This is a genomic window from Paraburkholderia dioscoreae (assembly GCF_902459535.1).
GTDB lineage: Bacteria > Pseudomonadota > Gammaproteobacteria > Burkholderiales > Burkholderiaceae > Paraburkholderia > Paraburkholderia dioscoreae.
On record NZ_LR699555.1, the window covers coordinates 54673 to 111203 of the forward strand.

Here is a 56531-nt window from a genome sequence, read left to right on the forward strand (position 1 = left end):
GGTTGGACTTCGAGGTGATCAAGCGCAAGTACGCGAACATGCTGGATATCATCACATACGACGACCTGTTGCGACGGCTCGACAACACCATTGTTGCCCTTGGTGGTTGAGGAATCTGGGTTGACCGGAACCGCCTTCCTCTCGCAGCGCCCGACCCCAGCCTGTGTGAAGGCATCGGCCCTAGGCAGCAATTGGCAAGATGCGGCAACGGGAAATGTCCGCAATGGCTCGACTTCGCCCGTCTGACTTTCGACCACTGCTAGATTTTTCACTATCTCCACCGGCACTTTTTCACTTGTGTGGCACAGTTTTCACTTTCTGTGTCACCCTACAGAACGCTTGAATTGGAGCCTAAACTTCACTTTTTCAAAACATCAATATTGATGTGTTGATGATTCACTGTGATACAATGGGAACCATGATGCAGCGGGGAATAAGTAACGAGTAGCACTTCTCCGATGTGTCGGTGTTAGGAACCGTCCCCTGGTGGGGACCGGCTTCCTGCGAAGAGATTCAAATCAATAGAACTAGACAGCGTGACCGTCGCCAGATAAAAACGAGGACATAGCCCGATGAAGTCGACCAATCAAATCAATACGAAAGCCGGTTCGGACCGCAGCCCACTCACCCGCTTTGCTCAACTCGCGATAGCAAGTGCTGCATTTGCGATGCTGGCTGCATGTGGCGGCGGTGGCGGTGGTGGGGGAAGCAGCAGCACCGGTTCAAACAACGCCGCGACGTCACCGGGCGGTATCAACCTGCAAGTCGTTTCGTTCGGTGACAGTCTGTCCGACGTCGGCACCTACGCACCAGTGATTACTGCGAGCTTCGGCGGCGGCCGCTTCACGACGAATCCGGGCGAGGTCTGGACACAAAAGGTGGCGGAATACTATGGCGGCTCGCTGACCGCTGCTTACCTCGGCGGTTTTGGCCAACCGCTTGCTCCGTCGACAGGATTCGGCTACGCGCAAGGCGGTTCCCGTGTCCAGGATCCGGACGGCGAAGGCCATGCTCCTGCCGGCGTCGCCAACGCCGCCTACGCACAGGCTACGACCGTACCGGTCACACAGCAGGTCCAGAATTACCTGTCGGCTCATGGCAGCTTCAACTCGAATCAGCTGGTGTTGATCAACGGCGGCGCCAACGACATCTTCGAACTGGAGCCGAGCATTCAGGCAGCGATCGCCGCCGACGTGGCGGGCGGGATGGACCCGGCCGTCGCGCTGCAGAAGGAGGCAACAGCTTCGCTCGGCCCGGTTGCACAGACCTTCGCTGGTGTTGTCAAACAGATCGTCGCTTCCGGCGCAACGCATGTTGTCGTCTCGAACGTGCCGGATATCGGACAGACCCCGCTTGGCGTCACCAGCGGTGCGGCGGCCCAGCAGCTGCTCACAGGCCTGGCTACCGTGTACAACGCAGCACTTGCGCAATCGCTTCAGGCGCTCGGACTGTCAGGCAGCCAGGTCATCCAGATCGATGCTTTCGGCTGGCAGGATGGGATTACGACGGACTATCAGACCAACGGCTTCACTGTGTCGAATACGGGCACGGCATGTAACCTCCAGTCGATGGCCGCCAACGCAACCGCTTACGGCACGCAGCATCCGGAAGTGCTCAACGGCCTGACCGCGGCGCAGTATGGCGCGTCGTTGGCCTCGTCGCTGTTCTGCTCGCCCCAAACCTACACGGTGGCCGGCGCGGACCAGACCTACATGTTTGCCGACAATGTCCACCCATCGACGCACCTGCACGCGCTGTTCGCGCAGTACGTCCAGCAACAGATCGCAAAAACAGGCCTTGGCAAGTAATAGCTGGCTCTGCAATGCGGTACGCTGCTTGAGATAGCCGCGAACGAAAAGGGGCGCCAAAGTGCGCCCCTTTTTCTATTCCACCAGCGACTCAAATGGCCGCGAGCGCGCCGCTCCAGTGCAACCAGACCGCCACAGCGGCCGCGCCAAACAAAGGCCACGATCTCAGCGAAAGACGCCAGTCCACCGTTGACGGCCATGCCCCGAACAGCAGCTGCGCGAGGCCCGCCCATAGGACCACATCCCATGGCGAGAACGCAAACCCGTTGCGCAACCGCAGCAGTGCTGTGCCAGCGGCGATACCGTACCCCAGCAAAGGGGCGAGACTAGCCGGGGCCGCGTTCCACCACCGTATGTTCTCGAACACCACCTCGCCAAACATGTAGGACCCGTCGGGTGCACGCCGCGGCCACACCGATAGGCTGACCGGTCGCGCTCCAACGAGGTGACCGCATACGAAATGCGAAAACTCGTGCGTCAGGGTTGCTGGGAGCGACAGAAGGGCAAATATCGCGTTACCGCGGGCGATGCGCCAGAGTACGATCGCCCCGAGAGCTGGAGGCGCGAGGTAGGCACCAATCGCGCGGATTGGCACCTGAAAGACAGTCGAGGGAAGATTCACGGATACAGGTTCTGACGGATCTAACTAGATGCAGGAGAGGCGCCAATTTCGCATGCGAAACAGCACTCTTCTGCAGGGTCACGCTGCGCGCGAAGGTACTACAGCTGGCGGAATTTCGGGCATCACGTCACCAGAGATCCACCGCAAGTGCTTGAGCGGGCTGCTTTCTGTCAGGTCGTTGAGTGCTGCCATGTAGTCCTCCGAGGCGTTGGACGGCACAAGGTACATGGCCGTGTGCTTCGGCTGCGTATCGCTCAGGATGACGCTCGCCAGAGGGCGCGAGGCAGGCAGGTTGTAGCGCTGGCCTTTTACAAAGCGGCGGCCTGAAGCAATCAGCGTCTCTATCAGATTCTTCTCGTCGACATTCGTGAACGGGACCCAGTGCTCGGTCGTGACCATGAACGCCATTTCCTCGATCTGTGCGACGCCGGCCGGGTCAATGCTGAAAGTCGCAATCGTGACCAGGTGGATTTCAGGAAAAGCATTCCACAGGCTGACTTCGTCTGTGAATACCTTCTTCAGCTTCTTGTTCAGATCCTCGCTGATCATGAAGAAGAAATCCGGAACCTGCTTCAGGATCATTTTGCGGCCGTAGCGTGCGGCGGTGACTTCCTTCACTTCGCCAATAACGATGAACAGTTTCTGCCCCGGACGATCCGATTTTTCGGCCCCGGCAATGAACGCCTTACGCCGCTGTGTGATCTCGTCCTTGCGGTCGACGTAGAAGGGTTCGGGAACGTAGAGGGTAGTGGGCAGATGCAGCCCCTTCGTGATCTTCCCATGTGCCGCGCGACTCAGGTACTTGTGCACCGTCGCCCAGCTCCGCTTTCCCTGCATGCCGGGGTTCCAGTGGGTGAGGTGGGATTCATCCCACAGGAAGTGCAGCAGCGAACGTATCGTCAACTTCGAGCTGTCCGCCTTTATGCTTCCTTGCTCTGACTCGGACGGCGCCGGCGGCGCACGGCCTGCAATCTTGTTCAGCGCAAAGTCGAGTTTAAGCATCGTCATGCCTTCCTCGACGTCTTCCTTGATCGCGTGACCCATCACCTCGCCAAGACCACTTAGCTCCGCAGGCGGCTCGTACGAGTCGCAGTCTGCTGAGTGGTCTGCGCCGGACTCCGGCATACGTTTGATCTGGAAATGTCCGGATACCTTGGAGACGTACATAGGCGCTCCAGGTCGAACACACAGGCAGAGCGGCCGAATTTTTGTATGGTGGACCCGCCCAAGCGCCGCCTGCAGGCCCGGGTCATCCTCGTTGTAAACCCTTCCGTCGATCGAATACTGGTGCATCTGCAGCTCCCCGTAGAGTTACGTGTTATCGCGGCCTTCCGTTGATGCCAGCGGGCCCGCATCGCTGGTTTCAAAGACCGTCTAGCCCACGCTTCCGGGTGTTTTGCTGCGAAACTTCGCGCTGCCGAGTCTGTTCGGTCGTCTGCTTCGTCTGCTCGTTCACCTGCTTACGCTCGTTCGCCTTGAATTCCAGCTCGATGCGCTGTCCCTTGCTTACGTCGCGGCTCAGATCCGCCTTGGCAAACCGCACGGCGTCGGTTCTCCCCGTCTGAACAAGCACATGCGTGTCGGTTACTTCGACGACCTTGCCGGTCACATTCGAGCTGACCTTACTCGAATCGGTAATACGCAAGCCGCTCTGCGTCTGCCGGCCCGCATCACCCTCTTTTGCGTGATCGTGCCCTAGAACAGGCGCTTGGCCACTTCCTGACGGGATTCCTCGTTCTCGTGCATCTCCTTGATCCCTTCCATGGCGCTGTTGATCCACTGCGAGGCGATCTCGCGGTGGGAGTCCGGCTGCTTGTCGGTAGGCGTCGTCGTTGATTCGCCCGCTTTCCCGGAGTTGTTCGATTCTGGCGTGGAGCCGTTGTTCGATGTGTTCATAAGTACCTTCCGATTTAAGAACATTGATATTTTCGAAGCCCTGCAGGTTGACTGGCTTCGAGCGATCGCGGACGTCGACTATGTCCAGCAGGACGTTATCGCCAAAGTATGCGCCAAGTTGTTCCAGCGATTGCGGCAGACCGCCCTGAATCTTTGCGATTGTCGCGATGCTGGATCCGCGTCCTTCCTCGTAGAACCGCCGTAGCGTATTGTCGAGGGCGTTTTCTGAACGCGCATGTACAACGATGATATGCGCCCGGAACCCGGCGTCGATCGCCTGCTGGATCTTGTCGACGCTCGTTGCGAAGGTCGACATCTGTCCCTCGAAGACCATGTGCGCGTCGCGTGGCAACGAATTTTCCTTCAGCACCATGGACGTCTTGCCGGCGCCAGGCGATCCTGTCAGAAAATACACCGTATCCCGACCTGACTCCCGCTTGCCCTGGAGATTCTGCGCAAACAGGGCTGACGAAAGCACCGCCGCAGAATTGTGCACCGGGTTGTTGTACCTGTTGCGCGATTCGCGAGACGCACTGAACTCCGCAAACGTTTCCTTGAACAGATCCGCAGCGACGTAACGTCCATCAAATGAACGCGCGTCGTCGCGATACGCCAGGAGAAACTTCTCCGGGTCGGCCGTCGCCGCCTCGATTGCTCGTTCCTGCACGAGCCGCCTATCAGGTTCATCGAAATTTACATACCGAATATTTTCAAGCTGCATAGGCACACTCCGGTCCTTTACGCCAATTTGGGCTGGACTTCTTGGATACCGCGGTTATGGGAAGAGCAGGGCAATGTGGTCCGACTTCTCCGACTCGCACGCGCCTCCTGACGCGCGACGCGCCGTACTTCCGTGTGTCGTTGCAATCAATGCCATATCTGCCGGAAGCTCATGCTCGTTCAACGGCGAAATTGTAGTCGAGGTGCTGAAAATAACCTTAAAACAATGCGTATTGAGTAGCCAAAAGTCCCTATTCATCGCAATACAGCCGTCGCACATTTCTCAACGATGCTTACCAATATTCCGGTTGCTGAAGTACAACGTTAGATAATGCAAGTCATTGAAAAATAAATTATACTCACTACCGCGCATGATACAAGTTAAGAACGTTAGCGCGGCCTATACGGGGGCACAATGACTAAAGACCAAAAGCTTCAAGCGATTTTCGGGAACCGCACGCCTATTCTTCTCATGGCTGTCGCGGTACTTCAGGTGCTCGACTGGCACAGCACACTCACAGCTCCTCGCGGGCGATTTGAGACCAACAAACTACTCAACTGGCTAGGCCAGTGGGCGAGCTTTGCTGTCGTCGTTTCGGCCATCAAGATCTGCTTCATCGTCGCGCTTCTAGTGGGTTTCATCTACTGGCGCAAGCACAAGGGCCTCTACGAGACCGAGTTCACCGCATGCCTGTGTGTGGCTGCGCTGGTCTATGGAGCGGTCGTGTTCAACAACTATTTTTCATAACATCAATATTGATGTTTTGATGCTGCCGTGTGTATCATCAAGCACGGCTGACTCGTTCGGCCCAACCCCTCTTGCCGCCGTGAAGGAGAAACGGCCGGCATGCTTGCCCGCTTCGGTATCATTTGGGGATTAATTGATCTGGAGCGAATAATGAACGATGTAATTGTTGAGTTGGACCTGAAGCAGGCCGCTGCAGCCGGGACGATCAAGGATTTTGTAATTCAGGAAGTCGAGAGCGGGTACGTCCTGCTCACGATTTTTGCCCGTTCGAAGACCGAACACATTCTGTACACCCAGCGCAAGATCGCACGCACATGGGCCAACGTGGGATCGGTCATCGAATTCATCTTGCAGTACAAACCCGAGCTACCTGAGGTGACCGTTCGCCTCATGAAGCGCTCTCATCGAAGATAGAGGTTTTATGCGTTTGTTTTGGAAAGTTTCCGCAGCGGTAATCTGCGCCGGTTATACGCTCATGGCCCACGCGGGCTTCTCGGAAGATCTGGTTAAGCGCTTCCCGGCTGCACAGGGGGCAAAGATCGAGAAGGCGTTTCCCGGCTTTTACTCGGTCGTCAAGGGCAACGAGATTTTCTTCGTCCGCGACGACCTGTCGATCCTGATTTCCGGCAACGTCATCGACCTCAAGAAGAATGTGTCGCTGACGTCCGCAATCGAGGAAGCGAACCGGCCGAAAATCGACGTATCCCAACTGGACCTGAAGGACGCGATCAAGTTCGGCAGTGGTTCACGTCGGCTGTATGTATTCTCAGATCCGGACTGCCCGTACTGCCGGTCCCTAGAAGGCAGCCTGACCAAGCTGACCGATGTAACCATCTACATTTTCCCGTTCCCGCTCGCGCAATTGCACCCGAACGCGCCGGGCGTGGCGGAAGCGATCTGGTGTCAGGCCGATCGCGTCCAGGCATGGCACGATTATCAGAACATCGCTCAAGTGGTCCCGGCAAACGCGCTAATGCCTGCTTGGCACAACTACCTCCATCAACACAAGCAGCCCGATCAGCCTCTATGCGATAACCCGATTGCGCGAAACCTTGCCGTTGGGGAAAAGTGGCAGATCGCCGGCACGCCAGCGCTGATCTTTGAAGACGGCACCCTGATCCCCGGCGCTGCTCCGGCCGAGCGGATTCAAGCCCAGCTCGCCAAGTCGCATGCGAACCTTTCGACGGCATCGAAATGAAAGCACTGACCAACCGACTCCTTTCGCGGCTGGCCGTGCGTGGCCAGCACACCGTTCTTCACGCGGGGGTAATCACGCTGGTCGCGACGGCGATCTTCATGATGTACACCGCGGGTGAAATGGGCCCAATGGGACCGCTGATCATTGCGCTGTCTTTCTACGTTGTCTTCGCCGCCGTCATGATCGAAGTGATCCTTGGCGCGTTCGCACTCTCAAGAAAGCTCGCGCAGGCTGGCCTGCGCCGGTTCTCCTGAAAAGACGTAGACGACGTGATGTTGCGCTTCCTTCTATATCCCTTAGTAGCACTAATCGCATGTAATGCGGCGCAGGCGGGTACGGATGAGTGCTTCGCCCATGCAGCGCAGCGCCGCAACATCAATGTGAATTTGCTGCGGGCGATCGGCAAGGTCGAGTCGAACTACAGACCGTATGTGACCAACGCCGACACCAACGCGATTGGGGTGATGCAGATCATGCCATTCCACCTGAACTGGTTAAAGAAGTACGGCATCTACGAACGCGATCTCTTTGACGCCTGTACCAATATCAACGTGGGCGCGTTCCTGCTGGCCGACTTCATCCGTATGTACGGCGATACCTGGCGTGCGGTCGGCGCATATGGCGCCGGTATCAAACCAGACAAGGAGCAGGCGCGGATCAAGTACGCCCGCCTGGTGCAGGCGACGTACGAGCGGATTACACAGAAGCCCTCGACCAGTCCGGTTCCGGCGCACTCGAGCCGCACGGCCGACCCCGTGCAACCCGAAAGACCAACTTTGGTGGTGCAGCAATGAAACAGATACTTCCGATAACACTGCTGCTCTTGACGGCGACTGCTGCGAATCTGTCTTGCGCGGAGGATCTTGGAGTCAAGGCTCAGACATACGCGCTGGATCGCGATGCAGGCGAGCAGATCAAGGATGTCATGCGCAAAAAGCAGGCGAGCGGGGAGCTTGACCAGTTCTGGAAGAACTACCGCGACCGCACGATCGCGTCGATCAAGAACCCGCCATCGCTTGGCATCCGAAGCGACTACACGGCGCGAACGGAGCTGCGCGAACTGCGGTTCGTCGTCCCGTCCGATTACAAAGACCAGGATGGACGGGTCATCGTGAAGCGGGGGACGGTGATCGAACCGCTCAAGATCATGCCGCTGACCAGCGGCCTTCTCTTCATTGACGGAAACGACCCGCAACAGGTTGCGTACGCCGTCAGGCGCAGCCAGAACGAACCGCTGAAGATCGTGCTCACAGCGGGGTCCCCGTACCTCATGCGGATCAAGTACCGCAATGTGCCGTGGCATGGCGGCATGGGCGTGCCGTTCTACTTTGACCAGCGAAAGATGATCATCAGCAGCCTTTCAAAGCTCTATGGCGTCGAGATCAACAGCGTGCCAGCCGCGCTCGTTCAGCAGGGCGACAAGCTCGCAATCCAGTTCGGTATGGGAGTCTCAAATTGAAATATCTTGTCCGTCTCTGGTTTGCCCTCGTTATTGGGTTTGGAATCTCTGGTGGCGCTCAGGCCCAGCAGATCTGCAACGGCAGCTTTCCGAATCTGATCAGCGATATCTGCTACGACTGCATTTTCCCAATCTCTATCGTGGGCGGCCTTCTGAACCTCGGTGTCTCCGGTGACGACTACGACACGGGGGTAAGCAGTTCGCCGGTCTGCATCTGCGCGAATAACCTCGCGATCGGAACGCCTGTGTCATTTTGGGAGCCGCGCTACATGGTCGACACAACCAACAAGCCCGGTTGCATGCCGCTGCTGGGGGGAATTGACATCAACACACCCTACAACGCCGCGGAATACGGGACCGAGAACACAACCACTGCGCCCATCGGCGGCAAGCGAAAGTCGGCCTTCATGCAGGTCAATGAGTACATCAATCCCGTCATGTCGGCTATCGGCGTGGTGGTCAACAATCCGTGCCTGGACAACCGGTCGTTTGATGTCCCCTTTCTTAGCTGGGCGGACCCGACCTGGAACGACGACTCGCTGTCGCTCATGCTCACACCCTACGCCTATCCATTCGCCGGCGTCCCCAGCATCGCAGCCGAATTGCCGGATGCGATCTCGGCGACCTTCGGCTTTCCGATGCAGATCCTCTTTTGGGTGGCGGGCGCATGGGGGCCCATGTACCCCCTGGACGGCAACGTTGCGGTGGCGAACACACCGGAACAGGTTTCTCACCTGATGATCGCGCGGATCTTCGCAAAGCTGCACGCCGCAGGCGCCCAGCAGAGTTCAGCGGGGCAGGATGCACTCGACTCGTGTGGCGCACTCGGCGTACCGCAGCTGGTGATGGATAAACGCCAGTACAAGACCAACCGCACGTTCCCGTTCCCGGACAACATGTGCACGCCGATCGGCCGACCGCTTGCATTTCAGGAAGTCGGCGCCACCCGTCCGCAGGACAAGGACTATGGCTATTTCGTGTTTCAGCGCAAGGATTGCTGCGCAACGATGTCGCTCGCCCAGTAAAGGACAGGCAATGAAAAAGATTCTCGCTTTGCTCACCCTTGCGGCCGCGTGCACCAGCGCGCGCGCCGACGGGACGCTGCTTCAGACAATGACGGCCAGGTGGAACACCTTCATCTTCGTGTCGACACAGATGCCCCGGCAGTCGCTGATCGAGCTTGCCCGGGAGGCAAGCATGGCGCACGCGGTGATTGTGTTGACAGGCTTTGGCGGCCCCGGTGAAACCTTGACCTCGACGCAGGCATTCGCAGCGGAAATCAACAACGTCTGCTGCCAGAAGCAGCCGGCGCGCTGGCTCATCGATCCCGTCCTGACCAAGCGCTACCACGTCACGGCGGCCCCCACTTTCGTGGTCGGCCATGGCAGCAGCGACAACCCGGGCGAATACTCGAAAGTGTCTGGCGATATGAGCCTTTCGCAAGCGCTGAAGTTCTTCGCGCAGGACTCGAAACTGGTCTCAGCAAGCGACTTCGCCAAGCGGGTCTACTACTCCGCTTACGGCGACAAATATTAATTGTGGTCAGTTCGTCTAGTGATTAAAATAAAGGTATGAACAAACGCCAATTACTCATCTGGATCTGTGCCGCGATGCCCGCAAGTGTTGCTGCGGCGCTGCCGAATGACGCGGTCACCTATATCGAACACGGCCCCTATGGTGCCGGTGCCGCAACGCTGCAACCCGCAAACGGCGGTTTATACGTCTACTCGACCAACCCCTCGGTCGACGGTCGCGGCAACGTGCGCTACATGATCGGCAAGCCGCCTCGTCAGAACTACGATCTCTTTAGCGCGAAGGAAGAGGAGGCCCTGTATCAGATGCGGGCCGATCAGATCTCGGCGATCGAGTCTGCACGTACCCGCGCACGGATGAAGCGCACGCGCTTTCATGCGCAGCCGAAATTGAACTGGCCGAAAGTCGTGGTGGTCGGTGACAGGACCTGCGTGCCCCAGCTCAAGTTTGCGGAGGCATCTGACTGGAAAGAACATCTCGTCTGCTGGAACGCGGGAGCCGCCCATGTCGAATAATTCATTCCGAATTCCGAAGCACGGCGGATCCGAAAGCGCTTTCCTCGGTGTCGAATTCAAGGATACGTACATCCTGATCGTCAGCGTCTTCGTCGCGCTGATCGCCGGAAAGGTGTGGGGCACTGGGGCATATCTAGGCATTCCTTTCGTCGGCTACCACGCGAACCGCAAATATCTCGAATGGCGCAGCACGCGGCTTCCCGGTTTCGTAACCGTGTGGCTGTTCAGGTTCGGACTGGCGAAGTACTCGAATGGCTTCCAGTCGCAGCGCACAGTGTTCGTTGGAGACGCGAAGGTCATCAACCCCGGCTCTAAACGGCTCCTCAATCGCATTCTCCCTGACGGGGAGTAACAGGAAAGCGCTATGGATCTTCCAAACCGCAACAAATCGGTTGCTGAATTAAATAAAAGAAACGGCCTGCTCAGCATTGGCGTCGCGTGCATCGGCGTCGCGATGTTGATCCTCGCGATCAAGGTCTTCTTTACCAACGTTGTTGTCGTAAATCGGGTTCCGGGCATGCCCGATGGCGCGAAGATTGAGAAGAACGGGATGGACACGGGCGCGAAGCGGGCTATCGCGTACGCAGTAACAAATGCCCTCGCGTCGGTCAATCCCAGCAACGGCGAAAGCACGAAGCAGTTCGTACAGCCCTTTCTGTCAGCCGCCGCATACACGAAGGTCAGCCAGGCAATTGATGCCAAGGTTGCAATGCTGAGCGCGCAGCACGAGCTAGGCAGCTACTACTTCGTGCTGCGTGGTTTCGACCAGGACGAAAAGCTTGGGCGGGTATTCGTTAGAGGCGACCTGCATACGGTGAACGCAGCGAAAGACACCGCCGAGCCGTATGTTTTCGACTTCCCGGTTCACTTCGAGAACTACCAGATGATTCTTGACGATGTCGCTTCGTACCCGGGTGACAAGGTCCATAACTCCCAGTGGATTCAGGCTCAAACGAAAAAATGATGCAACCAACGAACCGCTATCTGGCCGCGCTGCTCTTTGCGTCGATGGGCCTCTCTGTATCCGGACCCGCTCGCGCCGACGGTGCGCCCGCAGCTGTGGACTTTGCCCAGCCTGCTCCTGCCACGGCTGCGACGCAGCCGGCGGTCGGTAAGCGCAAGCCCACGCACACCGCGCAAAAGAAGGCGCGGGATCCGCTCGTCGTCGACCCGTCGATCGCTGTGAAGGCGACGGCCCCGAAAGAAATCAATCTCCCGGGCGTGCTGACGGTCCCGGGCGAAAGCCTTGACGTCATCGACCCGACCAAGGCGCAGAAGGTTAGCTGGACAAATGGTGGCTCCAAGACCGTGTACATGAGCGTCAACGAGCCGAATCGCATCCAGTTGCCCTTCAAGAACCCCTACATCGTGCAGACCAGCGACATCAAGGTAGAACGTCGCCCGGTCAGTAACAACATTTACGTCTACTGGCCCGCTTTGCCTGCTCAGCCGCGGCAGCTCTTTATCGAGCCGCCCGGTGGTGGTCCGGCGCTGGGGCTCGAACTTGTCCCGAAAGACATTCCGGCGCAAACGGTACTCGTCACGGACGATACGGGCATTGTGTCCGGTCGCCAGAAGCCGAAAGCCGATAGCAGCGACTACATCAGCCATGTGCAGGACGTCATGGAAACGGTCGCTCGCGGTCGCGCTCCCGACGGTTACTCGCAGGTCGACGTGGCGTTGCCGCCGATCGTCATGGATGGGCTGACCCTCACCGTCGACTCCCGTTACAGCGATCGGGACGGCGATATCTACGTCTACACGGTTCGCAATCCGGGACAACAACGCGCGCTGCTGCGCGAACAGGAGTTCGACGGCGCGAACGTACTTGCTGTTTCGATCTTCCCGAAGCCGCTCCTCCTGCCGGGTGAAAAAACGAAAGTCATTGTGCTTGCCCGCAAGCGTGAGGAACAGTAAGCATGGAAATGCCATCTTTCATTGAGCAGAAAAAGCAGGAATGGCTGGACATGGAGCCCAAGTTCCGCAATCTGATCATCGCAGTTGCAGGGCTCGGAACAGCGTTCATTGGCTATCAGCACTTCACACGCCAAGCTCCGGCGCCAAGCGCAACTGCAGCATTGCCCACGCAATCCATCCCCGCCGCTGCGCCTGGTGCTCCTGCGCCGCAGCAGCCGACGTTCGCGGGGCAGGTGAACGGCGTACTGCCGACGTCCCCGCGCAACCAGGGGCTCGAAGACTTGGCTGCCAAAATCGACACAATGCAGGGACAGCTCAATGCGTTGAAGAACGGCCAGCCCACGACGGGTGGAACTCAGATGGGCAATGTGCGCGTCGGCAACCTGCCCACGAGCCCGGCCGCACCTATGGCTGCAAGCGGTGCGCCGGACGCCACCAATGCGCTGGGCAAGGATCTCCCTGCGGCCGTCAGTTTCGATCAGCCCGGCTCACGCTCTGCGACGACTGCAGCTGCCGCGCCGGACGGGCAGACGCCGGCCGCAGCATCGCTCGACGAGCCCCCCCTGCCTGTTGCTCCTGCACGGCCCGTCATGGTTGCCGACCCGGTCGAAAAGGTTGCGGCCGACGACGCAAATAAAAAGCCAGATCTCGTTCTGCCGATGTACACGGGCATCGAGGCGGTGATGTTGTCTGGCATCAACGCGCGCCCGAGTGGATCAAGCGGGGGCGCAGCGGGTAGCGTCACTTCGGCGATCGACGTAGGCGCACCGTTCGTGTCCCGCGTGAAGGGTGTCGCGATCATGCCGAATTCCTGGAAAGCGTCCGATCTCGCGAACTGCTTTATCGGCGGCGCTGCCACGGCAGTGCTCAGTGCCGAACGCGCCTACGGCATTGCCGACCACATCAGCTGCATTTTCAAGAACGGCGACGTCTACGAAGCCCCGATGAAGGCCTATGCGCTAGACGTTGACGGCACGCTTGGGCTGGCAGGGAAGGTCGTGAACAAGCAGGGCGCAATGCTGATGCAGGCTGCGCTGACCGGCATGGCGGCAGGCCTCGGCTCCGCACTCGCTCCAACCGCGGTTCCTTCGTACAACACGAACGTTGGTAACGGCCAGCAGCAGAGTTTCACCATCCCCAACCCGGGGTATCTCGCTGGTACGGCTGTAGGCCAAGGTATCAACCACGCGGCCACGGAGCTTTCGCAGTTTTATCTGAACTTCGCCAAGGAGACGTTCCCCGTCGTCGAAGTCACTGCCGGTACCCGCGTGACTTGGATTCTCAAGGAAAGCCTCGTTTTGAAGAAGCGAACCGCCAAGAAGGATGTTGACCAATGAAGCAGACCCGTTTCCCCACTATCCTCGCGACCGGCGCGGCGGTCACCCTCGCAATTGCTCTCACGGGGTGTTCGAGTGCATTTAACCCGATCGGCTCGAACACCTATGACTGCAACCGGAAACAGGATCCGACCAGCATCTACTGCCACAGCTTCAAGGCGGTGGAAGCCTCGACTAACGGCGAGCTGCCGGATAGTCGCTTTGACCGCGAACTGAAGTTCAGCCAGTACGACAAGGCGACCGAAATCGCGCCTGTTGGCGATGGCTCGCAAGCGTCGCTCAAGTCTGGATCTGGCGAGGCGGTCGTGACCAGCGCTGGCGGCCTGCCTCATCTAGGCGGGCTCGCATCGCCTCCGCAGGATGGAATGCCGGTACGTGAGGGGCCGGTCGTCCAGCGTACATGGATCAAGCACTTCGTCGACGCCAACGACATGATGACCGGCGACACCACCGTATACAAGGAAATCGTCCCTACCCGCTGGGCCGGATTCGACGGCGGCGATCCCGCCGGCACCCAGCAGGGGGTGTATCCCCATAGATCTGTTGAGACGAAGGTTTCCGCTGCACCTAAGGCGGAAACCGACGTGTCGCAGCGCACAGATTTCATCCAGCCGGGCAGCATGACGTCCGCTAATGAAAGTAGCCCAGGCAGCTCAATGCCGAATTCAATGCCACAGTAAATGACGAGGAAACCAATGAAACAACAAGCCGCAGTAAGCCAGCTGAACACCCCCGCACGCTCTTTCCGTGCGGTCGCGGTCATGGTACTCACCATGGGCGCGATGCTCATTTCCGTCGGTGCGCTTAACGGCGGCACAGCACTCGCTGCGAGCGCCTGGGACACGTTCGTGTCGACGATCCAGACCATGCTGGGCAGCACTCTTGTGATGGGCCTGGTGCTGCTCTCGCTGATCGTCACGATCTGGCAACTCGCACATGGTCAGGGCTACCGAAACCTCACGGTCGTGCTCGGCATTCTGGCGACCGCGTTGATCGGCCCGTCGCTCGTGCAAACCGTGGCAACGGCAACGGGTGTTCAGGGCGCCGAAAGCTCCGTGCAAATGAGCGTCGACATCTCGAAGTAACCCCTCCACTTTCGCATGCGAAAGGTATAACGCGCGGCGTGCCCCGTTGGGGTACGCCGCGTTCCGCTGACGCCGAGAGAGATCCATCTTGACTGCTACAACCCAAAAGCTCAAAAGACGTCCGGCCAGTGACGTTATCAATCTGGAAACCTATACCTCCGATTCCAACCTTGTCATCAGCAAGGCCGACTCGGAGAAGCCATACGTCGGCGCGGTCTACCGGATGAGCCCTCTCGCCGGCGGTGGTGGAGAGTTCAGCACCGTTGTACAGAATGTTTTCAAGGCCGTACCGGACGACTCCGTAATTCAGGTCAGCCTGATCGTCCATCCTGACCATAAGGCACCCGAGACTTTCGCCAAGGGCAAGGTGCACGGCGGTCACGTTGTACAGGATCTGGTGAAGCGGCAGAAGAAATTGCTCGAGTCCGCACTGACGATCGGTGCGTTAAGCGACATGCCGATTCTCAACTCGCGCACGGTTGTGATCTCCCTCGCGGTCCCGAGCCGAAAGGTCGACGACAATGCGGTTGAGAACGGAGAGCACCTGCAGAATGAATTCCTCGCCAATCTGAAAGATTGCGGCTTTGACGACGTGCAGCGATTGAGCCCGAATCAGCTCGTCGGTGTCTACCGTCAGTTCGCGGGCATCTTCGAAGCCCACAACGACGTCGAGCTGGATCAGATGGTCGATCTCAAACATCAGATCTTCGGTCCCGACGAAGATTTCGACTTTCGCGATTCGCGCGTAGGCATCTTCAATGAGCGGACCTATTGCACCGTCGTCACCGCGAAGTCGTATCCGGAGAATCCCTTCCACGGGATCATGAACCTCGTCAGTGGCGCCCCTTTCAACAAGGGACCGACACGCGAAGGCGGCGGCCAACGGATCGATACGCCGTATATCCTGACGACCACCGTCCGAGTTGCGAACCAGCGTAGGGAATGGACCCGTATCGACAGCGCGATCAAGTCGCGCTCCGTCGCTCAGAATTTCCCGGTGAAACTGGGTGTCGAGGATCCCGCTGCAAAGCTCAAGGATCTTCTTGAACTGAAAAAGCAGGCGAATGAGGACGGCAACAAGTTCGTCTACGCGTCTACCAATGTCTTCCTGTTTGGCCGAAAGCGAGAGGAGGTGATCCGCGCGGCAGCGACCGTCAAAGGCACGCTCGATAAGCTCGGTTTCGACGCCCGCCAGGTTCTCGGAACCGGTCTTGTGCGTTGGGCGCAGGCGCTGCCGCTGAATTTCTCGTCAACGATAGCCAACAAGCTGGACGGCGAAGCCGTCATGGCGGCATCCGAGGTCGGGTGCCTCCTGCCTGTATATGGTGACTTCCTCGGCAACGTTAGCGGCCGCTTTGCGCTAACCGGCGCCGCTTACATCACGCGCCGAGGAAGCGCCCATTACTTTGACCCGTTCATCAGCAACTCCAATTACTGCGGCGTGCTCGTGGCGAAATCCGGTGCAGGCAAGTCGTTCAATCTGCAGTACATGATTGAGTGCGATCTTGCTGAGGGTACTAACGTTGTGCTGTTCGATAACGGCCGCAGCTCGAAGAAATTCTGTTACGCCGTGGGCGGCGAATTCAATGAGTTTGGCGGCAAGGCCGGGTTCCGCCCTTCGCTGAATCCGTTTACCGGCCTCTCCGACGACGAATTCGACGAACAGCAGGAAACGATCACAGCGTTGCTTGTCATGATGGCGTACGACAACGAGCCGCAGGATCCGGCCGCCCGGATCGCAGTGAACGAGGCGGTCAAGGCAGCATGGGGCAAAAAAGGCCATGAAGCGGAAATCTCGACGGTCATTGACTGTCTCGGGAATATCGTTGAGTCGGCCCTCGAGAACAAGATTCCGAATCAGGTCGTCACAGCTGCATCGAACCTCATCCCCCGACTCCGTGCCTTCGTCGAGTCGCCAACGCGCGGCGTGTATTTCCGCGGTCCGAGCACGCTTAACCCGACGAAGCAGCTCACCGTGTTCGAACTCGCGAGCCTCGGCGACGACGAGCATCTGAAGCGCTGTGTGCTGTTCTGCTGCCTGAACGTCCTGATGACCCGCATCAAGAACGTGCGCGGCCGCAAGCGCATTTATGTCGACGAGGCGCAAGACCTTATCAAGGTGCCGTCAGCCGCTGATGCCATGGAAGGTCTTTATCTCAAGGGACGTAAGGAGATGCTGGCCGTCTGGATCATCGTGCAGTCGCTGCTCAAGGTATCGAGCTTCCCGGCCGGCGCCGTGATTCTTCGACAGTCTGCCTGGAAGGTCATCATGGCTCAGGAAGCTGAAGAGATCGACGCAGTAATCGAGAAGAAGGTGATGACGGCGTTCGGCGACGATCCGTACTTTGATCGCCTGTTGCGAAGCGTCGAATCGAAAAAGGGTTTCTGGAGCGAAATGCTCATCATGGGCGAGAAGACCTACGAGGTAAGCCGCCTTTATGTGGACAAGTTCACCGGAACCCTGTTCAGCTCCGAGGGCGATGACAAGGATGTCGTCTTCAAGCTGATGGAAGACGGCATGGACGTTCTGGATGCGGTTGCCAGGGTGATGGGCGACACCAAAGCACGCCGAACCGAATGGATGAAGAAATTCCTGAAGGTGTGTACGGACCACGATGGTTTGACCCCCAAGGAAATCATCAATGAACTGAGGGAATTGATGTAATGAAAAAATTTGTTACGGCAGGCAGTCTTCCATACTCCGTCGCACTCATGCTCTGTCTGGCAGCGTATGTGATGGGCAATCAGACGGCGACCAAAAGCGTCGCCATCGTCGAAAAGGGCGCAGTCGTCCTTGAAGCAACGCTCGATCGTCCAGGCGCAACGCTGGAACAGATGAACGCACAGGTCAAAGAACCAATCCGCGCCGTGCTGCGTCGCTACGCACAACACGGTTATGTCGTTATCGATACGAGCCGCAACGACGAGGGCGACATGACAGTAACGGCGCTGCCCGCAGAGGCTATCGACATCACCAACGAGCTTCGCGCTGCCGTGCACCTCCCTATTCAGCAGCCGGCGCCGCGGACAGCGGCAGTTCCACCCGCCGCTGCATCGGCCACTCAGCCATGAGCAGCGATTCGACCATCCAGTCGATGCCCGCAAGAAAGAGCCCGAGCGAACGTGGGAAGTTCCTCACGTTCTTTCTCGCGGTCCTCCTGCTGGTTTTCTGTTTCTGGAGCAAGCCGATGTTTACTCTCGGCTTCGATCCGCAGAGCGAGCGCTGTCTGCCAGACCTTCACCTCGCGCTACTTGTTCACAAACCGCCGCGTTCGGTACACGACGGAGATCTGAGGTCGGCCGAAAAAAGTGGACGCCAACATTCCGTAGAATTGAGGAATGGAGGCACTGATGAAGCGAATCCCCAAGGCTGTGTACACGAAGGAATTTCGTGAAGAAGCAGTAAAGCTAGCAATGACTGACGGCGTCGGCGTGTCTGAAGCTGCACGTCGAGTGTCAATATCGATGAAGACGTTGGCGAACTGGGTTCGCGCCGCAAAGGACGGCAAGCTGGAGACCGTGGGGCAAACCCAGAAACCACTGACAGAGATCGAGGCGGAGCTGGGCCGGCTCAAGCGAGAGTTGGCAGAAGTGAAGATGGAGCGCGATCTGTTAAAAAAGTTTGCAACGTACTTCGCGAAGGAGTCGCGGTGAAGTACGGCGTAATTGAGCAGATGCGACAGCATTACCCCGTGCCGCCGATGTGCCGGTTCCTGGGCGTGTCCACCAGTGGCTACTACGCCTGGCGCAAACGGCCGCTGTCGTTGCACGATCAACAAGAGCCTGGGCTCGAAGCGCAGGTGCGTGCAGCTCACGAGCGTAGTCGACAAACCTTCGGCCCGGAACGGCTACAGAAGGATCTAGCGAACCACGGTGTCCAGATTGGTGTTCACCGCATCAAGCGTTTGCGGGCAAAGCTCGGCCTTCGCTGCAAGCAAAAGCGCAAGTTCAAGGCGACGACCAACTCGACGCACAATCTGCCAGTCGCACCGAACATCCTGGATCAGGACTTCAGTGTGAGCGCACCAAATCAGGCCTGGTGCGGTGACATTACCTACATCGCGACCGATGAGGGATGGCTGTATCTGGCCGGCCTCAAGGATCTGTTTAGCGGAGAGATCGTCGGCTATGCCATGAGCGAGCGCATGACAAAACAGCTGGTCATGCAGGCGCTGTTTCGGGCTGTCGCGTCGCACCGGCCACCGACGGGCCTGATACAACACACGGATCGCGGTAGTCAGTATTGCGCCCACGCCTATCAGAATCTGCTCAAACAGTTCGGCATGCAGGCATCAATGAGCAGACGTGGAAATTGCTTCGACAACGCACCCATCGAATCATTCTGGGGCTCACTGAAGAATGAACTCGTCTATCATCGCAAGTTCGCGACCCGCGATCAGGCCAGCAAAGAAATCACGGAATACATCGAGATCTTTTATAACCGGCAGCGCACACAGGAGCGTCTGGACTATCTGTCGCCGGCCGCTTTCACGCAGCGATTCCATTTGAGTAAAATGGCTGCTTAACCCGTTGGCGTCCACGGATTCCGACCGACCTCAATCTTCTTTTCTGGAAGCCCAGCGGCGCACTTGCCGGTTTCAAGGAGCAGTTCATTCTGAAACTGGTAGCGGGTGTACCGGGCGATCATGTGACGATCAAGGATGGCACGGTCCAGATCAACGGCAAAACCGTCGTGAGCGGTTTTCCGTTGGCGCGTTTCTATCACCGGTCCGAGAAAGACTTTGACCGTGATGAGGTAATCCCTCCGGGCCGTTTCTTCCTGATCGGCCTGCACCCGATGTCCAATGACTCGCGTTACTGGGGCTATCTCGACGCCGACAAGGTCTCCGGTTTCGCCTACAAACTTTTCTGACGATCGCCACATGCCAGCCCGTAGACGCAACGTGATTGCCCTGTTCATCGCCACCAGTACGCTGGTGGCATCCGCCATTGCCCACGGGCAACAGGTCACGCCGCGTGGAGACGATTACGGTGATGCGTTCCTGAACTATCAACCCTACGTGGTGCCGGGACAGACGACGGCCGACGATGATAAGCAGGCCGCCCGCCCAGCTGCGCCTCCCGCCGCTTCCGCGCCGAAACCCGACGACAAGCAGACGGTCAATGTTGCGTTTCTGCGCAAGGTGTATCCGATGCTTGAGGAACGCGCGATCGACAATCCGACCGAGGACAACGTCTCCGCCTATATGTACACGAAGCGTATCGTGATGGACAAGGCGCAGCGCTTTAGCGAGATGGTCACCAGGGTGCTGCATCAGGATCCGGTCCTCGATGAAAATAATCGTGTTCCCTACGCTTCGACGGGCGCGATCTCTGTGCGCAACGCCAACTATCAGGCGCAGCAAAAGGCCGTTCAGGAACTGTCTCAAACAGGTGGTCTCGTTATCTTCGTAGATGGTTCGTGCCGGTTCTGTGCGATGCAGCTTCCAGTGTTAGCAATGCTTAAAAATGGCTACAATCTTGAGTACGTTGTCATTTCACTCGACGGCACGAAACCCAAGGACTTCAAGGGTAGCGTCATGAAAGACAACGGCTTGTTTAACAAGCTCGGATTAAAGCTAACCCCGTCGATTGTCTACGTTCCTCACCCCAAGGCATACGCCGGCGGGATCGATCCAAACCAGTACCTCATCATCTCGCAGGGCTTCTACGCAGAAGACGAGCTGATCAAGCAGATCGCCTTTGCCGGGCACGACACGAAACTGCTCAGTGCCGACGTGATGCGCGATCTGAACGTTTGGGATCGCGGGGTAGCAAGCAGTGCAGATCTTCAGAGCCTGAAACTCGACCCCAGCAAGCCGGGTACGTTCAGAGAAACTCTCCAACCTTACTTGCTCAAGCAGTACTAGGAGTCGCGCATGCGTGTAAAACAAATACTTGCGGCCGCTGTGCTGATGGCCGCGCCGGTCTTCGCCTTCGCCGGGATTTTCTCCGACCTCGGCTCCATGGTCATGAGCAATTCGACGGCTGCCAGCACGATGAGCACCAAGGACCGCGTCGGTGTGTTCATGGGTGGTTTCCAGATGCGTACGCCCGTTCAGTCAGTCAACCTCGTGACCTTCGACCCGCCTCGCATCGACGCCGGCTGTGGTGGAATCGACCTCTATGGCGGGTCTTTCAGTTTCATCAACGGCCAGCAGCTGATCCAGATCTTCCGGCAGGTGGCGGCCAATGCGGCAGGACTCGCCTTCAAGGCCGCAATCAAGGCCATCTCGCCATCGCTTGATGCCCTGATTACTGAATTCCAGACCCTCCTGCAGAACATGAACAATCTGGCAAAGAACTCTTGCCAGCTCGCGCATCTCATCGTTGATCCGGCAACCGCTGCGCTGTCGAACGCAGTCAACGGTGACGGCAACGTGGCCGGCACGCAGTCGAACATGTTCACCGACGCGTTCGGTGGGCTGACGAGCTATCTGTCGTCCGCAAATCAGTTCCTGTCAAAGCAGTCTGCGAACAACCCGAAGAGCGGCAACTCGCTTCCCAAAATGGCCGTTGCCTCTGGTGGCTCCAGCATCATGGGCCTCGCTGGTCTCGGCAATATCGACGGCAGCACGGACAACGCGTCCAACCCGAACAGTCTGAACAACAAGCTCCTGTATGCGCTGCTCGGATACAACATCGACGCAGTGCCATGTAACAGCCTTAACCAGAGCGGGCAGGGAGTCTCGACGTCGAACCCGGCGAACAACTCGGTCGGCCAGGTCACCTGCTCAGGCCCAGCGCTGGTCACGTTGAATGATCTTATTGAGGGTGGTGGCACCGGGTCGATCAGGCCGGATCTGCCGCTATCGCTCTATCAGTGCGTGAACCCCGGCGGCAGTGTCTCCGGTGGTGTCGATAGCCAGATTTGCACTCAGATGCAGGTTGTGTCCTTTAACTACCAGGGCATCAAGGGATGGGTGAATTCGATGTTGTTCGGCTCCGCTGATCCGGCGACGTCGATTACAGGGACGTCGATCATTGGACAGGTAAATAGCGGAGCCTCGACGCAGTTCAGTGGCTCGCAGATCCAGTTCATGAACCAGGCAGGTGTGCCTCTCGCGGCACTGCTGAGCAAGACGTCGAACCCCAACACCCGTATCGCGATTGCGCAGCGGCTTGCACCTCACATCGTTGACTGCGTGGCGTCGCGACTTGGCGAGGCTCTGTACAAGGGTGCGAATCTGATCCAGACATCCACCGGCTATGATCTGACGGACGATCAGAAGTCGCATATCAAGCAGTTGCGCACCGACTTTCTGGATAAGCGAAACGCGTGTGACAACAGCGACGTGATGTTGAAAATCGTCACTGAGATCAATGAAGACACGAAGTTCACTGCCGCCAATATCAAGTAACCGGACGAGGGCGAATCTGTGGCCATACCAACTCTAACTTTCTATTCGACCAGTGCGGACTTGACGACGCTTAGCGCGATCTTCAATGGCGTCGCGATGATCTGCCAGCAGAATGCGCTGATCTGGGGGTTCGCATTCGCCGTCGCGCTCTGGCGGCTGATGCAGACCTCGACCACGGCAGCGCTGCGTAGTCCAACCGGGCAGGGGGCTGCAGTGCTGGCGTCCGGGCCGATGAACACGCTGATCCCGTTCATTCTTGCAATGACACTGACCAACCCGATGCTTCAGGGTACGGTGCAGCTGGAATCCACGATTAACGGCGCCCTGACGGAGGTTGATCATGTGCCGCTGGCCATTTCGGTGATCCCGGTCGGCGCGAGCATCCTTTCGCAGGACGTGGACAAACTTGTATCGACGGCCTACCAGTCAGTGAATCTGCAGTATCCGACTATATCCGCCACTGCCAATGGCTTCCTGAATCCTCTCAAGGTGTTATTGTCGGCGCGAACGTCAATGGTTCGCCTCGGTGGCATCGACTCGGAGGTCAAGACGGTGCTGTCATCCTGTCTTGGTCCCGACTCGGGCGTGAACTACGCAAACATCCAGAATCTGGTAATGAACGCGGGCAATACCGGGGCTACGTCCGCGCAGTCCATTGAGATCAACGGAGTCAATCCGACGGCAATCGGAGCGCTGCTTTATCAGGCGTCCAGCAATACCAACGGGATGGTCAACGATCCGGGCCTGAACAGCACAAACATACTGTCCTGCTACGACGCGGCTAACCAGGTGGCCAACGACATTACCAACGCACTCAACTCCGTGGAGTTCACCCGCGTTGTCCAGGGCGCGGTGAACGGTATGGACCAACCCGTTCCAGGGGCCGACTACAGCTTTAACAAGCTCGCGACGCAGTACAACGCGGTCGCAACCTCAAACACCCTTGGTGGCGTCTTCGCGGGAGGAACCGCGCAATCGAATGGCGAGTTCATGAATTTGCTGTTCTCGGAAATGGTGCAGAACGATCTGAATTGCCTGCGCGCCAGTAGCGACACGCTGACCCAATGCCAGGCGACAGCTCTGCAGGCCGCCGAGATCGAGCGCAACAATCTCCAGCAGGCCGCGGCCGAGGTTCCCATGCTGCGATACGCAGGTAGCTTCGGGAACTATCTGATCGCGCTCATCATCGGCCTAGGACCGGTCATCATCATGCTGATGATGTTTGCTGGCGTTGACTCGGGCAAGAGTATCAAAACGGCCGCGCACATCATGGTTTGGCCGATCCTCGTCGTCAACGTTGGTGCCGAAATTGTGAACGGCATGCTCTACATTGATGTCGCTAATTTCCTTCAGTCGGTTCGGCAAGGCGGGTGGATCTCGCAAGCCAATACGTTTGCCGCCTACAAGCAGCTGAGCCTTCAGATTGGAGTCGGTTCGCACATTATGGCGAGCCTGCCTGTCCTGATGAGCCTGATTTTCGGGTTAGGGGAATCATCGGCAATGACAAGCGTCGCCACGACGATCGCGCCGAAGAGTTCAGATACGGCCGATAACGTGGCGCCTGTGCCGGCCGTCACCCGTCCCATGTTCGAGAACAGTTCCATCGCACACGCGACCCAAATGCCCAATGGCCAGGCAAACCTCGCCATGAACGGATCGCTCGAGGCCGTATCGACGAGCACGACATTTGGCAACCTGTCACGGGATGCGAGTCAGTCACTGACGAAAGCGCAGACGCAAACCCAAAGCATCGAGGCCGGACAGCAGAACATGCGGATGTGGGCTGAGGCTGCACAGAAGCATGACTTTAGTGCTCTCGGTGTCGACAACTCGATCGGTGAGCAGATCGTCTCCGGTTGGGAACACCGTCTGAACGGCAGCAGGAACAAGCACTCCGGTAATAGTGTCGCAGGTGTGAAGGCGAACGAGAACGGTGCAAACGCCGGCGGACAGGTTGCCGCAGGGCTGTCTGCTGACACGAGGGAAGGGCCGGGTGGCTCCCTATCGGGTAGCGTAAGCGCGGGTGGGTCCACGAGTGCGTCTGACCGGTTGCAGGCGTCAACCGACGCTGGCACCAACGTTTCCTACGATGACTCGAAGGCACTGACCAATGCCATTCACGACACGATCGCAGCGAACCGACATAGCAGCGCCGGGCAACAGGCCGCTAAAGATCTGAGCCACACATTGCAGACGCAGGAATCCTTCCAGCAGACGCTCAGTCAGGTCAATTCAGTAACCGATGCCACGGCCAATGCCGTACACGACAGTTCCAGTTTTGTTCAGGCTTCGTCGCAGATCAAGGCGCCTGAATTGTTGTGGCAGAAAGACGCCAATCCTGAATTCGCGGCCTTCCAGGCGATCAACGGCCGGCAGTTCGATGAACACCCGACGACGCAGAAGTACGCGCAGATCGCGGCAAACGATGCGGCGAGCGGCGCGACAGACAAGGTCATCGGGAGTCCTGAGGGGCAGCAGGTAGTCAACCGACACCGCGCAGCAGTTTTGATGGCGCAGGATCCCAACGCTTCCGTTGCGGACCGCGCGATGGCGACCTCGTATCTCGCGGCTGAGGGTCAAGCGATGCAGCATATGCGGTACATGCCTGGCGATACGACCATGAAGAACTTCGAGGTCGGCAGTCCCGTCGATCGAACCGGCGTCAATGCTCCAGCTCTCATGGGAGCTGTTCAGCGGGCCGCGCCGGCTCTTCCTGTGCCGGCAGTGCCACCCACGCAGCGCGGAACGGGCGACGGGGCCATCCCAGCGCCCGCCAATTCGGCTCAACGTCAATCCCAATCCAGCGGGGCACAGCCAGCAGGGGGCAGCACGGTCGCACCGGCCGTCAATCAACCTGTCGCAGGCCAGAGTGGTTCCGGAGCGAACGGCGCCGCTGCATACGGCTCGCCTGCAGCTCAGTTGACTACCGGGCAAGGTGCGGCAGGGCTGGCAGTCACGCCGGCCGCAAATCCTCCTGCAGCAGGGCAAGCTGGTTCTGTGGCGGGCGCGGCAGCAGCGACGGCTCCTGCTGCGGCGCAATCAGGACAGGGATCGGGGGTCCCGGTTGCTTCGAGTAGTGCACCTGCCCACCCGCACCATCCCGCCGCAACCCGCCAGACGGCTATGCGTGCCAATCAGCCGCCAACTGCTGGCCAAGCCACAGAACTGCGGCCGCCACCGTTGCCGCGTGACGCCGGCCAGCAGAACTTGCGGGCGCAGCGGCCGCCTAACCTCGATAACTGGAACTTCAAGGGCGAGATGGAAGGAAAGCTCGGCAACGATCGCAATCTGGTCGAAGCGAACGTGGACAAGGCGACCGCCCAGGCGGACGCGGCGGGGCTCAGCGACAAAGGCGCCGGCACGGCTCGCAGAGCCGCGGCGAACGTCGCTGATAATGCAGCTGACCTGGCTCGCAAACCCGGAAGCCCGTCCCGTACCGGCCTTATTCTTGACGTGCCTGCAGCTGAACCCGGACCGACCGTTAAAGTAGTGAACGAAAACGGCGGAGACGCACCGAGCGAATCGCGGCCGCGTTTTGTACGCCGTTAATTGAAGCCCCACTTGGCGGATATTCAACCAATATCCGCCGCCTTCGATTTGTGGTAATTTAATAGGCAATATCGTTGTATTTTCGAGGAAAAAATGACAAATATACTCAGGAAAATCGGCGCGAGAATTGTGTTTGCTTTTACGGGTTATCCGCCTGAAATGAAGAAATCGCCACGACGCGCCACGCGAGGCTTAGGCGCGTCGACGCAGCCCAAGCGCTTCGACTGGCACGGTGCGGGCGCTGGCAGCCCCGGGCCGCGAAACAACTACGGCACAAAGAGCGGCCCCGGCTTCTAGGCGGGCGACCCTGCCAGAAGGGCATTGCTCAGACGTAAAAAAACCGGCCTAGGGCCGGTTTTTTGTTGCCTCAGCGGACGACGATCGCTGTCAGAAAATTTCGCATGCGAAACGTGGGGTGTGACGTTAGGCCGCGCCGCGGTCACCAATCAAATGCGGCGGGGTCGGAGTTCGATTCTGCCGACGCACCAGCGGTGCGTGGTTTCTTGCGCAAGGCGCTACGGACTGTCGTCGGCTTAAGATTGTAGATGCCGGCAATCGCCTCGATGCTCATCCCGGAATCAGCAAGGCGCACCCATGCCTCCAGACGCTGCTCACGCACGTCCTGCGCTGTGATTCCAAGAGCCTTGCGGAATTCAGCCTCGATCGCTCGTTGACCGCGCTTCTTCGCCTCGGTGTATGAGAATTTACGTTTGCGGTAGAGCGTGTTCAGCACCGACTCCGGCTTCACTTTGTACAACGACGCGACCAGATCGACGCTCATGCCTGACTCAAGCAACCGGATCCATGTGTCGTAACGAACCTCGAGCACCTGCGCTGCCGTGATTCCTAGCGACTTGCGGTAGCCAAACACGGCCATGTGCTTCACGCCGATGGATTCGGCGATTTGAGTGTCGGCGACACCCTTGCTCAGACCTTTTCTAATTAGAGTTTTCTGTTCGTCTGTCAGCATAGGGACAACGGTGCGGATGTCGCCATGGGCGAAAAACCTATTATTACAAATAGATAACAACGGGATCACTATGCAAAGTAGTGCCCGACCATGTTTTCTTTACTGTACATCGCGTTAGGGCTTTGGAGAAAGACCAAACGCTGGAGCCGGTCAGGCGGATTGCGCGTCGCAGGTTGCGGGCCAGCCTGGCCCGCAGGAGCGGCGCAATCTTAGCTGAACAGATATGCCAACGATGTTAATTATTGTAAGAGAGGGAACAATCACGGACTATGATGCATGACCAATAATGACAAAAGATACAGATCAGACGCATTTTTGCAGATCAGCAGCAGTCCGCTTGTCCATGTGTCTCACCGCGCCATCGAAATGATGCCGTTGACGAGCTGGCTAAACATGGCCGCATCGCCGCCCGTGAACTCAGGCGTCACGATGTAGGTTCCCGCGACGGCCACGGCCGGCGTGTTGGTCACCTCCAGCGACTTCTGGAGCACGAGAAGCGACTGGAGACTCTCCCGCAACGTATCCGCATGTGACTGGACAAGCTCTGGCACCGACACAGGAACATGGGCGGCACGACCGATTCTGTCGATTCCTGCCCAATTTGCCGTAGACATGCCTTTATCCTGGACGCCGATAAAGGACGCCTCGATAAAATTATGGACGTAGGCCGGGTAGTATTTCTGGACCGCAAGATAACTCAATGCGAATTGAATACCGTCCGCCTTATTAACGAGTGGCGTAAAAGAAAAGGTTTTCTCTTTAGGTAGAGTCGCTTCGAGATTTTTAAAAAACTGGAAATAGTTTCGAGAGAACGGGCAGCTTGGCGAAAAGAATACCCGCACCGCCTCTTCATCGCCCGCAACCGGCTTGACCTGCAAGTATGGCTTCAGCTGCTCCATGCCGGCCGGGACCTGGGCTCGACAGGCCAGCGGCAGGCCGAGGAGAAGTGCCACCATCAGGGACGCAACGCGCTTCATATCAGACCTCTGCCTGTTCAATTACTTCCGCAATGGCGTCGACCTTGGCCGCTTCGACGAAGGACAGGAGGCTTGCTGTACTGCCTTCGTCTGCCGCCCTGTGGTACGCATCAATGGCTCGGTCTACCTGTACGAAATTAAGTGCATGCTCCTTCGCCAATCGCACGCGCAGACCTGGATGGGCTTCAGCATCCATATTTCCCTCAAGTTGCGTTACACAGTCAGACATCCTCGCTTGTCCTGCCTGCACGGCGCGCACCCCGCGCACCGCTAACGGTTCAAACTGATCCTGCTCGCTTGCGGCTCGGTAGATCGCCGACGTATCGATTCGATCGGCCTTTAGCAGCGCCTTGATCTCCGGCGTCGTCACAATAACCTCGACCAGAGCAATCTTGCCTGTCTTCTTGCCTGACTGAACTTCCGAAATGGTGTCTCCGAGATCCATGCCGTTCGACGTGAGCCAGAACTTCTCGTCGCGCGTGAGTCTTCGGGTAATCACCGGACCTTCGTACCGGTCCATCAAACGCTGCGCAACCACGGCCTTCAAAACCTGCGCGACTCGATATGCATCGCGCGCCTTGTCCTCGGTCAGGTCAATTGCACGCGAGTACGTCTCGTAACTGCTGTTCGTATGGAGTGTCGCAAACACAAGGTGTCCAGTCTGAGCAGCTTGTAGAGCGATTTCCATCGTCTCTGCGTCCCGGATCTCAGCCACCATGATGATGTCAGGATCCTGTCGCAAGGATGAGCGCAGCGCCCGCTTGAATGTGATGTTCCCGCCGACCTGAACCTGAGCGATCGGACCGTCACCTCGAAGCCCGATTTCGACCGGCTGCTCGATCGTATGGATCGCTTTTGTTCCGTCGTTCAGCCGGTCCAGCATCGCATTCAGAAGTGTCGTCTTCCCGGAACCCGTGGGACCGGTCACAAGCACCAAGCCGCTAGGCTCGGAAATCGTGCGCAGGATCGTACGTATGACAGCGTAAGAGAGACCAATTTCGTGCAGCTTCGGGGCTCGCTGCGGGTCCAGCAACCGACAGGTGAATTTAAAGCCGTTATAAGTCTTGGTGTATTCGGTCCGGATGTCGACCATATAGGCCGGCGCATCGGCAAACGGTTTGAGCCCCTTGTCTCTGGCGAAGTCTGCCGGAAGCTCCATTTCGAAGCGTGTCGACGCAATGTCAGGCGTTGTAGCGCCTTGCGACGTGCCGTTAAGCTGGAACAGCTTGGTTTCCCAGTGCCTACCCAGAGTAGTGCCCGGATACCTGAATACAAAGTTCCTCAATCCTTCTGGCGTTCGGACGTTCACGTAAATATCCGGCGAATCGCCTCGCCCGCGCCCTGCAATGTGAACGTCCGAAGAGCCGGTAATGATGGCCCAAACAAACAGGTTGCGAATCGCCTGCTCGATCGGCGCCTCTTCGCTGGAGCCCTCCTTCACCATCATGATCGCGCGACGCTGATCGGTTGAAAGTGAGTCGAGATTCACTACAGGTACGTTATTTCCGGCCATCGTTTTCCCCCGATTACGGTTCCGCTTCCTCAATTTGTTGCGCTTTCGTCAAGCGCCCTAATATTAATTTGAGTCGGCAATAGAACTGATTATAATTTAACTATACCTCCCTCTCAACTAGACGATGCTTACCAACAGTCAATGCCTCCGGCGTCCGCGCGCCACGTGGTCTATAGCGCTTCTCGCCGTATCACTATCGAGCGGGGCTGTTGCTCAGAGCGAACCTACCACTCCCGAAAGCGTAAAGAGTTTCGCCGACGCAACGTTCAACTCCGAGGTCTTCAAGGGTTTTGTCGCGAACTACCAGCGCCAGAATGCGGGCGTCATCAACAGCGTGAACGATGCCGCTGTCGCCCAGGCCAAAGCAACCCTGCCCAAGGCTTCGGAATACGGAGCGAGGATCCGCTACGGAACACACAACGTGGTCAGCAACGACGGCGAGACTATCGTTTCGTGGATGATTGAAGCTGCGGGAGCTGACCCCCAGCAACGCAAGGTATTCCTCGCAAAGCTTGCGGACCTCTCGACGCGGCAGAATCCGGAGGCAATGACCTTCGCAGGCTTCGTGGCCGAATACGGCCTGTTCGGAGAGCAGCAGAATGTTCAACGGGCGATTGAGCTCTATCGCACCGCTGCGTCTTACAACTATCAGCCCGCGATCTATGATCTGGCCGTCGCCGCCGCCTATGGAAAAGCGCAGCGCGCCGATCTGAGCAGCGCAGCGGCGCTTGTGAGCCAGGCCGCTGCGATCGCGCCAGAGGACTCCTATCGTGTGTGTGGCCTTGGTGCATTCCTGAGCTACCGGCAAGGTGACCGGCAACAGGCCGGCAGGTATGCGCAGTCGTGCTGGTCGGATCTGGCGAGCATTCCCAAAGCGCTATACGACGACCGGGTAACGTCCTCGCAAAAAATCCTGCTTCTGCGCAACTCGATCGCCACAGGTGTTGACGACGGGTATCCGCTGCTCGAAAAAGTAACTCACGATGCGGGGCCCGAGCCCCAGTATCTTGCATGCAAATACATGCTCGTCAACCGCTATCGTCGTTCACTGAACGGCAGCGCTCTGAAGGATGACGCTGTGAGGTGCTATCAGCAGTCTGCACAGACGCCGACAGACTCGAAGGAGTCGTTGCTGCGGATCAATACCGTGGTTCCGGGCATTATCGGCTTTGTCCCAACTGAAATCCGCACGCTGGAAAAGCTGCGGGCGTCTAATCATTTTCACTACGCATGGAGCGTTCCGTATTTGCCGTTCCGGCAACAGGACGTTGATCTCTTTGCACCCTTCGTAAGCCATACAAAACAATAAGGGCAAACAACCACATGAGACTGACCATCTCTGCATTGACCGCGGGCATCCTTGCGTCCGCAATACCGGGAATTAGTTACGCTGACGACGCATCGCCCAAGAGCGTGCTGACCGACGCCGTCACAAGCGGTTCCGCGAGCGCCCCGCTCGACGATAACGGCCAGTACGCAGCCGTTATCGCGGCCGTCAAGAAGAAGACCGGAAGCGACGGGCCGCTCATGATCTATGCGTCGCGCATTCTCACGTTCAAGCAACAGCCGCGCTGTGGGCGTGTAGCCTACGTGATCGGGCAACCCAGCGCGAATCTGGCGTGGCCTGACATGGGCGGCCAGCTCAACATCTGCGACAACGGCGACCCTCCGCTTCGCATGTGCAAAGGCGAGCCGGACAAGCTTGTTCTTTCCAATAGCCAGTGCGCAGATCGGTCAGCACCGGTTGACACCCCTGAAGTCGCTGCGGCGATTCAGGCCGCGCTTGCTGCGGGCAGCATGTCGCCTGAGCAGGCGGCAAAAATGGTTCGGCAACAGCAAGGCGGCTCGTCCGCGGCCACGCGGGGAGAATAGCAATGAGACGTTTGCTCCCCCTTCTTTTCATGATTGCGGTGCACTTTGCGTACGCGCAGAGTGCAAGCGATCTGGCAAACGGGACGTCGTTTGCAAAAACCCTCGCCCCTACCTCCCCGTCACAGATCGTGAATCCTTCGGGAGTGTCGAGCGCCTGGGCCGGCCAGACGAGTACGCCCAGCACCGTGCCGGCCGGCCTCGCCGGGTTCTCGAATCCGAATACCGATTCGACACTACTGAGCACGGCACGTAGCGGCAGCCTGGCGGCAATGGGCAATCAGACAATGATCGACTGTGCGAGCTATGTGCCCGGGAGTGACGAGTACAAGAATCAGGACTGTGCGGCTGTCAACTTCCTGAATAACCAGTGTATGCAGGCGACCACTGGCGAGCAGTCCGTGTTAGGCAAGACCGGTACGGCTCACGGCACATCTGCCAATTGCGCGGGCACCTATGGCGCTGGTCAGTCACAGTTCGGGTATGGAAATCAGGTCACGCCTACAGATCCGATGTTCACGGGCACGCTCAATCTCGGCAACACTGCGGGTAACGTGCTCTCACAGACCTGCTCGACCTCCACCGTGGTGACGACACCGGCGCAGTATGCCAATAACACGTGCATCGTCTCGACCGATGAGGAAGACAACGCGTGCTCGCAGTATTTGAATACGACCGTCACCAACACGATCAGCCAGGCGCTTTCCACTCAGAATTGTCCTGATGGCGGCACCTTGCAGGGGAACGTCTGTGTACACACGATCACCTACAATCCGACCATTAGCTGCCCCGACGGTTACATCCAGAACAACGTGAACCAGTGCGTGCAGTACAACCAGTTGCAGGGAACGCCCTATTGCCCGTCAGGCACGACTGCGAATTACACGAACACCGGCACGATGCTGTGCCTTGCGCCACAATTTAGCAATGGTTGCCCGGCTTCCTACGCCGGCATGCCGCTTGAGGCGATTGTTTTCTCGCTAGGGGGCACGTGTCTCGGTGACTACCTGCCGCTGCAGTCGTGCCCGAACGGCTACAGCTGGAACGGGTCTGCCTGCACGCAAACCAACGTCGTCGGCACCACAATGACCTGTCCGAGCGGCGGATCTCTCCAAGGTGCAACATGCGTGTCGTCCAGTACGACCTCGTCGACGACGACCTACAGCTGCCCGAGTGGCCAGACGCTCAATGGAACGGGCTGCATCCAGAAAACTGTCGCTACCAGCTGGACGGACACGTGTGTCACATACGAGAAGAGCGCGGGCGTTTCGCTAGGAGTCCCACAGCAATGAATAACCTCTTCGCGTATGTGAGATTCATGAAGACGGCTGCTGTGTGCATGCTGATCCTGATGTGCGCGGTCGCGTTTCCGCGCCATGCTGAAGCGCAGACCTACGCGGCCGGCGCATGCTCGCAGGTGCCTGGCTCACAGAGCTGCGCCGACGCTACGCCCTGCAAGACTGATTCGAATGGCCAGCAGGTTTGCCTTAGCACTGCGTCGCTGCCGTCAGGCGCATTGCAGGTGCCGTATGCCTGCTGGCAGTATTCGTACCATTACGCCTGCACGGGCACCGTGACGGACACGTGCGCCCAGTACCGGAACAACTCCGCCTGTGGTGTCACGGCGAGCACGTGCGTCGACACGACCCCCGAAACAGGGCAATGCAACGAGTGGCAATACACCTATAAATGCCAGACGCAGGCACAGCAAACCGCGCAGCAGACAAACTGCAGTAGTGGCCTGTTTGACACGTCATCGTTCACGAAACCGCCGAACAACAACGATTCCTTTATTCGCGGTGCGTTAGGGCTGGAGATTGCCGGTGAAGGCCAGACGTATGCCTCCAAGCTGAATGGCATCTTCTCTGGCGTGTCTGAGAGTTGCCGCAAAGGGTACGAGGGAATCCAGAACTGCTGCAAGAGCACGCCCGGTGGATCGACAAATTCCGCAACGATGTCGTTGGCCATCGGTGCGGCAGCCTCGGTAGCGAAGTATGCCGGCGAGAAGGCGATCGACATGGCGTCGCCGTACGTCTTCGACGCCATGTACACCAATGGGCTCTTCACGTCGGCGCTGACGGAAAACTTCACCACCGCGTTTTCGCTGAATGCGGCGGATGGTGGAGGCACCTTGGGGACGAGCCTTGCCACAAACGGGCTCTCGGTCGGCGCGTATGGCTTCACGGTGGGGACAGGGTCGATGTCGGCCGGTCTGTTCGGCGCAAACATGCAGATTGCGTCGTTTGGTTCAAACGGCTACCTTGCCTTTAATCCTTACGTATTTGCAGCGATGGTTGCCATTCAGGTTATCGAGGGTCTTTCCAAGTGCTCGCAGGCGGAGCAGTTGCTTGCACTTCACAAAGGATCTAACCTGAGCACCTATATCGATACGACCTGCGCCAAAAGCGTGCTGGGCAGCTGCGTCCAGTACGTCGAGGAATACTGCTCTTTCAATTCGTTGCTGTCTGAGATCATCAACATTCAGGGCAAGACACAACTGGGGCTTCCGCTCGCCGGATGTGGGGGATTGACGCCGGCGCAGATCAGCGCGATTGACTTTACCAAGATCGACTTCAGCGCATTCACAGACCAGATGGAACAGCAGGCCCTGTCGAACCTGCCTAAAAACATCAGCGGCAATTACCAGCCCATTGAGCAAAGCAAAGGAACGGGCTCGTCACAGTCGGGCACGTCCTCCGTTCTTCCCTCCTATTAACCAACTCGAATACAAGAACATGAACAAGGCCAAAATCATCCTCCGCAAAGTCCTTATGGTGCTTGGCGTCGCCGCGCTGATCGCGTCGCTCGGCTCGTCTGCGCTGCTGTACCTGAACAAGCAAACGCTGGAAAAGCAGAACAAGCTACAGTCCGACAAGCTTACTGCCCTGGACAAGCGTGTCGACGCGCTAAACAAGGCAAGCAGCGACGACAAGGCTGAACTGGCGTCCCTGCGCGATCAGGTAAAACTGCTTCAGCCAGAAAATGCGACGCTGAAAGAAAGCGTTGGGGCGTTCGCAACGCAAGCAGCCGCATGCGACGCGCTCAAGCACACGCTGAATGTCAAGGGCTAAGGAATACGCGATGAAACACAACCGACTCGTCGCCTCAATCGCTTTCGCAATTGCGTCGCTCGGTTCAACCGAGGTGCAGGCCCAGCCCGTCGAGATCGACACGGAGAGCGCGCATATCATCGTCGTGAGACCTGTCGACATGTGGTCGGGCGATACCTCCACGCTGGAATCCACGCTCGATTCGGTTCGCGAGCGACGCGTCTCGTACGACGTGGTTCTGGACGGAACACGGTATCGCGGCAGCCCGCTCCTTCTTCAGGGCGTCAGCGACAATCCCGTAACGCTTGGCGTTGAATCAACACTCAAAGAAAAGGATACGAAGCTCGTCCGCAACGACCCATATCTGTTTCACGTTCTCGACGCGAGCGCATTGAGTCCTGCCGACTACGCGAGCTTCGCCAAAACGCAGGCCGACTATTACGAGAAGTTCGTCTTACGCCAGGGGGACCCTCGCACGCTGCCCGGCAGCGTGCGCCTGCGCAATTTTTTCGGCAATGTACTTTCGCTTGGGTCGCTTCTGATACCGGCGCATGCACTTGGCGCGGCGACCGGCGCACAGGTTATGGCCAACTCAGGCCTTGCCGAAGACATCGGCAATATCCCGCGGCCTGCACGAGCAGCATTGACGCCGACGCCATTGCCGGCTCTGGATCCGGCGACCTACAAGGCGATTGACGTCCGGCGAATCGAATTCAAATCCGACGTTGCCGGCGAGATCGTGATTGCGTACAAGACCGACAAAACCCCGCAGGCAGAGCAGGAAGCATTGATCAAGGCGATCGTCTCGGCAACGGGCGCGGACACAACGCCGGAAGCGATCGAGCAATCGCGTAAGGATGATTTTCAAAAACGCGTCGCCATGTGGGACGCATGTGTAGCTGATGGAAAATGCCAAAAGGAGGCATCTGATGAAAAATGAAAACACCTCTACGGACCTCACGGGCCGCCAGAAGTTTGCCAAGAAGACGAGCTGGATCACGTGGCTAGCATTCGTTGCGATCGGGATCGCAGCCATCGTAAGCTTGACGCAGCACCACTAAACGCGGCCTGCCGCGCGTAAAAGACAAACGGCCCGCAATCGCGGGCCGTCTGTCTTGAAGTACTCGAAAGAGTCGCCGATTACAGCTCCAGGGTCCGCCCTCTGTCCTTGACCTTTTCTGCCTTCGTCTGCTGGTTCCCCGCCTGATCGCGCTGCCTGGTGTGCGACTGCTCGCGCGCCTGTTCCCGGCCGGATGAACGATCCCGTTTCGCGTCGTGGGTGAAGTCGACGGCCGTCGTTTTCTCAACTTCCTGACCGGCATTCCTTCGGAGTGTCGTCAGGTCCGATGTTACGATCTCGGTATTGTCCTTCGCCCGCGACGCGGCGACGTAGGCCGCGAGCCGGTTGAAGACCTTCGCGCCGGTCGCGCTAACGGCAATGATCTCACGATCGTTAGTCGCCCCCTGCTCCTTGTACGAGGTGTGGGCGTACGCATGGTCGATAAAACGAAGGTCGTCGTTTTTCAGGTAGGATTCACGGCCGTCCCGCGACCATCTGACCTTGGCGCCTTGCCCGTCAATCTCCGTAATCACGCCGGCCGTACCGTTCGAAATGCGTTGCAGCTCCTGCTCCGGCAGTCGGATAATGGCGCGCGTTTCGACACGGTCACCGACCGCATATTCACGATCTTCCCGCTTGGCCGGGGAAAAGAAGTCCTGCCGCTGTGGATTGATCGTTATCTCCTGTCCGACTGCGTTCTTGGCGATGATCCGGTTGGCTGTCGCGTCGTAACCCAGCACCGAAAGTACGTCGCCCTTTTCAACGCCGATCTCCCGATACGTCTTGCGGAAGATCAATGTGTCGACCAGCTTCTCACGCAACATCACCGCTTGCGTCTGCTCCGCCTTTGTCAGCTTCGGGTCATCCAGGTGTTCCTTGGTGAACGACGTCGCCGAAATGAGTCCGTTGCTGGCGAGAAGGCTATGAATCTCGCTATTGATCGCCTTCCGGTCGTTGTTCGTGATGGCTACGACGCCCACCTTCGGCTGTTCAAGGCCACGCCCCTTCAGTTCTTCCATGTTGCTGAGATACCGGATCGCCACTGCCTTGGCCAGCTCGTCGTTCTCGACCTCCAGGGTGTCCAGCCTGCCGACCGCCTGCGAATAGCGACCAGCCTTCATATCATGTAACGCCTGCTTGGTTTGGGCAGTCGCCTTGTCGAAACGACGCGTTTCCTCCAGGACCGAAACGTGCATGCCGGAATTCTGTGCCTGCTCGAACGCCTTGCCGGCGGCCACGCTCCCATGCTGTTTGATGTCCCCCTGAAAAACCACGCGCGCGCCGATTTCGCGCGCGAGGTTGGAGATTTTCTCGGTGTCGAACGCGCCCGTTAGCGACGACTCGTCCATCACGATCAGTGTCTTGCGGCCTTCTGCGTTACCAAAGCGCTTGAGGTTGGCCAGCTCGGCCTGCTTCGTCTCGTACTCGCGCCGGAGTTCGCCGCCGCCTCCTTCTTTTTCCAGGTATAGCGTATTGCGCGCCGCAACCGCTTCCACCGTGCCGACCTGTTCGAACGTCATCCAGCGACGCCCCAGTGACTCCGCGGCGTCGACGGCAACGTTCATCGCGCCGGCGACGACACGTCCGGCAAAGGTGTTAGCGCGCTCACTGGGGTCCACGGCGACATCGCGATGGCGGTTGGCCAGATCTGTCAACATTGCGCCGACCGCGTTGCGGAAATCGTCGGGCGATTTGAACACCTCGCCGCGCTGGTGGTCGAACGTGTAACGATGCTCACCGTATTCGATGTCCGCGCCGTCGACTGTGAGCCGGCGTGTCTCAAGCCGGGAAGTGTCTGTTTCCCTGATCTTTGTGTCCGCGCTCATCGCCGCGCGTAGCTCCTCGAGGCGCAGCTCGGTCGCCTTGATCCGCGTGTCGCGCGCGGCAAAGTATCCGGCAACCGTGTCGCTCTTGATTCCGCTGGCCGCCTCCAGTTCCTTTGCCGCGGCCGCCGATGTCGCCACGCCGATGACATTCCAGCCTTTCGCATTCGCAACATCGTTCACCATGGCGAGCGCTGCGGTCTTGCCGGTTCCGGCCTCCCCCTGGATACCTTGAATGGAATCGAGGTGCATCAGCACGTTACGCGCTGCCGTGACCTGCTCCCTGGACAGTTTGAACGGCGCTCCGGTCTCCAACTCCTTCTTCGCTTCGAAAGCTTTGATCGCAGCCTCAAACTCTGCGCGATCAGTCAGAACGACATGGTTCTTCCCCATACCGGCGCGGATGTTCTCGACGAGCCGCATTTCGCTGTCGATCGCCTTGTGCGTGGTATACAGCAACGAGCCGTCGGGGGCGGTGCCGCGTTCGACAATCAGGTGGTTCTTTACATGCTGGGCCACGGCCCAGTCGACGTCATCAATACCGCCGCGGCTGAACTTCACCGCCGTCACCTCGAGATCGGCCAGACTGAATGCCTGCTCGCGCTCAGACATGTGCTCGACCGCCCATGAAACTGCCCGCAGCGCGGCCTTTCGATCCACCTCTTCCACGTCGCGTGCACTGGTCGCGCCCGAACGTTCAGCTGTCTGTTCGCCTGTCTGTTGCTGGCTATTTTCCGGCACCCGGGCACCGTCGATCGAGCGTTCGACGGTTGACTGACCGGACCTCTCACGCGCCGCATTCACGATGCTTTCGATGTTAAATCCAGCGTCACGGCCGGTTTCCTGCCAGATAGCCTGGAGTGCGTCACGCGGCAGCTCATGCTTCGCCGAACGGCTGTCCAGGGCTGCGGTCTGACGCGCATCAAAACTGGCGTCACCAGGTTCGATCCCACGTTTTATCAGCGCTTCCTTGATCTGAGCCTTGCGCGTCGCATACGTCTCTATATGCTCCGCCGTGAAACCCTTGATCTCAAAGTCCACGCCATTGGTCGCATATTCCAGCTCGTAACCTGCCTGCTTCAAACCCTTCGCCAGCTCGGCCTTGTAGATGACGTCGGCCTTTGATCGAAGGTTGAGCATCTGGTCATTCGTGAGGCTGCGCCATTTCTGGTTTTTCTCATCAAAGACTGCCGACACGATTACGTTGTGACTGTGGATCTGCGGCTCATTCTCGCGATTGGTCTCATGCATGACCGTCGCGTAAAGCAGATTCTTGGCGAGGACCGGCTTGTTGCGTCCATTCTCGTCCTTGACGCGAATAACAGCTGCGTGCTTTTCAAGCCAAGCCATCGCGCGCGCGTTGGCTTGCAGATGCGCGGCCACTACGCGATCGTCCTTGCCGACAAGTCCAGCGATGGAAACGCTCTTTGACGGCGCAATCGTGAAGTCCATGCCCGCCCGTCGATCCTCGCCCTTGCTGTTGTCCGCCAGATCCTGAAGTTCGCCTGTTACCGGGTTGACCAGCTTGCCGTTCAGAAAATTGACGAAATGCTCCCGCTCGACCTCCTTACCTTTGATACCAAGCAGTTCAGCTCCACGCCCTTCCCAATGCGCAGACGCCTTCTCGTTCACGTAATAATTGTCTGCTTTCTGGCCCGCGTCCTGAGTGAAGGATTTATCGTGATAGCGCGCGGCGTTCCCTACTCCAGACCCGGAAATGTGCGTCATCGAAATCATTTGACGTCTCCCGCAGCGGCCGAAATCGCTTCCGCCGTGAAGCCGGTTTCACCGGCCTCCAGCGTCAGGGGAATCCGAACCTCCTCGTCCGTCAGATTGCTCCCATGCGCGTATTGCGTAGGACCAAGCACCACCGTGCGATTGATCCGGTCACCCGATTTCATGAAAATGCGCAGACTCGGATACACCTGAGTCGGTGCGCTGCTGGCCAATTTAATGCCGACCGTTGCACTGTTGCCGCTGTGAGAAACGACGGCCAACTTGGTGACCCTGACCTGCGCAATACTGGCGCTCTCGTCAACAAACTTGACCTCCCGCACCGATCCTAAATCGGAATCAAGCAGAGTCGGCTGACCGGCATCAGCGGACGAAACCCACTCTGAGCCGATGGTCCAGATCTCATGGGACAGGAAGCAGAACACTGCAACCAGCAGACCGCCGGTAATCACCAGCCATTTGATAAATAGCGATTTCATTGAAAAAGCCCCCCCTCATCCGCTGACGCCTTTTCTGTCCGTTTTCCCCGGCCGGACGAATTCCCGCCCTCAAAGCCGTAGGTCTCTTCAAGCTCGCCGGTCTCCATGTCCTTCACGACCCAGATGCCGTCCCGTTCGATGGCTTCTTTCGCCTCAGCTGCGCGGGCAGCGTCGGCCCGCTTTTCCTCCTCTGCGAGCCGTGCGGCCTCCGCGCGCTGCAGCTCGGCTTCGGCCCGCACGCTCGCAAGCGCATCCTGACCCTCGGCGCGGACCACCCGGAATTTCTCGTCACGCGGGGGCGTCGGCTGGATTGCCTTGAAACGAGCGACGCGCGGCCAGGGTCGATACCACCGCGGCAACCAGTTCCGGTAATCCACGAATGTTGCGGGATAGTCCCCGGGCAGGCGGATATAGGCCGTGCAGTTCTTCATTTGCCCGATTTTCGCCGGGTGCACCAGCCATTTTTCCTGTTCGTTCTGATTCAGCGTACCGCCGTCCCGCCAATCAGTTACGGCAAGCGCCTGACCGTTTCCAACGACCGCCATATCCCGTTTCCCAAGCCGGTCAGCCATGCGTTTGGCCGTGTTCGGCTCGTTGGCACGCAGCATGACGACCGTGTTAAAGCAGTTGAGGACGGTTTCCCCGCGATCCTGACCCATGGACGTAACGAGCTGTTTATCACTCTGTATCCCCGCTGCGACGCAAACACCATACTTCCGCAGCTCTGCCTGTACTTCGTCAAGCTTGATATCGCCCAGCTTGGCGACCTCGTCGAGGAAATAGAAATACTTGTCCTCGTGCACGATCTCCTGCTTGGCGGCGATCACTGCGAAGGAGACGGTCAGCAATAAGCGATACAGCGGCGTGAACATCGCCTCGGTGTCGTCCGTGCTGAGAATAAAGAAACGCGCATCGTCATCAGCGTCGATAAAATCCCGAATAGACCACGTACCCTCCTGGACGGCAGCAATGCCATCAAGGTAAATCGCAATCGAACTGATAACGCCTTGACGCTGCCCCTTCGAGTCCCCGCCGACCGCAGAGCTTGCAACCGATTTCTTGATCAGCAAGTCCATTTCGTCGTCGGGCATATCCAGAAACGCGTCCGCAATGAGGCGGGTATGCTGCGCGCCGCGTTGCGCGAGACGCAGAAGAATCACAGAGAACAGCGCACGCGCCGCGTCCTCGAAGAATGCGCTTGCCCCGTGCACGACGCCGGCCTTCGGCGGCAGAAATGCCTGCGCCAGCGTATTTGCATCGTAGGCGTAGACAAGCTCAGCAAAGATCGACCACGGCACCGACCCGAGCAACGCCGGATTGAAAAAATGGTCCTTTCCTGGGCGATAGTACGCGCGGAAGTACTCGCCGCTTGGGTCATAGATCACGCACTTCCGCTTGCGCGCGAATGCCTGCAACATCAGGTCATGCATCCCGAGCGACTTCCCGGTGCCCTGCGCACCCTGAAACAGAACCCCCTGCATCAGGGCGCTGCGCGGTAACGCGACATCCAGAACCCGGTAAGAACCCGGCTCCTCCTTGCGCACCAGTGCCGAAAGCTCTTTTGGCTCAACCAGATCCTTCGCGCCGTCGATGCGCTTATTCTCGCGAGCGTTCTTCCCGACCCGACTCAGGGACCACCAGATCGACATATAACCCAGAACTGCCGTCACCAGACTAGCCAGCACAACGTAGCCGAAAACCGTAATCGGACGTGAAAGCGACTGCGTGACACTCCGAAATTGTGCTGGGGTTAGCAACTGAACTTCACTGCCGTCCGCTCGCACAACCGTCAACACCTTCCTCACGCCCGCCTCGTCCCGGATTTTCCATTTCCGTGGCGTCGTATCGCTGACCATGTGAGAGACGATATTCTCCTTGACCAGGTCTACGTCCTTCGGTGAAAGGCAGCTAAGCCAGAGAACCAGAGGAACAAGCAAGCCCGGCAGTGCACCAGCCCACAACGCCATGGAAACCGCATGCAACGTCAGCTTCATCCGGGTAAGGAATAGCGCCCGGCCCGCTCCCGCGTCGGAAATGACTTTATCTTTCACTTGGGGTCTCCCACGATCTGCGAAGGCAATGCACGCTCGTCCACTAACCGGTATTCGGCTATTTCTGGAGGAAGTAAGGCCAGCAGGGAATCAGCACGCGCGCCGAAGCTATCGCGCCAGCTGCGATCTGGCATGCGAATGAAATCGCACACTCTGACCGCGCCGGCTCCGTCAATGAACAGTACGTCGCAGGCCTCCGCATCAGCCAAACCGGCACGCTTGTACTCATAGTGCAGAACCGTCGATTTCTGATCAGGCGAGGCGTAGACGGCGCAGTGGACGGCATACTCTCCGGCCTTCAACTGCCCCGCGTTGTTGACTGACTGCACTTCAATTGGAAGGAACATTGTCGCCTCCCGGCCTGAAGGTGCCTTTGTCGTACGTCGAACTGATGTTATGGCCAAGTCTCACGGCCTCCGCGATGTGAGTCCGCATTTGCGCCTTGATTGCGTCATCCAGCGTTCCGCCAACTCCAGGCGGAAGTGCCGCTGACACCACGGCGCTTGCGGCGAGAACATTGGATTTCGTAACCAGATTAATCAATGCCTCGACGCGATCTAGCAGCGCGTCATTCCGCCGGTCAAATTGCGCAATACCATCCAGGATAAACATATGCGCGAGCGCTGATTTAGTCATTCCCTTCGAGCGAGCAAGCGCCGTGAATTGCTCGTTACTGTCGTCATCCAGACGAGTGGCGACCACGTTTTCTCGCATTGAGCCCCCGATGCAAAGTGAGATGTTTTGCCTACCAGCGTAAACAATTGTTAACGCTGCACTACTAACTGATTCTATTGAACTTTTCTTTTCTTCTTGTCTGCTTTTGGTCTTTGTCTTTATAGGTACGTGTTAACGCAAATTATACCGTTAAAACATGCGCTTGCGATGGTTTTGACGTGTTCACGTTACGTGAGTAATGTGTGTGCTCTTGGTTGGGGCGGCTTTGACTTTTCCACTGCCGCTCGAATAGGAGAAAAGGCGAGGACGGCCCCCGTAGGGAAATTCCGGGAATTGCAATTTTCGCGTGAAAAAGCCATGATGCTTCGGCGCACGGAGACCGGAATTTCCCAACTCCACTGTCACTATAGGAGAACTCAAATGACCACACAATCTGAACAAACGAAGAAGCCCCGCGGCCGCCGACCGGCAGTGTCTATCAGTGAGAGAATCGCCGAAGCTGAGAGGAACCTCGCAACACTGAAAGAACAGGCGCGGCGTGAAGAAAAGGAAAACCTTGAAAAGAACCGAAAGGCGATTTCCGATCTGTTCAAAGCTGAGCGTCTCGATACAGTTGATGTCGAGCAGTGGCGAAAAGTCTTGCCGAAGTTGAAAGCGCTTGTCGGTATGGCCGCGTCGAGTGCAAGCGAGTCGCCGGCCGCCGATAAAGGCGCGTCTGTTCAACAGCAGCCCGCAGCCCAAGCGGCATAGCAGTTTCCACAAATCCACGGCACCGCACGGACGGCCGCGATTCTCCCTGAATCGCAAGAGCCGGACGCCGCGAGAGTTGTCCACAACGCTGTTTGTTGTGGACAACTCGGCAAAGCGGGGTGCGGTGGGGCTTGTGGTAAGTGCGGGACGTCCAGTAGCGACAGCCCGAGCGGTCCACTAACCGCGCCCGGTCGTTTAGGGAATGGCGAGAGCCATGACCGTAACGGCCGGGCGCGGTTTCCATTTCACCATCGCGAAGCGCGGCGACAGCGGAGCCGGAGCGAAGTCACACTAAATCTCGCTTCCGGACTGGTACAGCCGGAAGCTGGAGTGCGGCTTTTCGGCTCGGCCTCGACAGACCATGCATGACGGGAATATCACGCATGCGTGGCGGGGAGTGTTTCGTCGGGGTTGGTAGGAGATGGAGCGCAAGGCGCTCCTGAGCGTGGAAACGCGAGTGCCGGGCATTGCATCGCAATGCGGCGCGCAGCGGCTACTCGTGCGGTAGATCTGGCGAGCGGCGCGCAAGCGCCGGGAGGCAGATCGGACGAACCTATTTTGAGCAATGCATTGCTCAAAATCGCGAGTGCTGAAGCGGCGTGTGCCGGGTGGCTTTGGAGCGAAGCGCAGAAGCCACCCGGCACACGCCGCGGTCCGATGGTCACACCTATCGCGGTGATCGGGTTGGCACCCTGTCGGCTCAGGGTCGCCTGCTGCGCTCGGCGCACGGCAAGTCAGAGCGCCGTGATTTTTTCGCATGCGCAATTTCTGGCCGCCTGACGATGCGGCTAGAACGGCATCTTGGCAATTGCTTCGTCGGCCAGTCGATCCAGCAGTCCGTCAGTCTGTCCGACTTCAAAAGCGGATTTAAGCACTGGTTCCCGCCTGATAAAGTCGGTCGCCCTATCCCCTCGATGACCGCTCTCATAGGCTAGAGCCTGAGCGTCGTACAGGTGCTCGTTGCCTAAGCTGCACCTGAAACGCGCAAGCTCCGTGCGGGCAAGTAATTGCAGATCGAACGCGCTTGACATAGACCTTTCTCCGGGGGCAAATGTATTCACCACGGACCGGCACCCCGCCGGTCCTTGCGCGAGGTCATACCGTAACTGCATCTCGCGCATAGCTGGACATCGGGTAACTTCCGAATCCATCGCTCCACGCCTGGATCAGTTCCGCGACATCCGAGACCAGTTCCGGCATCATGGCATCTGGTTCGGAGAGCGTCCCCAGGTGATAGGCAAGCGCGGACGCTTCGTCGGCGTAATCCGTTGCCTTTAAGCAAGCCTTCCCTTCGCTGGCGGTCAGCGCAATCGAAGAATTCGCCCACGCAACCCGCGCAGCGAGTGCAAGTGAAAATGCACTGTTGCGCTCAGTCGGTGCCATCTTCGAAAGTGCACGGCGAAGCGCAAGGAAGCTGATTAACTGCTGCAGGCGCTGAGCCCTGGCCTTTGTGTTAGCGCGTGCTTCCTCGCCTCCTGGAAAGCGCTCCTCGTCCTCGCTGTAGCACGAATTTTGCCAGTCGCGATAGCCTTCAATGATGCCCCGAACGATCAAGGGGCGATCGGTTACGCTTGCAAGGTCGAGCGTTGACCAAGCTCCCTGTAGGTTTTCTGCCCCAACGAGTGCGGAGGTGTACTCGGCGAGGCGCGACCCTGCGACGCGCGCCGCGTAGCGCTGATCCCACGCATCCCGGCATCCAGCCGACTTCGCCAATTCGGCAAGGAACGCCCCGCGCGCCCGAAGCACAGAAATCGGATAAATCGTCGCATTCACATGCTTCGAGTTCCGGTGATAGTGGATCGCGGTGTAGTCAGGCAACGACTCGTCGAGACTGCAAACGTATTCCGCACTGCGCAGCAGTTCCGCTGCGCTAGGGTTGAGCATGTTCAGTGTCCAATGCGCGGATCGTTTGTCGGCGCGATGCAACGCTGAAGGGGATTCGATACGGCTCATGTCGGTCTCCAGTTGGTCCGGTTTGGGTCGGCGCTGTCCGGTTTCGCCAGCGCCGCGCTGTTGCTTAGAGGGGCATCGTGGACCAGGTGCCGGGGGTGTGACGGTAGAGCGTCACGCGCTTTTTCACGCCATCAACCAGCGCTTCCAGACGCACGGCGCGCACGTCATCCTCCGGGCGGCGCCACGTGTGCAGCACGTGGAACGTCGCGGAAATATCTGCACCGAGAAGGTGAGCGGCGATGCGGCGGAGAAGGGTATTTTTCATGGTCATCGTGCGTTACTAAATCGTGTTGTTGCGCCCAATTAGCGGGGCGCGCACGCTGTCAGAGGTGGGCGATCGAGCGGATCATCTTGACCGGCTGAGAGAGCCGCATGGTTCTAGCGAGACCTGTCCGGCGCACGACGCGCTGTGCGTGGCCTTCGTCGCGCACCGGTCGGAAGACCCAGCGTCCGCTCATGTATTCAATGCGGACCGCGAGACCATTTTTCGGGGCACTGCGATGCTGATTGATGCGCGTTGCATTGGCGTCCTGCCGGGGCCATTCGCGCAGCATTCGCGCGTAGCGGGTGGTATTCAGGACTCTCCCGCGAAGGGTCCGGCACCGGGTATGCCGCTTTTCGGTCAAGAGCATCAGTTTCTCCAGTTTGGTGTTTAGCTGACCGGGACCCAAGATTCCGAGTCCCTTCGTAGGGGTGGTTTTTGCCCGATCGGCAGCTGCTACCGTGCTGCCGCCAGTCCCCTTAGTTCGTCGTCCCGCGACAAAAGGAGGCTGCCGCGCGAAGGCGTCAAGGCGAAAAGAGAGGGAGTGGTGCGGCCCGCAGCCCGCAGGGCGAGGACTCGGTCCCGAACGGGCCTTGACGACGTAGCGCGGTGGCCTACTGTCGCGAACAAGGACGACGAACTAAGGGGGCTGGCCCGCGGTGGCCGGATTCCGCGCGAGGGTAACAACGCCGCGCGGCGAGCGCCCTTCATGCGAACGAAGTTCGCATCACTCCAGGGCATTGGATGTCCAGAAGGGACGCAGTCCCTTTTGGTCGGCGTCAGCCGAAAGGCAAGCGCTGAAAGCCCGAAGGGTCGAGACCCGCCAGGGGCTCGATGCGCAGCTCGCAACGCGAGCGGAGCACGCCATAGCGGTTTCCGGGCATCGCCCGGAAATGCCCCTCGACTCTTCGTTTGTGCATTTGCTCTTGATGCGTATGGTGTCGGCGGCACGCTTGCGGAAGCCATAGACCTTGACGCCAATTCCGCGTGATTCAAGAGCGATCGACCGACAGCTACCAGCGGAAAACCGACGAGTACGCGCACCTGGTTGTTGCGGCCGCGGGCCGCAACAAGGTCGAATTTGTCGGGCCGTCGAACTGGCGATCGCGCTTAAAACGGAAACGGCGATGGGCAACGGCTGCTACAGGGAGCCTGGAGCCAGGCAATTGCGTGCAATACAGGTGTCGACGCCTAGCCGCGCGCCAGGTCCAATTCACGCTGTATCCGCCAGGGTTGACGACGACGCGGGACCCGCCGTCATCCCGCGTCAGCGGGTTGCGTTCCATTCATGCCGCTTGCGGCACTGTTGGGTGGCCAGCGCCGGGGCGAAGCCCCTAGAGCGTACCTTCTCTGATTCCGGAGCGGGACGCTTGCACGTAGCGTGACAGGCAAACGCCTGGCGCGCTGCGTGCCCCGGTCCGGCTGGATACGACCGCCATCGAAATTGCTGCTGCAAGGAAAAAGGCCCGCATGGCGGACCTTCGCTCCTAGACTTCTGTCCCGCCTATCCAAACGCTGCCAAGATACGCATCAGCGCCGCCACTTTGCGCGACGTGCTGGATAGTTGCCCTGCTATCGACCAGTGCGAACAGCGCCTCATGTGTCCACGTGTCCTGCGGCGCGACTTCAGCCAGGACCGCGCCGCTCAGGTCTTTGAGCAAAAATACTGCTCGTTCGTTTCCGGCCAACAAGTCAGGTTCCCCTGCTTTGGCCGCCTTGGCGATCAATTTGATGCCGGATCGGCTGGCGTAGACCTTAGCCGCCAGGACTGCGCTGTCTGTTGCGTCCGGCTGGTCAAGGACCGATTTAACGGTGCCGACAGCAGAGCATGCGACGCATGCGCCGCCGTTTTCATTGCGCAGGGACTGCACGCTATCTGCCCGGTACGTCGCGGTGCACCGCGCGCAGCGGAAGAGTTCCGCAGGCGCGACGCCTGCGAGCGGCGCTCCGGTAAGCGAGTCGTGCAACTGTTCCGGATCGAAGACGGGATTGAATCTCATGATTGCCTCAATAACCAAGCCAGTCGAGAACTTCCTTACCAAGGTATTCCGCGCGGTCGCCGACCTCCGCAAGAAAAGCCTTAAACCCGCCCTCGCAGTCGTGTTTGGCTATTTCGGCTTCGGCTTCTGCGCGCGTAATAGTGCCTTCGCACGCGTCCTCGTAGGTGTAGAAAGTCATGGGCGAGTGGCCTCAAAAGAAGTTCGTATATAGGCGATGCACGAAAGCCCGCGCGGCAAGCTCATACACCGAGAGTCGCAACCGCCACGCAGGCGCATTCCGATGGAAAAGCAGAGCATGTCGAGCCTCGCGCGTAATTCCCCTTTCGCGCGCAAGGCTGTTCAATGCGTGTGCAGCGATCCGCTCGGGAACACTGGATGCAGTGAATTCGGCGTCGAACTGCGCAGGCGTCAGAGCGATGACGCAAACACCACTCTCACCAACGGCCAGTACCTCCGTGGTCTTTGCTGCGTATTGACTCCAACCAAAGGACAGCCGGAACGCCGGGTTCTGCTGTGAGTCAAGGTATACGCCCGTTTCGGAGAAATTAGCCTGGCTCGTTGCGGGCTGCGGCCTGTCTTCCTCAGCGGTTGCGCTGGGCGTCGGGTTCGGTGCGCTCATGGCGTTAATGACTCGGCCCCGGGTGCGAATCAGTTGGCCGGTCTCCGCTTCACGGTAATGGGTGAGAGCCAGAGTATACGGGCGGCCAGCCCGGTCCTTGTCAGAAATGGTTTCGTGTTGCAAGGTGCAGGCGATTTTCATATTCGGACTCTCTCAGGCTTTGTGGTTGCCGAGTGCGGCGGTGAATGCGGCTGCTTGTTTGGGCGTGAACGTCGAGGCGTCGATTTCGGACTTGCGGCCGATAATCATCAATGCGTAGACGTCGGCGAGCGCGCGGGCCTCCGCGCACAGAATGGGGCACTCATTCCCGCCCTCCGGCGCGGGACAGCGCGCGCGCCAGATGTTGATCGCGCGCTCGATCTGCTCAATGGCGACTTGCGGCATGTCAGGCTCCAGTTGGTCGTTCTGCAGGGTTTGGTCAATCGCTGCTCCGGCCGTCTCGCGGCCAAAGCAAAGCTTGGGTTTCGCGAACCACTTCTATTCGTGCCGCCCGCACGGACAGCACCACGGATCAATGCCAGTAAGGGAGCATCCCCCTGACGCCGCGATCTCCTGTTGCATCTCCTCGCGCTCCTCTGGCGTCGCGTATCCGCTCCCCTTCGCCAGTTCCAGGGCGACAGTCCGAAATGGTGATTCGAGTTCATCGAGCAAGCCATCCACAGAGTCTGAAAACCGGCTAGTGAACAATTCGTACGATTGGCCGCAGCCTCGGTTCGCCTCTGCGGCCATCGCATCAAGCTCCGCCGCGATACCCTCCTGCGTGCGCAACTTCCTGCGCCGTCCGCGAACTGCCTCAAATGCATCCATGAACGCATCACGAAGCGGCTGGACGTCGGCCAAAAGTGCGGGACACGACATGTCCTCGTCGTCCCAGCCACCCGCCTTCCCGCCGCGCCTGGCGTAGTCAAGCGCCCGGCGCAATTCCGTTGCTGCTGTCTTGTCATCGCCTGCGACCACGCTGACGCGGTGCAGCGCCCAGTGAGTGCGGGCTTTGAGGGAATTAGCGAAGGTGCTCATCTGTTTATCTCCTTAGAGCGGCATCGGGGACCAGCTGCCCGGCGCGTGGCGGTACAGGGTCACGCGCTTTGTCACGCCATCAACCAGCGTTTCGAGGCGCACGGCGCGCACGTCATCTTCTTCACGTCGCCACGTATGCAGCACGCTGATCTGTGCGGTTTCCTCGCAACCGAGAAAGTGAGCGGCGATGCGGCGAAGAAGATTGAATTTCATGTGCGTTCCTTTTGGTGTTAAGGGTTTCAGGCTGACCGGGACCCAAGATTCCGAGTCCCTTCGTAGGGGTGGTTTTTGCCCGATCGGCAGCTGCTACCGTGCTGCCGCCAGTCCCCTTAGTTCGTCGTCCCGCGACAAAAGGAGGCTGCCGCGCGAAGGCGTCAAGGCGAAAAGAGAGGGAGTGGTGCGGCCCGCAGCCCGTAGGGCGAGGACTCGGTCCCGAACGGGCCTTGACGACGTAGCGCGGTGGCCTACTGTCGCGAACAAGGACGACGAACTAAGGGGGCTGGCCCGCGGTGGCCGGATTCCGCGCGAGGGCAAAAACGCCGCGCGGCGAGCGCCCTTCATGCGAACGCAGTTCGCATCATTCCAGGGGATTGGATGTCCAGAAGGGACGCAGTCCCTTTTGGTCGGCGTCAGCCGAAAGGCAAGCGCTGAAAGCCCGAAGGGTCGAGACCCGCCAGGGGCTCGATGCGCAGCTCGCAACGCGAGCGGAGCACGCCATAGCGGTTTCCGGGCATCGCCCGGAAATGCCCCTCGACTCTTCGTTCTTGCCTTTGCTGCTCGTCGATCTGCAGCCGGGACGCAGGCATGCCTCGACGCCGAAGGAAGTGGACGTAAAAAAGCGCGGACAGACTGAGGATCTGTACGCGCCCGGGATATACCGGCAGTCTATGAAACGGTCATCGGTCAACAGACTGGGTCGAACCTGCCACAGCCGCGCTGTGCCGACGCAACGACGAGCCCTTACGGATCCGCATTGGAAAGCGCTGCAGGTGATCGTTCGCCGCGTGGACCATCGGCTGCAGCTCGAGCCAGACGTCGGCGCCGGCGTCGGCCCCGTTGCAGTGTGCCTCGAGGATGGCTTGCATCAGCTGCGTCAGCACGTTCAGATGGCTGCGTGTCGGCCGGTCGTGACAAAGTTGGGTGTCGGCCAGCAGGCCGCGCCACTCGGTCACGCGAATGCCCAGCGTAGTCCATTGCGTCGGACGGACCGGAAGACCGTTCAGCACACGCGCGGAAAGCACCTGCGCAATGATGACGGCGGTGTTGAGTGCCGGCGGCAGATCAACCGGTAGCTGGGGCTGGTGTGGCGAAAACTCGCTGCAGAGCGATGCCATGCTTGTACCTCGTTCAGATCGGCCGGCACGTCGCAAGGCGCGACTGGAAATGCTGTTCGAAGGCCGCTGCGCCGGCGAGGTCGTTCCATTCGATCACGGCGTCTTCGCTGTTCGTCTGTGCACCGGCCTGCGTGTAGTTGATGCTTCCCGTCTGGACATGGCGGCCGTCCAAAATTATCGTCTTGTCGTGCAGCATTTTGAACTGGTCGTTCGCGCATACCGTCGCACCGGATTTCGCGAGGTAGGCGAGGCCTCGCCGAATGTAGCCGTCCCGGTCGTTTGCAATGTTCTCCTTGTAGTCGACAACCACGGACACTGCGACCCCGTCTCGCGCCCTCTGTGCGAGCGCCTGGAGCAGCGGTCTGTATGTCAGGACGTAAGCGAGCATATGGATAGACTGGCGGGCGGAATACACGCCGTACATCACCATTGGCATGCCGATGCCGTCGGGCGAGAAGGCATGCCAGTTCTCACGACCTGTTGGCGCTGTTGCCGAGTGCGTCTGAACGGACTGCTCAACCAGTTCGGCCCAGCTGGCGGACGCCATCGCAGTGCGGCATGCAAGGGCCGCAAGGATGCAAGCGAAGGTAAATCGTACTTTCATGGCTGATGTAATCCTGTGGTTATGCAGCGTGAACCGACTGCGGCGCTGCGCGGCCGCGGTTGGCCTGGTCACGTTCGCGGTCTGCCGCCCGTCGTTTGCGGGCGCGATGGGCATCACGCTCTGTTTCGCTGTACATGCGGTTCTCGATGCGTGAACGCTCGCAGGCTTCACCGATCACGTCCGACAGCTCGTTATCGGACAGATCCGCAAAGGCTTGAACTGAAATGCGCAGGGCTTTGGACATGGCTCCTCCTGACTGACGGCTGCAAGCGCTGGCTAGTCGAACTCGGCGGGGCGTGAAACGCCCGCAACAATGGTGGTCGCGCTGCGCTGGGGGTTGGTCATGACATACACGCTGTGATTCGCGCGAAGTTCAAAGCGTGACAGGACCGCCCCGCCCTGCTCGATCGCGATCATGTTTCGAGCCTGCTCGTCAGCGGTCATCTCAGACCAGTCACCAGTGGCGTGTCGCAAGGCAAACTCAAGCTCCGATCGACCGACGCTGGCCAGCTGTGCCCGGACCGTCTCGCCTGCAGCCAGTGCACCTGTCGCGAATAGCGGTTTCAATTCGACGGCGCGGACGATCTCCCCTGATGCGCCTAGGACGTAGCACTGCGCTTCGGGCGTGCCGTTAGCGGTCAACGAACTGGCTGTCGCGCGCTGCGCGCTTGTAAGCTCAAGGAAATAGCGAAGCGTGGGCATGGAGCCTCCTTCATTGCTGGACGTTTGGGACGGGGAGGTCAAACGGCAAAACGCTTTGAATCAACGCCGCAACACGTTCGCGGCCCTCTGCGTTTGCCAGGTCATTGAAGTCGGTCGGACTGCCGGCGACGGAGTCGAACGACGGCAACAGAGATTTGCAGCGCAGCGCATGCGCTGCTTCCTGGGCCGATTCGAGGCCCTTGTTTCGAAGGATCAGGCGAACATCGTGCGTGCGTCCCTTCTCGACGATGTGAGCGGTAGCTACTCGCACGACCCCCTGAACGCTTTCCAGTTCGAGCTTGTATTTACCCTTCGGTGTCTCATGCCAGATGCCATCGGCCTGATAGCCCGCGAGGCTCACCTCACGCACGAGCGACCCGCTCCCGGCGATCACCTTGACCGTCTCGATTGGAGCGATCCCTTGAGACAGGATTGGGCGGATCCGTGCGAGAGTCTTTTCGATGAAGAATTGATCGTTGTCAGCGCAGACCAGCTTTGGTTGCCGCCGCGGCAGGCGCGACTGCAGGAGCTTGGCAACCTCCACAAGATTGTCCGCGTCGAACGCGATAACAACCGGCAAGCTCGTTGCTTCGAATAGACTTGCCGCGGTCGCATAGCCTTCCGCAAAGAGAACGGCCGGACACTTACAGAGCGCCGCCACGCTGTCGGCACCGATGATATGGAAGGTGCCTTTCTTGCGCGCACCGCTGGCAAAGAGCTTCAAGCCGTCCGCCCTGTCGGAGATTGCCTGCACCGTCCAGAGCCTACCGTCGATGTCCCGTGCGGGAATTACCAGAAAAGTCTCCTTCGAGGGACGGAACTCTTCGAGATTCAGCAGACCGGCGATATCGTCTACGCCGTTGCGCGCTACGCGCACACCGTACCCTCCAACCTTCTTCCGGCTGCAGTAGCCCTGCTGCGCAGCGTCCCGTTCGGAGAGACCTTCGAAAATGCTTGCCGTCTTTTCGGCGATCTTCGTGTGTTCGCGTTCGATTTCACGCTCGCGAGCAAGCGTGCGCTCACGCGCCTGCGCGTTGAGCACTGCGCGCTGCTCGGGTGCCAGGCGAACACCGTCATAACGCCATACGCCTTCATCCCCTAGAAAATTGCGGATGAAGCCCTTCGGGACAGGGAACAGATTAAGCACGTATGCGCCCTTTTTCGGGCCCTTGGCACCCTTCAGCATGACGTTGTGCCATTTGCCATCGGGTTCCGGGGTCTCTCGCTCCAGTCCGTAGTCCTCCATTGCGTCCGCAAACGCGTCGAGTACGTCCTCTTTGTTGATCCCGGCCAAATCCAGTGCGGATCCTTCGAGTAGCCATTTAGAGAACGGAGCCCGGTCCGCTGACCTTGGAATCCAGCAAACACGCTGCTCGCTGTCGAACTCTGCGCCGAGTGCGCGTGCCTTCGCGATGTCACCAGCGGGGACCGCCAGAAACAGGCGCTGGCCCGGCTCCATCAACTGAGCGCGCTGTGAAGCCGAGAGCTTCGAAGCGACGCCGCCTACCGAATGGCGAGGCGTCGCACGTGACTGGCGCGCGGATGCGAGAGTCTGAGCAAGCGCGCGATCTTCTGCGGTTGTATTACGTCGGCTCATGGTGGCGTACATGTCTGTTTGACTTCCAGTGTTGATTGCTGACCGGGCCCCTAGATTTGGAGTCCCGGCGTTTCGTGTTCTGCCGAGATAGCGGTTCCGTCGAAGCTGCCGCCGTTCCCCTGAGTTCCTCGTCCCGCGACAAATTGGAGACATGGATGAACAGCGGTCAAGGAAGCAAGCGCGGGGTGTGGGGCGGGCAGGAGCGAAGCGACAACACGGCCACGCGCGCCTTGACTGCTGGGAAGGCATGGCTACTGTCGCGGTGGTGGGCGAGGACTCAGGGGGCGGGGTTTCGGCACCGGGATCCGCCGAGGCAGAAGGCCGCGCGGCGAGCGCCTTTTCGCGCAGCAGGCGCGACTCGAAAGCGCGTTCGACAGAACGGGGAGCGCAGCGAAAAAAAAGCCCCGCGCGAACGGGGCCAAAGTACTGCTTCCGGGGCACAGCTACTACAACACTGGTACGACGCTCACCAATGGTGAGGTTTTTCGGGAGCACAGCGACCGACCGGCGAGGCGCTGACGGCCCCGACCGAAGGGAGAGGGGCGAGACTCCGCAGGAGGCTCGACGCATAGCCCGCGCTGTATGCGGGCGGAGCGCAACATAGCCGGTCTTTGCGGAGCAAAGACGCCCCAAAAAAGATTTCTCATTCATCGCCCTGCTCGTCAAGGATCACCGACCATCGCGTGACGCCGGTATGAAGCCTGGCCGAGAACCTGCGGTGAACTGCGAACCAGAATGCGAATACCAGAAGCGCCGCGACACACAATCCGAAGTAACCGACCATCACCCGTTTAACGATGAACCAGTTGCATTCAGCAGCGCTTGCAAAGTGCGGCGGCGTAAGAGTCAGGTAGGCACCAGCAGACGGACAGAAACGATGCACAGCGGATACGACGTACGGTGCGACGACCCACAAAAGCGCACTCGCTGTGAGAACGACGAGTGACCAGGTCAGGAATTCCAGTGCGAGAGCACGCGAAGAGAATCTCGACGTTGATTGAACGACGGCGGTCGATTGCTCAGTGTGTGTCGAAAGGCGTCCTGCAAAGAATGCTATTACGATCGAACTGAGCATTTTCTAAACTCAGGCCGTCAAAAGAGTTGCGCGATTAGCGTCACGGGCGACGCATTCAGACTCAGACCACGTGCCGTCGAATTCCGCATGACCTGAGACTGGATATTTGTATTGAATAGCGGCCGAACGGAGAAAGATCTGAGTTTCAGTATTCCAAATGGCAAGCGCTGTCAAAATGAAATGGCTTGCCGGGTTTGTTGAATGGAGTTGCGCGCGCATCGCCGCGTTAGCGGCGAATGCAGCGCGCATGGTTTTAAGAAGTGGCATCGGGAGGTTGGTCATCCTCGTACTATCTTGTGTGGTCTTTTTAGGTCGGTTCCGTAAGGAAACGACGTGTTTATTTTAATCACTTCTTGTACTGACTACAATTCAATTTTAGTAAGTGCTCGAGGGCCGGGGGAAGGGGTTCCAAGGGGGAACCGGAACGGGGTTCCCCCTTGTGTCGGCGCAGCCGAAGCCCTTTCCCGCCGCGGCTCGCCGACGGTGTGGAGCGCCGCCAGGCGCGCACCGGAGGCGAGCCGCGGCGCACTTTGCGCGGGTGGCGCCTGGGATCACGCGACCGGACCGGACGAAAAAAACCCCGCACATCAGCGGGGCGAAAAGGTCCGAAGACCTGAGGGGAGAAACGGGGTTGTCAGGCAGCGCGCTGCTCAGCTACGCGTGCGTGCAGGGTGCTCGGCGGGAAGGGCCATGCTGCGGCAGGCGACACAGGGACAAGCGCAGTGCTGATCGGACGCACGACGCTGACCGGTTCCGGATCATTGTCGAGCGCATGCGATTCGAAATCCGCTGCCTTCGGGAACGGCCACGGTGCCGAGTCGGCGTTCGCTTCGGCTGGTGTCTCCACAATTTCATTTCGGTCGTCAGCGTCCGGTGCGTCGTAGTTGTCGCTGGCAACGACGACAGCCTCGTCCTGCTCGTCGTCCTGTTCATCGTGATCGCGCGAGTAATACGTAACCTGATGAACTTCCGCTGCCGCCATGAACTCGGGCAACCAGTTCTTGCCAGCGAGCAGCTTTTCAGCAGCTTCCGCCGCTTCGCCCTTCTTCATCTTGGCGAGTCGTTTGCCTTCTTCCGCCGAGACCACCTCGCTGACCACCGCGACGATGCGATCCTTCGACACGTGGTTCAGGTAGCTCTCGCGGGTCGGTTGCCAGTAGGCCGAGAGGTCGAGGTCAAGCGCCCCTGCAATAGCGTTGACTGCGTTGGGGGCTTCGTTGCGGCTCACGCCGTTGATGCTCAGCGCGGTGCAGACAGACATGACGTTCAGGAGGCGGTCTTGCGGCTGCTCAAGGAGCCACCCGAAAAGCTCATTCGGGTTTTCGGGCAACAGTTTGCGCCACGTCTGGACGTATTCGCGCAGTCCGCTCGCGTGTTCGTTCTGCTCCAGTTCGGGGGCAGCACGGCTCATGTCGTGAAACGCTTCCCGGCTGCTGACCTGAACAACGCTCACACCGTCGATATAGCCGGTGTAGAGGAAATCGAGCGCGAGCTTATGCACAAGGGTGACCAGCGCAACATTCGGGTTCATCGCGAGTGCCGACTGGACCGCTGCCGTGCGGTGAGCGGTCAGGTTCAGGAGAAGCTTCTCCGAGTGAACGCCCTTTTCCTTCTTCGTCATGCTGCGTGGAAGCTCGACACCGCTATCCTGCATCATCGTGCGAGCTTCCTCGCGATCTTCCCGGCGAACAAGACCGCGATGCACCGTGAGGCCGCCGTTATGGCTCACGTAGACGATAGCGCCGCTTACCTTCATCTGCTCGGGTGTGAATTCACCTTCGCGTTCCTCGATTTCGGCGAGTTCGCATGCCAGCTTGTTGTCCTCGGCTTCGAGCGCTTCGACCGCCTCGTCGCTCAGATGGCCGTCCTCCCCCTCGTCCACGTCGTAATGCGCCTGGAGCGCGTCCGTTACTTCGTCATGGCGCTTTTGCAGCGCGTCGAGGTGTTGCTGTTGCTCCGGGTTCAGCGGGGCCGGTTGGGCGTAGAGTTGTGTGAACTGGTTATGCTCGTCGTAGTCAAATTTCGGGCGCGATTCAACCCACGCCCAGCCTTCGGCCTCGATGGTTTTGACTTCGCTGGCGACTCGTTGGTCGAAGACCCGCATCAACACGTCGCGGTTCAAAATGAACCCTTCGTCGTTCTCCGAAAAGAGATCGCGCTCGACCATCCCGCCTGCGGCTTCATACGCCTCGACCGTAACGAAGCGCACCATGCGGTCATTCAGCGACAGCTTGTCGCCTTTAAGACGGGCGCGCAGTTCGCGGGGGTTACGCGCCCAATCACTCTGCGCGCCGAACCACACGGCTTCTTGCGTCTGGTGGTCATCAGTCATCGCGAGCGCCTGAATCTGTTCAAGCTCCATCTCGTCATCCGCAAACAGTTCAAACAGTTTCGGGGACACGCTGGCGAGTTTCAGGTGACCGGCGACGGTCTTGGGCGTAACCTTGAACACCGCCGCAATGAATTCGGGGCTGCGGCCTTCGTCTGTCAGCGCCTTGTATGCGATGAACTGGTCAGCCGGATGCGGTGGCTTGCGCAGATCGTTCTCCGTGGCACTGGTGAGAATTGCGTCCGCTTCCGAAATGACCTTGCACGGAACCAGATAGTCGGACGTAATGTCGCCGCGCTCGACGTTGAACAGCAGACCGAGGCGACGCGTCTCGCCAGCG

At 58.9% G+C, this 56531-nt stretch carries 60 protein-coding genes (2 of these 60 only partly in view); 31 read left to right on the plus strand and 29 right to left on the minus strand.

Translation table 11 applies throughout. The annotated features are described in order from the left end of the window. On the plus strand, positions 1-110 hold the end of the coding sequence (locus tag PDMSB3_RS36110) for a Shedu immune nuclease family protein (RefSeq protein ID WP_165189860.1). 1120 nt of this gene lie to the left of the window's left edge; 110 of the gene's 1230 nt are visible here — the last part of the coding sequence; its start codon lies beyond the left edge, outside the window; its stop codon occupies positions 108-110. A gap of 462 nt (positions 111-572) precedes the next feature. Next, on the plus strand, positions 573-1808 hold the full coding sequence (locus PDMSB3_RS36115) for an SGNH/GDSL hydrolase family protein (protein ID WP_165189862.1): 1236 nt from the start codon (positions 573-575) through the stop codon (positions 1806-1808). A gap of 91 nt (positions 1809-1899) precedes the next feature. Here PDMSB3_RS36115 and PDMSB3_RS38105 read toward each other — a convergent pair whose 3' ends face one another. From PDMSB3_RS38105 to PDMSB3_RS36130, 3 genes are all read right to left on the minus strand, one after another. Further along, positions 1900-2430, minus strand: coding sequence for a hypothetical protein (locus PDMSB3_RS38105; RefSeq protein ID WP_232064446.1), 531 nt, complete (start codon positions 2428-2430; stop codon positions 1900-1902). Between the two features lie 78 nt (positions 2431-2508). Continuing rightward, complete coding sequence (locus tag PDMSB3_RS36125; protein ID WP_165189864.1) at positions 2509-3723, minus strand: DUF1173 domain-containing protein; 1215 nt, start codon at positions 3721-3723, stop codon at positions 2509-2511. A 70-nt stretch (positions 3724-3793) separates the two neighbouring features. Beyond that, a complete protein-coding gene (locus tag PDMSB3_RS36130) occupies positions 3794-5047 on the minus strand; it encodes a KfrB domain-containing protein (protein WP_197740325.1) in 1254 nt (417 codons plus the stop codon). 414 nt (positions 5048-5461) lie between these two features. Between PDMSB3_RS36130 and PDMSB3_RS36140 the strand changes: the two genes are divergently transcribed. The 22 genes from PDMSB3_RS36140 (at position 5462) to PDMSB3_RS36245 (ending at position 25748) form a co-directional block, all read left to right on the plus strand. After that, entirely contained in the window at positions 5462-5794 is a 333-nt protein-coding gene (locus PDMSB3_RS36140) for a DUF5658 family protein (protein WP_165189866.1), read from the plus strand. A 99-nt stretch (positions 5795-5893) separates the two neighbouring features. After that, positions 5894-6208, plus strand: coding sequence for a hypothetical protein (locus PDMSB3_RS36145; RefSeq protein WP_232064447.1), 315 nt, complete (start codon positions 5894-5896; stop codon positions 6206-6208). A gap of 7 nt (positions 6209-6215) precedes the next feature. Continuing rightward, positions 6216-6992 (plus strand): DsbC family protein, encoded by a 777-nt coding sequence (locus PDMSB3_RS36150; RefSeq protein ID WP_165189868.1) that lies wholly within the window; start codon positions 6216-6218, stop codon positions 6990-6992. Then, complete coding sequence (locus PDMSB3_RS36155) at positions 6989-7246, plus strand: hypothetical protein (protein WP_165189870.1); 258 nt, start codon at positions 6989-6991, stop codon at positions 7244-7246. The genes PDMSB3_RS36150 and PDMSB3_RS36155 overlap by 4 nt, the downstream gene beginning before the upstream one ends. Before the next feature lie 18 nt (positions 7247-7264). Beyond that, positions 7265-7786: a lytic transglycosylase domain-containing protein gene (locus PDMSB3_RS36160; protein WP_165189872.1), complete on the plus strand. Its 522-nt coding sequence runs from the start codon at positions 7265-7267 to the stop codon at positions 7784-7786. Next, a complete protein-coding gene (locus PDMSB3_RS36165) occupies positions 7783-8451 on the plus strand; it encodes a conjugal transfer protein (RefSeq protein ID WP_165189874.1) in 669 nt (222 codons plus the stop codon). The genes PDMSB3_RS36160 and PDMSB3_RS36165 overlap by 4 nt, the downstream gene beginning before the upstream one ends. Next, positions 8448-9476, plus strand: coding sequence for a TraU family protein (locus PDMSB3_RS36170; RefSeq protein WP_165189876.1), 1029 nt, complete (start codon positions 8448-8450; stop codon positions 9474-9476). The genes PDMSB3_RS36165 and PDMSB3_RS36170 overlap by 4 nt, the downstream gene beginning before the upstream one ends. Positions 9477-9486: 10 nt before the next feature. Then, a complete protein-coding gene (locus tag PDMSB3_RS36175; RefSeq protein WP_165189878.1) occupies positions 9487-9987 on the plus strand; it encodes a TrbC family F-type conjugative pilus assembly protein in 501 nt (166 codons plus the stop codon). Positions 9988-10022: 35 nt separating this feature from the next. Continuing rightward, a complete protein-coding gene (locus PDMSB3_RS36180) occupies positions 10023-10499 on the plus strand; it encodes a hypothetical protein (protein ID WP_165189880.1) in 477 nt (158 codons plus the stop codon). Then, positions 10489-10851, plus strand: a complete 363-nt coding sequence (locus PDMSB3_RS36185; RefSeq protein ID WP_165189882.1) for a hypothetical protein — start codon at positions 10489-10491, stop codon at positions 10849-10851. Before PDMSB3_RS36180 ends, PDMSB3_RS36185 begins: the two co-directional genes overlap by 11 nt. A gap of 12 nt (positions 10852-10863) precedes the next feature. Continuing rightward, on the plus strand, positions 10864-11463 hold the full coding sequence (locus tag PDMSB3_RS36190; RefSeq protein WP_165189884.1) for a TraE/TraK family type IV conjugative transfer system protein: 600 nt from the start codon (positions 10864-10866) through the stop codon (positions 11461-11463). Further along, positions 11460-12416, plus strand: coding sequence for a TraK domain-containing protein (locus tag PDMSB3_RS36195; RefSeq protein WP_165189886.1), 957 nt, complete (start codon positions 11460-11462; stop codon positions 12414-12416). Before PDMSB3_RS36190 ends, PDMSB3_RS36195 begins: the two co-directional genes overlap by 4 nt. 2 nt (positions 12417-12418) lie before the next feature. After that, entirely contained in the window at positions 12419-13753 is a 1335-nt protein-coding gene (locus PDMSB3_RS36200; protein ID WP_165189888.1) for a TraB/VirB10 family protein, read from the plus strand. Continuing rightward, positions 13750-14433 (plus strand): TraV family lipoprotein, encoded by a 684-nt coding sequence (locus tag PDMSB3_RS36205; protein ID WP_165189890.1) that lies wholly within the window; start codon positions 13750-13752, stop codon positions 14431-14433. Before PDMSB3_RS36200 ends, PDMSB3_RS36205 begins: the two co-directional genes overlap by 4 nt. Positions 14434-14448: 15 nt before the next feature. Then, the gene (locus tag PDMSB3_RS36210) at positions 14449-14838 is read left to right on the plus strand and encodes a hypothetical protein (protein WP_165189892.1); all 390 of its coding nucleotides are present in this window, start codon (positions 14449-14451) and stop codon (positions 14836-14838) included. A gap of 88 nt (positions 14839-14926) precedes the next feature. Next, the gene (locus PDMSB3_RS36215) at positions 14927-17503 is read left to right on the plus strand and encodes a TraC family protein (RefSeq protein WP_165189894.1); all 2577 of its coding nucleotides are present in this window, start codon (positions 14927-14929) and stop codon (positions 17501-17503) included. Beyond that, on the plus strand, positions 17503-17910 hold the full coding sequence (locus tag PDMSB3_RS36220) for a hypothetical protein (protein WP_165189896.1): 408 nt from the start codon (positions 17503-17505) through the stop codon (positions 17908-17910). The genes PDMSB3_RS36215 and PDMSB3_RS36220 overlap by 1 nt, the downstream gene beginning before the upstream one ends. 279 nt (positions 17911-18189) lie before the next feature. Next, positions 18190-19364 (plus strand): IS3 family transposase gene (locus PDMSB3_RS36225; protein WP_137962692.1). Its coding sequence is split into 2 segments (ribosomal slippage): positions 18190-18463 and positions 18463-19364, totalling 1176 coding nucleotides; the frame shifts between segments, so codons are not numbered across the junction. An 89-nt stretch (positions 19365-19453) separates the two neighbouring features. Then, positions 19454-19711 carry a signal peptidase I gene (gene lepB, locus PDMSB3_RS36230; RefSeq protein WP_268738034.1) on the plus strand — a complete coding sequence of 86 codons (258 nt, stop codon included), beginning with the start codon at positions 19454-19456 and terminating at the stop codon, positions 19709-19711. Between the two features lie 31 nt (positions 19712-19742). Further along, complete coding sequence (gene traF, locus PDMSB3_RS36235; RefSeq protein ID WP_232064449.1) at positions 19743-20708, plus strand: conjugal transfer protein TraF; 966 nt, start codon at positions 19743-19745, stop codon at positions 20706-20708. Positions 20709-20717: 9 nt separating this feature from the next. Then, the gene (locus PDMSB3_RS36240) at positions 20718-22199 is read left to right on the plus strand and encodes a conjugal transfer protein TraH (RefSeq protein WP_165189900.1); all 1482 of its coding nucleotides are present in this window, start codon (positions 20718-20720) and stop codon (positions 22197-22199) included. Between the two features lie 60 nt (positions 22200-22259). Then, the gene (locus PDMSB3_RS36245; RefSeq protein ID WP_165189902.1) at positions 22260-25748 is read left to right on the plus strand and encodes a type VI secretion protein; all 3489 of its coding nucleotides are present in this window, start codon (positions 22260-22262) and stop codon (positions 25746-25748) included. A 439-nt stretch (positions 25749-26187) separates the two neighbouring features. Here PDMSB3_RS36245 and PDMSB3_RS36250 read toward each other — a convergent pair whose 3' ends face one another. From PDMSB3_RS36250 to PDMSB3_RS36260, 3 genes are all read right to left on the minus strand, one after another. Continuing rightward, on the minus strand, positions 26188-26718 hold the full coding sequence (locus tag PDMSB3_RS36250) for a helix-turn-helix domain containing protein (RefSeq protein WP_197740326.1): 531 nt from the start codon (positions 26716-26718) through the stop codon (positions 26188-26190). A 350-nt stretch (positions 26719-27068) separates the two neighbouring features. Next, positions 27069-27695 carry a thioredoxin domain-containing protein gene (locus PDMSB3_RS38110; protein WP_232064450.1) on the minus strand — a complete coding sequence of 209 codons (627 nt, stop codon included), beginning with the start codon at positions 27693-27695 and terminating at the stop codon, positions 27069-27071. A gap of 1 nt (position 27696) precedes the next feature. Then, positions 27697-29184 (minus strand): GspE/PulE family protein, encoded by a 1488-nt coding sequence (locus PDMSB3_RS36260; protein ID WP_232064451.1) that lies wholly within the window; start codon positions 29182-29184, stop codon positions 27697-27699. A gap of 148 nt (positions 29185-29332) precedes the next feature. On the opposite strand from PDMSB3_RS36260, the gene PDMSB3_RS36265 reads away from it, so the two are divergent. The 6 genes from PDMSB3_RS36265 (at position 29333) to PDMSB3_RS36290 (ending at position 35067) form a co-directional block, all read left to right on the plus strand. Further along, entirely contained in the window at positions 29333-30517 is a 1185-nt protein-coding gene (locus PDMSB3_RS36265) for an SEL1-like repeat protein (protein WP_232064452.1), read from the plus strand. Positions 30518-30621: 104 nt separating this feature from the next. Then, positions 30622-31080, plus strand: coding sequence for a hypothetical protein (locus tag PDMSB3_RS36270; RefSeq protein ID WP_165189906.1), 459 nt, complete (start codon positions 30622-30624; stop codon positions 31078-31080). Between the two features lie 2 nt (positions 31081-31082). Further along, positions 31083-32369 carry a hypothetical protein gene (locus PDMSB3_RS36275; protein WP_165189908.1) on the plus strand — a complete coding sequence of 429 codons (1287 nt, stop codon included), beginning with the start codon at positions 31083-31085 and terminating at the stop codon, positions 32367-32369. Further along, positions 32366-33793, plus strand: coding sequence for a conjugal transfer protein TraN (gene traN / locus PDMSB3_RS36280; RefSeq protein WP_232064453.1), 1428 nt, complete (start codon positions 32366-32368; stop codon positions 33791-33793). Before PDMSB3_RS36275 ends, traN begins: the two co-directional genes overlap by 4 nt. Positions 33794-33812: 19 nt before the next feature. Then, complete coding sequence (locus PDMSB3_RS36285) at positions 33813-34148, plus strand: hypothetical protein (RefSeq protein WP_165189910.1); 336 nt, start codon at positions 33813-33815, stop codon at positions 34146-34148. A gap of 10 nt (positions 34149-34158) precedes the next feature. Further along, positions 34159-35067 carry a hypothetical protein gene (locus PDMSB3_RS36290; RefSeq protein ID WP_165189912.1) on the plus strand — a complete coding sequence of 303 codons (909 nt, stop codon included), beginning with the start codon at positions 34159-34161 and terminating at the stop codon, positions 35065-35067. 200 nt (positions 35068-35267) lie between these two features. On the opposite strand, the gene mobF is transcribed toward PDMSB3_RS36290, so the two are convergent. Genes mobF through PDMSB3_RS36315 form a run of 5 tightly spaced genes read right to left on the minus strand, consistent with a single transcriptional unit; the run spans position 35268 to position 41988 of the window. After that, entirely contained in the window at positions 35268-38747 is a 3480-nt protein-coding gene (gene mobF, locus PDMSB3_RS36295; RefSeq protein WP_232064454.1) for a MobF family relaxase, read from the minus strand. Then, positions 38744-39223, minus strand: a complete 480-nt coding sequence (locus tag PDMSB3_RS36300; RefSeq protein ID WP_165189914.1) for a hypothetical protein — start codon at positions 39221-39223, stop codon at positions 38744-38746. The genes mobF and PDMSB3_RS36300 overlap by 4 nt, the downstream gene beginning before the upstream one ends. Further along, on the minus strand, positions 39220-41274 hold the full coding sequence (locus PDMSB3_RS36305; RefSeq protein WP_165189916.1) for a type IV secretion system DNA-binding domain-containing protein: 2055 nt from the start codon (positions 41272-41274) through the stop codon (positions 39220-39222). The genes PDMSB3_RS36300 and PDMSB3_RS36305 overlap by 4 nt, the downstream gene beginning before the upstream one ends. Continuing rightward, a complete protein-coding gene (locus PDMSB3_RS36310) occupies positions 41271-41621 on the minus strand; it encodes a hypothetical protein (protein ID WP_165189918.1) in 351 nt (116 codons plus the stop codon). The genes PDMSB3_RS36305 and PDMSB3_RS36310 overlap by 4 nt, the downstream gene beginning before the upstream one ends. Then, a complete protein-coding gene (locus PDMSB3_RS36315) occupies positions 41605-41988 on the minus strand; it encodes a hypothetical protein (RefSeq protein ID WP_165189920.1) in 384 nt (127 codons plus the stop codon). The genes PDMSB3_RS36310 and PDMSB3_RS36315 overlap by 17 nt, the downstream gene beginning before the upstream one ends. Positions 41989-42369: 381 nt before the next feature. Here PDMSB3_RS36315 and PDMSB3_RS36320 point away from each other — a divergent pair, with 381 nt between their 5' ends. Next, positions 42370-42699: a hypothetical protein gene (locus PDMSB3_RS36320; protein ID WP_165189922.1), complete on the plus strand. Its 330-nt coding sequence runs from the start codon at positions 42370-42372 to the stop codon at positions 42697-42699. A 788-nt stretch (positions 42700-43487) separates the two neighbouring features. Here the strand turns inward: PDMSB3_RS36320 and PDMSB3_RS36325 are convergent. The 18 genes from PDMSB3_RS36325 to PDMSB3_RS36410 all read right to left on the minus strand — a co-directional run. Continuing rightward, positions 43488-43730 (minus strand): hypothetical protein, encoded by a 243-nt coding sequence (locus PDMSB3_RS36325; protein WP_165189924.1) that lies wholly within the window; start codon positions 43728-43730, stop codon positions 43488-43490. Positions 43731-43794: 64 nt separating this feature from the next. Beyond that, on the minus strand, positions 43795-44652 hold the full coding sequence (locus PDMSB3_RS36330) for a hypothetical protein (RefSeq protein WP_165189926.1): 858 nt from the start codon (positions 44650-44652) through the stop codon (positions 43795-43797). Between the two features lie 64 nt (positions 44653-44716). Further along, the gene (locus tag PDMSB3_RS36335; protein ID WP_165189928.1) at positions 44717-44917 is read right to left on the minus strand and encodes a hypothetical protein; all 201 of its coding nucleotides are present in this window, start codon (positions 44915-44917) and stop codon (positions 44717-44719) included. A 58-nt stretch (positions 44918-44975) separates the two neighbouring features. Beyond that, complete coding sequence (locus tag PDMSB3_RS36340; RefSeq protein WP_232064455.1) at positions 44976-45284, minus strand: hypothetical protein; 309 nt, start codon at positions 45282-45284, stop codon at positions 44976-44978. A gap of 1117 nt (positions 45285-46401) precedes the next feature. Next, positions 46402-46914, minus strand: a complete 513-nt coding sequence (locus PDMSB3_RS36345; RefSeq protein WP_165189932.1) for a hypothetical protein — start codon at positions 46912-46914, stop codon at positions 46402-46404. 7 nt (positions 46915-46921) lie between these two features. Continuing rightward, positions 46922-47092, minus strand: a complete 171-nt coding sequence (locus PDMSB3_RS36350; RefSeq protein ID WP_165189934.1) for a hypothetical protein — start codon at positions 47090-47092, stop codon at positions 46922-46924. Positions 47093-47104: 12 nt separating this feature from the next. Continuing rightward, complete coding sequence (locus tag PDMSB3_RS36355; protein WP_165189936.1) at positions 47105-47674, minus strand: hypothetical protein; 570 nt, start codon at positions 47672-47674, stop codon at positions 47105-47107. 12 nt (positions 47675-47686) lie between these two features. Further along, entirely contained in the window at positions 47687-47917 is a 231-nt protein-coding gene (locus tag PDMSB3_RS36360) for a DUF3717 domain-containing protein (protein WP_165189938.1), read from the minus strand. Between the two features lie 93 nt (positions 47918-48010). Then, positions 48011-48550 (minus strand): hypothetical protein, encoded by a 540-nt coding sequence (locus PDMSB3_RS36365; protein ID WP_165189940.1) that lies wholly within the window; start codon positions 48548-48550, stop codon positions 48011-48013. Positions 48551-48562: 12 nt separating this feature from the next. Continuing rightward, positions 48563-48763: a hypothetical protein gene (locus PDMSB3_RS36370; RefSeq protein ID WP_165189942.1), complete on the minus strand. Its 201-nt coding sequence runs from the start codon at positions 48761-48763 to the stop codon at positions 48563-48565. Between the two features lie 683 nt (positions 48764-49446). Beyond that, positions 49447-49884 carry a hypothetical protein gene (locus PDMSB3_RS36375; protein WP_165189944.1) on the minus strand — a complete coding sequence of 146 codons (438 nt, stop codon included), beginning with the start codon at positions 49882-49884 and terminating at the stop codon, positions 49447-49449. Between the two features lie 13 nt (positions 49885-49897). Further along, a complete protein-coding gene (locus PDMSB3_RS36380; RefSeq protein ID WP_232064456.1) occupies positions 49898-50431 on the minus strand; it encodes a phospholipase D-like domain-containing protein in 534 nt (177 codons plus the stop codon). 76 nt (positions 50432-50507) lie between these two features. Beyond that, complete coding sequence (locus PDMSB3_RS36385; RefSeq protein WP_165189946.1) at positions 50508-50732, minus strand: hypothetical protein; 225 nt, start codon at positions 50730-50732, stop codon at positions 50508-50510. A gap of 32 nt (positions 50733-50764) precedes the next feature. Continuing rightward, positions 50765-51190 (minus strand): hypothetical protein, encoded by a 426-nt coding sequence (locus tag PDMSB3_RS36390; protein WP_165189948.1) that lies wholly within the window; start codon positions 51188-51190, stop codon positions 50765-50767. Between the two features lie 10 nt (positions 51191-51200). Continuing rightward, positions 51201-52799, minus strand: coding sequence for a DUF5710 domain-containing protein (locus PDMSB3_RS36395; RefSeq protein ID WP_165189950.1), 1599 nt, complete (start codon positions 52797-52799; stop codon positions 51201-51203). A 631-nt stretch (positions 52800-53430) separates the two neighbouring features. After that, positions 53431-53862 carry a hypothetical protein gene (locus tag PDMSB3_RS36400; RefSeq protein ID WP_165189952.1) on the minus strand — a complete coding sequence of 144 codons (432 nt, stop codon included), beginning with the start codon at positions 53860-53862 and terminating at the stop codon, positions 53431-53433. 9 nt (positions 53863-53871) lie between these two features. Continuing rightward, on the minus strand, positions 53872-54144 hold the full coding sequence (locus PDMSB3_RS36405; protein ID WP_165189954.1) for a hypothetical protein: 273 nt from the start codon (positions 54142-54144) through the stop codon (positions 53872-53874). 352 nt (positions 54145-54496) lie between these two features. Then, positions 54497-56531, minus strand: partial view of a ParB N-terminal domain-containing protein gene (locus PDMSB3_RS36410; protein ID WP_165189956.1) — the 3' portion only. It continues 272 nt past the right edge of the window; only the last 2035 of its 2307 coding nucleotides appear in the window; its start codon lies beyond the right edge, outside the window; it ends in the stop codon at positions 54497-54499.

Excerpts from the sequence above, each read along its gene's own strand:
- PDMSB3_RS36150 (WP_165189868.1), top strand. The coding sequence starts at position 6,216 with ATGCGTTTGTTTTGGAAAGTTTCCGCAGCGGTAATCTGCGCCGGTTAT.
- PDMSB3_RS36205 (WP_165189890.1), top strand. The coding sequence starts at position 13,750 with ATGAAGCAGACCCGTTTCCCCACTATCCTCGCGACCGGCGCGGCGGTC.
- PDMSB3_RS36130 (WP_197740325.1), bottom strand. The coding sequence starts at position 5,047 with ATGCAGCTTGAAAATATTCGGTATGTAAATTTCGATGAACCTGATAGG.
- PDMSB3_RS36175 (WP_165189878.1), top strand. The coding sequence starts at position 9,487 with ATGAAAAAGATTCTCGCTTTGCTCACCCTTGCGGCCGCGTGCACCAGC.
- PDMSB3_RS36160 (WP_165189872.1), top strand. The coding sequence starts at position 7,265 with ATGTTGCGCTTCCTTCTATATCCCTTAGTAGCACTAATCGCATGTAAT.
- PDMSB3_RS36220 (WP_165189896.1), top strand. The coding sequence starts at position 17,503 with ATGAAAAAATTTGTTACGGCAGGCAGTCTTCCATACTCCGTCGCACTC.
- PDMSB3_RS36340 (WP_232064455.1), bottom strand. The coding sequence starts at position 45,284 with ATGCTCTTGACCGAAAAGCGGCATACCCGGTGCCGGACCCTTCGCGGG.
- PDMSB3_RS36370 (WP_165189942.1), bottom strand. The coding sequence starts at position 48,763 with ATGAAATTCAATCTTCTTCGCCGCATCGCCGCTCACTTTCTCGGTTGC.
- PDMSB3_RS36250 (WP_197740326.1), bottom strand. The coding sequence starts at position 26,718 with ATGCTGACAGACGAACAGAAAACTCTAATTAGAAAAGGTCTGAGCAAG.
- PDMSB3_RS36375 (WP_165189944.1), bottom strand. The coding sequence starts at position 49,884 with ATGGCATCGCTCTGCAGCGAGTTTTCGCCACACCAGCCCCAGCTACCG.
- PDMSB3_RS36180 (WP_165189880.1), top strand. The coding sequence starts at position 10,023 with ATGAACAAACGCCAATTACTCATCTGGATCTGTGCCGCGATGCCCGCA.
- PDMSB3_RS36330 (WP_165189926.1), bottom strand. The coding sequence starts at position 44,652 with ATGAGCCGTATCGAATCCCCTTCAGCGTTGCATCGCGCCGACAAACGA.
- traN (WP_232064453.1), top strand. The coding sequence starts at position 32,366 with ATGAATAACCTCTTCGCGTATGTGAGATTCATGAAGACGGCTGCTGTG.
- PDMSB3_RS36125 (WP_165189864.1), bottom strand. The coding sequence starts at position 3,723 with ATGCACCAGTATTCGATCGACGGAAGGGTTTACAACGAGGATGACCCG.
- PDMSB3_RS36380 (WP_232064456.1), bottom strand. The coding sequence starts at position 50,431 with ATGGCGTCCGCCAGCTGGGCCGAACTGGTTGAGCAGTCCGTTCAGACG.
- PDMSB3_RS36190 (WP_165189884.1), top strand. The coding sequence starts at position 10,864 with ATGGATCTTCCAAACCGCAACAAATCGGTTGCTGAATTAAATAAAAGA.
- PDMSB3_RS36325 (WP_165189924.1), bottom strand. The coding sequence starts at position 43,730 with ATGTCAAGCGCGTTCGATCTGCAATTACTTGCCCGCACGGAGCTTGCG.
- PDMSB3_RS36315 (WP_165189920.1), bottom strand. The coding sequence starts at position 41,988 with ATGCGAGAAAACGTGGTCGCCACTCGTCTGGATGACGACAGTAACGAG.
- PDMSB3_RS36155 (WP_165189870.1), top strand. The coding sequence starts at position 6,989 with ATGAAAGCACTGACCAACCGACTCCTTTCGCGGCTGGCCGTGCGTGGC.
- mobF (WP_232064454.1), bottom strand. The coding sequence starts at position 38,747 with ATGATTTCGATGACGCACATTTCCGGGTCTGGAGTAGGGAACGCCGCG.
- PDMSB3_RS36345 (WP_165189932.1), bottom strand. The coding sequence starts at position 46,914 with ATGAGATTCAATCCCGTCTTCGATCCGGAACAGTTGCACGACTCGCTT.
- PDMSB3_RS36265 (WP_232064452.1), top strand. The coding sequence starts at position 29,333 with ATGCTTACCAACAGTCAATGCCTCCGGCGTCCGCGCGCCACGTGGTCT.
- PDMSB3_RS36390 (WP_165189948.1), bottom strand. The coding sequence starts at position 51,190 with ATGCCCACGCTTCGCTATTTCCTTGAGCTTACAAGCGCGCAGCGCGCG.
- PDMSB3_RS36140 (WP_165189866.1), top strand. The coding sequence starts at position 5,462 with ATGACTAAAGACCAAAAGCTTCAAGCGATTTTCGGGAACCGCACGCCT.
- PDMSB3_RS36360 (WP_165189938.1), bottom strand. The coding sequence starts at position 47,917 with ATGCCGCAAGTCGCCATTGAGCAGATCGAGCGCGCGATCAACATCTGG.
- PDMSB3_RS36195 (WP_165189886.1), top strand. The coding sequence starts at position 11,460 with ATGATGCAACCAACGAACCGCTATCTGGCCGCGCTGCTCTTTGCGTCG.
- PDMSB3_RS36115 (WP_165189862.1), top strand. The coding sequence starts at position 573 with ATGAAGTCGACCAATCAAATCAATACGAAAGCCGGTTCGGACCGCAGC.
- PDMSB3_RS36300 (WP_165189914.1), bottom strand. The coding sequence starts at position 39,223 with ATGAAATCGCTATTTATCAAATGGCTGGTGATTACCGGCGGTCTGCTG.
- PDMSB3_RS36145 (WP_232064447.1), top strand. The coding sequence starts at position 5,894 with ATGCTTGCCCGCTTCGGTATCATTTGGGGATTAATTGATCTGGAGCGA.
- PDMSB3_RS36210 (WP_165189892.1), top strand. The coding sequence starts at position 14,449 with ATGAAACAACAAGCCGCAGTAAGCCAGCTGAACACCCCCGCACGCTCT.
- PDMSB3_RS36350 (WP_165189934.1), bottom strand. The coding sequence starts at position 47,092 with ATGACTTTCTACACCTACGAGGACGCGTGCGAAGGCACTATTACGCGC.
- PDMSB3_RS36275 (WP_165189908.1), top strand. The coding sequence starts at position 31,083 with ATGAGACGTTTGCTCCCCCTTCTTTTCATGATTGCGGTGCACTTTGCG.
- PDMSB3_RS36395 (WP_165189950.1), bottom strand. The coding sequence starts at position 52,799 with ATGTACGCCACCATGAGCCGACGTAATACAACCGCAGAAGATCGCGCG.
- PDMSB3_RS36365 (WP_165189940.1), bottom strand. The coding sequence starts at position 48,550 with ATGAGCACCTTCGCTAATTCCCTCAAAGCCCGCACTCACTGGGCGCTG.
- PDMSB3_RS36355 (WP_165189936.1), bottom strand. The coding sequence starts at position 47,674 with ATGAAAATCGCCTGCACCTTGCAACACGAAACCATTTCTGACAAGGAC.
- PDMSB3_RS36290 (WP_165189912.1), top strand. The coding sequence starts at position 34,159 with ATGAAACACAACCGACTCGTCGCCTCAATCGCTTTCGCAATTGCGTCG.
- PDMSB3_RS36400 (WP_165189952.1), bottom strand. The coding sequence starts at position 53,862 with ATGCTCAGTTCGATCGTAATAGCATTCTTTGCAGGACGCCTTTCGACA.
- PDMSB3_RS36310 (WP_165189918.1), bottom strand. The coding sequence starts at position 41,621 with ATGTTCCTTCCAATTGAAGTGCAGTCAGTCAACAACGCGGGGCAGTTG.
- PDMSB3_RS36335 (WP_165189928.1), bottom strand. The coding sequence starts at position 44,917 with ATGAAAAATACCCTTCTCCGCCGCATCGCCGCTCACCTTCTCGGTGCA.
- PDMSB3_RS36385 (WP_165189946.1), bottom strand. The coding sequence starts at position 50,732 with ATGTCCAAAGCCCTGCGCATTTCAGTTCAAGCCTTTGCGGATCTGTCC.
- PDMSB3_RS36200 (WP_165189888.1), top strand. The coding sequence starts at position 12,419 with ATGGAAATGCCATCTTTCATTGAGCAGAAAAAGCAGGAATGGCTGGAC.
- PDMSB3_RS36405 (WP_165189954.1), bottom strand. The coding sequence starts at position 54,144 with ATGACCAACCTCCCGATGCCACTTCTTAAAACCATGCGCGCTGCATTC.
- PDMSB3_RS36165 (WP_165189874.1), top strand. The coding sequence starts at position 7,783 with ATGAAACAGATACTTCCGATAACACTGCTGCTCTTGACGGCGACTGCT.
- PDMSB3_RS36185 (WP_165189882.1), top strand. The coding sequence starts at position 10,489 with ATGTCGAATAATTCATTCCGAATTCCGAAGCACGGCGGATCCGAAAGC.
- PDMSB3_RS36285 (WP_165189910.1), top strand. The coding sequence starts at position 33,813 with ATGAACAAGGCCAAAATCATCCTCCGCAAAGTCCTTATGGTGCTTGGC.
- PDMSB3_RS36240 (WP_165189900.1), top strand. The coding sequence starts at position 20,718 with ATGCGTGTAAAACAAATACTTGCGGCCGCTGTGCTGATGGCCGCGCCG.
- PDMSB3_RS36320 (WP_165189922.1), top strand. The coding sequence starts at position 42,370 with ATGACCACACAATCTGAACAAACGAAGAAGCCCCGCGGCCGCCGACCG.
- PDMSB3_RS38110 (WP_232064450.1), bottom strand. The coding sequence starts at position 27,695 with ATGAAGCGCGTTGCGTCCCTGATGGTGGCACTTCTCCTCGGCCTGCCG.